This is a genomic window from Azorhizobium sp. AG788, assembly GCF_943371865.1.
Lineage (GTDB): Bacteria > Pseudomonadota > Alphaproteobacteria > Rhizobiales > Xanthobacteraceae > Azorhizobium.
This window is the reverse complement of record NZ_CALRWL010000014.1, coordinates 56,447-112,427: the sequence shown is the minus strand read 5'-3', so window position 1 is coordinate 112,427 and position 55,981 is coordinate 56,447. Positions and strand designations below refer to the sequence as shown.

51 protein-coding genes and 1 tRNA gene (1 of these 52 only partly in view) are annotated in these 55,981 nt (G+C 68.0%); 27 read left to right on the top strand and 25 right to left on the bottom strand.

The genetic code is table 11. From position 1 onward, the window contains the following. From AAG816_RS10840 to AAG816_RS10810, 7 genes are all read left to right on the top strand, one after another. Positions 1 to 175 carry the end of a shikimate kinase gene (locus tag AAG816_RS10840; protein ID WP_341989628.1) on the top strand. Its footprint begins 458 nt before the window's first position, so only the last 175 of its 633 coding nucleotides appear in the window; the start codon falls outside the window, past its left edge; the stop codon is at positions 173 to 175. Between the two features lie 68 nt (positions 176 to 243). Then, a complete protein-coding gene (gene aroB, locus AAG816_RS10835; protein ID WP_341989627.1) occupies positions 244 to 1,404 on the top strand; it encodes a 3-dehydroquinate synthase in 1,161 nt (386 codons plus the stop codon). A gap of 346 nt (positions 1,405 to 1,750) precedes the next feature. Beyond that, positions 1,751 to 3,013 (top strand): aspartate kinase, encoded by a 1,263-nt coding sequence (locus AAG816_RS10830; RefSeq protein WP_341989626.1) that lies wholly within the window; start codon positions 1,751 to 1,753, stop codon positions 3,011 to 3,013. Between the two features lie 151 nt (positions 3,014 to 3,164). Further along, a complete protein-coding gene (ptsP, locus tag AAG816_RS10825; RefSeq protein ID WP_341989625.1) occupies positions 3,165 to 5,432 on the top strand; it encodes a phosphoenolpyruvate--protein phosphotransferase in 2,268 nt (755 codons plus the stop codon). A 174-nt stretch (positions 5,433 to 5,606) separates the two neighbouring features. Continuing rightward, positions 5,607 to 6,680, top strand: a complete 1,074-nt coding sequence (gene prfA / locus AAG816_RS10820) for a peptide chain release factor 1 (protein WP_341989624.1) — start codon at positions 5,607 to 5,609, stop codon at positions 6,678 to 6,680. A gap of 3 nt (positions 6,681 to 6,683) precedes the next feature. Then, on the top strand, positions 6,684 to 7,550 hold the full coding sequence (gene prmC / locus AAG816_RS10815; RefSeq protein WP_341989623.1) for a peptide chain release factor N(5)-glutamine methyltransferase: 867 nt from the start codon (positions 6,684 to 6,686) through the stop codon (positions 7,548 to 7,550). 552 nt (positions 7,551 to 8,102) lie between these two features. Further along, the gene (locus tag AAG816_RS10810) at positions 8,103 to 9,308 is read left to right on the top strand and encodes a DUF4167 domain-containing protein (RefSeq protein WP_341989622.1); all 1,206 of its coding nucleotides are present in this window, start codon (positions 8,103 to 8,105) and stop codon (positions 9,306 to 9,308) included. A gap of 178 nt (positions 9,309 to 9,486) precedes the next feature. Here the strand turns inward: AAG816_RS10810 and coaA are convergent, their stop codons facing one another. The 7 genes from coaA to hisB all read right to left on the bottom strand — a co-directional run bounded on the left by coaA (position 9,487) and on the right by hisB (position 14,189). Continuing rightward, positions 9,487 to 10,449, bottom strand: a complete 963-nt coding sequence (gene coaA, locus AAG816_RS10805) for a type I pantothenate kinase (RefSeq protein ID WP_341989621.1) — start codon at positions 10,447 to 10,449, stop codon at positions 9,487 to 9,489. 24 nt (positions 10,450 to 10,473) lie between these two features. Continuing rightward, positions 10,474 to 10,818, bottom strand: coding sequence for a phosphoribosyl-ATP diphosphatase (locus tag AAG816_RS10800; RefSeq protein ID WP_341989620.1), 345 nt, complete (start codon positions 10,816 to 10,818; stop codon positions 10,474 to 10,476). A gap of 120 nt (positions 10,819 to 10,938) precedes the next feature. Then, on the bottom strand, positions 10,939 to 11,715 hold the full coding sequence (gene hisF, locus AAG816_RS10795; RefSeq protein ID WP_341989619.1) for an imidazole glycerol phosphate synthase subunit HisF: 777 nt from the start codon (positions 11,713 to 11,715) through the stop codon (positions 10,939 to 10,941). A 9-nt stretch (positions 11,716 to 11,724) separates the two neighbouring features. Beyond that, positions 11,725 to 12,456, bottom strand: a complete 732-nt coding sequence (gene hisA, locus AAG816_RS10790; RefSeq protein ID WP_341989618.1) for a 1-(5-phosphoribosyl)-5-[(5-phosphoribosylamino)methylideneamino]imidazole-4-carboxamide isomerase — start codon at positions 12,454 to 12,456, stop codon at positions 11,725 to 11,727. Further along, positions 12,453 to 13,100 carry an imidazole glycerol phosphate synthase subunit HisH gene (gene hisH, locus AAG816_RS10785; RefSeq protein ID WP_341989617.1) on the bottom strand — a complete coding sequence of 216 codons (648 nt, stop codon included), beginning with the start codon at positions 13,098 to 13,100 and terminating at the stop codon, positions 12,453 to 12,455. Before hisH ends, hisA begins: the two co-directional genes overlap by 4 nt. Then, complete coding sequence (locus tag AAG816_RS10780; RefSeq protein WP_341989616.1) at positions 13,097 to 13,585, bottom strand: DUF2628 domain-containing protein; 489 nt, start codon at positions 13,583 to 13,585, stop codon at positions 13,097 to 13,099. The genes hisH and AAG816_RS10780 overlap by 4 nt, the downstream gene beginning before the upstream one ends. A gap of 10 nt (positions 13,586 to 13,595) precedes the next feature. Then, positions 13,596 to 14,189, bottom strand: coding sequence for an imidazoleglycerol-phosphate dehydratase HisB (gene hisB, locus AAG816_RS10775; protein ID WP_341989615.1), 594 nt, complete (start codon positions 14,187 to 14,189; stop codon positions 13,596 to 13,598). 189 nt (positions 14,190 to 14,378) lie between these two features. On the opposite strand from hisB, the gene AAG816_RS10770 reads away from it, so the two are divergent. The 4 genes from AAG816_RS10770 (at position 14,379) to hslU (ending at position 18,473) form a co-directional block, all read left to right on the top strand. Continuing rightward, positions 14,379 to 15,188: an alpha/beta fold hydrolase gene (locus AAG816_RS10770; RefSeq protein ID WP_341989614.1), complete on the top strand. Its 810-nt coding sequence runs from the start codon at positions 14,379 to 14,381 to the stop codon at positions 15,186 to 15,188. A gap of 89 nt (positions 15,189 to 15,277) precedes the next feature. Then, positions 15,278 to 16,492 (top strand): MFS transporter, encoded by a 1,215-nt coding sequence (locus tag AAG816_RS10765; RefSeq protein ID WP_341989613.1) that lies wholly within the window; start codon positions 15,278 to 15,280, stop codon positions 16,490 to 16,492. Positions 16,493 to 16,549: 57 nt separating this feature from the next. Then, positions 16,550 to 17,092, top strand: coding sequence for an ATP-dependent protease subunit HslV (gene hslV / locus AAG816_RS10760; RefSeq protein ID WP_341989612.1), 543 nt, complete (start codon positions 16,550 to 16,552; stop codon positions 17,090 to 17,092). Positions 17,093 to 17,165: 73 nt separating this feature from the next. Further along, a complete protein-coding gene (gene hslU / locus AAG816_RS10755) occupies positions 17,166 to 18,473 on the top strand; it encodes an ATP-dependent protease ATPase subunit HslU (RefSeq protein WP_341989611.1) in 1,308 nt (435 codons plus the stop codon). Positions 18,474 to 18,530: 57 nt separating this feature from the next. Here the strand turns inward: hslU and AAG816_RS10750 are convergent, their stop codons facing one another. From AAG816_RS10750 to AAG816_RS10730, 5 genes are all read right to left on the bottom strand, one after another. Further along, a complete protein-coding gene (locus AAG816_RS10750; RefSeq protein ID WP_341989610.1) occupies positions 18,531 to 19,280 on the bottom strand; it encodes a glucose 1-dehydrogenase in 750 nt (249 codons plus the stop codon). Positions 19,281 to 19,371: 91 nt separating this feature from the next. Next, positions 19,372 to 19,665, bottom strand: coding sequence for a metalloregulator ArsR/SmtB family transcription factor (locus tag AAG816_RS10745; RefSeq protein ID WP_341989609.1), 294 nt, complete (start codon positions 19,663 to 19,665; stop codon positions 19,372 to 19,374). 201 nt (positions 19,666 to 19,866) lie between these two features. After that, a complete protein-coding gene (locus tag AAG816_RS10740; protein ID WP_341989608.1) occupies positions 19,867 to 21,675 on the bottom strand; it encodes a hypothetical protein in 1,809 nt (602 codons plus the stop codon). Positions 21,676 to 22,195: 520 nt separating this feature from the next. Further along, positions 22,196 to 22,348: a DUF3309 family protein gene (locus AAG816_RS10735; protein ID WP_341989607.1), complete on the bottom strand. Its 153-nt coding sequence runs from the start codon at positions 22,346 to 22,348 to the stop codon at positions 22,196 to 22,198. Positions 22,349 to 22,582: 234 nt separating this feature from the next. Further along, positions 22,583 to 24,448, bottom strand: a complete 1,866-nt coding sequence (locus tag AAG816_RS10730) for an aminopeptidase P family protein (RefSeq protein ID WP_341989606.1) — start codon at positions 24,446 to 24,448, stop codon at positions 22,583 to 22,585. Between the two features lie 147 nt (positions 24,449 to 24,595). On the opposite strand from AAG816_RS10730, the gene AAG816_RS10725 reads away from it, so the two are divergent. The 5 genes from AAG816_RS10725 (at position 24,596) to AAG816_RS10705 (ending at position 30,708) form a co-directional block, all read left to right on the top strand. Continuing rightward, positions 24,596 to 24,670: transfer RNA gene (locus AAG816_RS10725), tRNA-Gly, on the top strand. 334 nt (positions 24,671 to 25,004) lie between these two features. Next, positions 25,005 to 25,214 (top strand): hypothetical protein, encoded by a 210-nt coding sequence (locus AAG816_RS10720; RefSeq protein ID WP_341989605.1) that lies wholly within the window; start codon positions 25,005 to 25,007, stop codon positions 25,212 to 25,214. Then, entirely contained in the window at positions 25,195 to 26,001 is an 807-nt protein-coding gene (locus AAG816_RS10715; protein WP_341989604.1) for an ImuA family protein, read from the top strand. The genes AAG816_RS10720 and AAG816_RS10715 overlap by 20 nt, the downstream gene beginning before the upstream one ends. Continuing rightward, the gene (locus tag AAG816_RS10710) at positions 25,916 to 27,439 is read left to right on the top strand and encodes a DNA polymerase Y family protein (RefSeq protein ID WP_341989603.1); all 1,524 of its coding nucleotides are present in this window, start codon (positions 25,916 to 25,918) and stop codon (positions 27,437 to 27,439) included. Before AAG816_RS10715 ends, AAG816_RS10710 begins: the two co-directional genes overlap by 86 nt. Beyond that, a complete protein-coding gene (locus AAG816_RS10705) occupies positions 27,436 to 30,708 on the top strand; it encodes an error-prone DNA polymerase (RefSeq protein WP_341989602.1) in 3,273 nt (1,090 codons plus the stop codon). Before AAG816_RS10710 ends, AAG816_RS10705 begins: the two co-directional genes overlap by 4 nt. Before the next feature lie 36 nt (positions 30,709 to 30,744). Here the strand turns inward: AAG816_RS10705 and AAG816_RS10700 are convergent, their stop codons facing one another. From AAG816_RS10700 to AAG816_RS10685, 4 genes are all read right to left on the bottom strand, one after another. Then, entirely contained in the window at positions 30,745 to 31,290 is a 546-nt protein-coding gene (locus tag AAG816_RS10700; protein ID WP_341989601.1) for a winged helix DNA-binding protein, read from the bottom strand. 222 nt (positions 31,291 to 31,512) lie between these two features. Next, the gene (locus AAG816_RS10695) at positions 31,513 to 32,502 is read right to left on the bottom strand and encodes a TRAP transporter substrate-binding protein (protein ID WP_341989600.1); all 990 of its coding nucleotides are present in this window, start codon (positions 32,500 to 32,502) and stop codon (positions 31,513 to 31,515) included. Between the two features lie 35 nt (positions 32,503 to 32,537). Beyond that, the gene (locus tag AAG816_RS10690) at positions 32,538 to 33,854 is read right to left on the bottom strand and encodes a TRAP transporter large permease subunit (protein WP_341989599.1); all 1,317 of its coding nucleotides are present in this window, start codon (positions 33,852 to 33,854) and stop codon (positions 32,538 to 32,540) included. Between the two features lies 1 nt (position 33,855). Then, positions 33,856 to 34,404: a TRAP transporter small permease gene (locus tag AAG816_RS10685; RefSeq protein WP_341989598.1), complete on the bottom strand. Its 549-nt coding sequence runs from the start codon at positions 34,402 to 34,404 to the stop codon at positions 33,856 to 33,858. A gap of 352 nt (positions 34,405 to 34,756) precedes the next feature. On the opposite strand from AAG816_RS10685, the gene AAG816_RS10680 reads away from it, so the two are divergent. Then, entirely contained in the window at positions 34,757 to 38,401 is a 3,645-nt protein-coding gene (locus tag AAG816_RS10680) for a hydantoinase B/oxoprolinase family protein (protein WP_341989597.1), read from the top strand. Positions 38,402 to 38,491: 90 nt separating this feature from the next. Here AAG816_RS10680 and AAG816_RS10675 read toward each other — a convergent pair whose 3' ends face one another. After that, a complete protein-coding gene (locus AAG816_RS10675; protein ID WP_341989596.1) occupies positions 38,492 to 38,788 on the bottom strand; it encodes a cysteine rich repeat-containing protein in 297 nt (98 codons plus the stop codon). Between the two features lie 451 nt (positions 38,789 to 39,239). On the opposite strand from AAG816_RS10675, the gene AAG816_RS10670 reads away from it, so the two are divergent. Beyond that, positions 39,240 to 39,992, top strand: a complete 753-nt coding sequence (locus tag AAG816_RS10670) for a response regulator (protein WP_341989595.1) — start codon at positions 39,240 to 39,242, stop codon at positions 39,990 to 39,992. A 3-nt stretch (positions 39,993 to 39,995) separates the two neighbouring features. Further along, complete coding sequence (locus AAG816_RS10665) at positions 39,996 to 41,348, top strand: HAMP domain-containing sensor histidine kinase (RefSeq protein ID WP_341989594.1); 1,353 nt, start codon at positions 39,996 to 39,998, stop codon at positions 41,346 to 41,348. A 24-nt stretch (positions 41,349 to 41,372) separates the two neighbouring features. Here AAG816_RS10665 and AAG816_RS10660 read toward each other — a convergent pair whose 3' ends face one another. After that, positions 41,373 to 42,731, bottom strand: coding sequence for a lytic murein transglycosylase (locus AAG816_RS10660; protein WP_341989593.1), 1,359 nt, complete (start codon positions 42,729 to 42,731; stop codon positions 41,373 to 41,375). A gap of 107 nt (positions 42,732 to 42,838) precedes the next feature. After that, positions 42,839 to 43,828 carry a UDP-glucose 4-epimerase GalE gene (gene galE / locus AAG816_RS10655; protein ID WP_341989592.1) on the bottom strand — a complete coding sequence of 330 codons (990 nt, stop codon included), beginning with the start codon at positions 43,826 to 43,828 and terminating at the stop codon, positions 42,839 to 42,841. Positions 43,829 to 44,037: 209 nt separating this feature from the next. Between galE and AAG816_RS10650 the strand changes: the two genes are divergently transcribed. From AAG816_RS10650 to AAG816_RS10620, 7 genes are all read left to right on the top strand, one after another. After that, on the top strand, positions 44,038 to 44,925 hold the full coding sequence (locus tag AAG816_RS10650) for a UTP--glucose-1-phosphate uridylyltransferase (RefSeq protein WP_341989591.1): 888 nt from the start codon (positions 44,038 to 44,040) through the stop codon (positions 44,923 to 44,925). Positions 44,926 to 45,041: 116 nt separating this feature from the next. After that, positions 45,042 to 45,650 carry an rRNA adenine N-6-methyltransferase family protein gene (locus AAG816_RS10645; protein ID WP_341989590.1) on the top strand — a complete coding sequence of 203 codons (609 nt, stop codon included), beginning with the start codon at positions 45,042 to 45,044 and terminating at the stop codon, positions 45,648 to 45,650. A 107-nt stretch (positions 45,651 to 45,757) separates the two neighbouring features. Beyond that, positions 45,758 to 46,339 (top strand): histidine phosphatase family protein, encoded by a 582-nt coding sequence (locus AAG816_RS10640; RefSeq protein WP_341989589.1) that lies wholly within the window; start codon positions 45,758 to 45,760, stop codon positions 46,337 to 46,339. Further along, entirely contained in the window at positions 46,336 to 47,037 is a 702-nt protein-coding gene (pyrF, locus tag AAG816_RS10635; protein ID WP_341989588.1) for an orotidine-5'-phosphate decarboxylase, read from the top strand. The genes AAG816_RS10640 and pyrF overlap by 4 nt, the downstream gene beginning before the upstream one ends. A gap of 47 nt (positions 47,038 to 47,084) precedes the next feature. Continuing rightward, positions 47,085 to 47,732, top strand: coding sequence for a DUF1330 domain-containing protein (locus AAG816_RS10630; RefSeq protein ID WP_341989587.1), 648 nt, complete (start codon positions 47,085 to 47,087; stop codon positions 47,730 to 47,732). A gap of 119 nt (positions 47,733 to 47,851) precedes the next feature. Continuing rightward, on the top strand, positions 47,852 to 48,664 hold the full coding sequence (dapB, locus tag AAG816_RS10625) for a 4-hydroxy-tetrahydrodipicolinate reductase (RefSeq protein ID WP_341989586.1): 813 nt from the start codon (positions 47,852 to 47,854) through the stop codon (positions 48,662 to 48,664). Between the two features lie 364 nt (positions 48,665 to 49,028). Then, the gene (locus AAG816_RS10620) at positions 49,029 to 49,649 is read left to right on the top strand and encodes a 2,3-bisphosphoglycerate-dependent phosphoglycerate mutase (protein ID WP_341989585.1); all 621 of its coding nucleotides are present in this window, start codon (positions 49,029 to 49,031) and stop codon (positions 49,647 to 49,649) included. A gap of 93 nt (positions 49,650 to 49,742) precedes the next feature. Here AAG816_RS10620 and AAG816_RS10615 read toward each other — a convergent pair whose 3' ends face one another. The 4 genes from AAG816_RS10615 to AAG816_RS10600 form a co-directional block, all read right to left on the bottom strand. After that, complete coding sequence (locus AAG816_RS10615) at positions 49,743 to 50,543, bottom strand: SGNH/GDSL hydrolase family protein (protein ID WP_341989584.1); 801 nt, start codon at positions 50,541 to 50,543, stop codon at positions 49,743 to 49,745. Next, a complete protein-coding gene (locus tag AAG816_RS10610; RefSeq protein WP_341989583.1) occupies positions 50,540 to 51,325 on the bottom strand; it encodes a hypothetical protein in 786 nt (261 codons plus the stop codon). The genes AAG816_RS10615 and AAG816_RS10610 overlap by 4 nt, the downstream gene beginning before the upstream one ends. Further along, on the bottom strand, positions 51,322 to 52,458 hold the full coding sequence (locus tag AAG816_RS10605) for an OpgC domain-containing protein (protein ID WP_341989582.1): 1,137 nt from the start codon (positions 52,456 to 52,458) through the stop codon (positions 51,322 to 51,324). Before AAG816_RS10605 ends, AAG816_RS10610 begins: the two co-directional genes overlap by 4 nt. A gap of 82 nt (positions 52,459 to 52,540) precedes the next feature. Beyond that, entirely contained in the window at positions 52,541 to 53,116 is a 576-nt protein-coding gene (locus tag AAG816_RS10600) for an HdeD family acid-resistance protein (RefSeq protein ID WP_341989581.1), read from the bottom strand. Between the two features lie 289 nt (positions 53,117 to 53,405). On the opposite strand from AAG816_RS10600, the gene AAG816_RS10595 reads away from it, so the two are divergent. Continuing rightward, entirely contained in the window at positions 53,406 to 54,287 is an 882-nt protein-coding gene (locus tag AAG816_RS10595) for a DUF1345 domain-containing protein (RefSeq protein WP_341989580.1), read from the top strand. Positions 54,288 to 54,299: 12 nt separating this feature from the next. Here AAG816_RS10595 and AAG816_RS10590 read toward each other — a convergent pair whose 3' ends face one another. Together AAG816_RS10590 and AAG816_RS10585 are read right to left on the bottom strand one after the other, a co-directional pair. After that, a complete protein-coding gene (locus tag AAG816_RS10590) occupies positions 54,300 to 54,752 on the bottom strand; it encodes a GNAT family N-acetyltransferase (RefSeq protein WP_341989579.1) in 453 nt (150 codons plus the stop codon). 102 nt (positions 54,753 to 54,854) lie between these two features. Beyond that, on the bottom strand, positions 54,855 to 55,898 hold the full coding sequence (locus AAG816_RS10585) for a L,D-transpeptidase family protein (RefSeq protein ID WP_341989578.1): 1,044 nt from the start codon (positions 55,896 to 55,898) through the stop codon (positions 54,855 to 54,857). Between the last annotated feature and the right edge of the window lie 83 nt (positions 55,899 to 55,981).

Below are 55,981 nucleotides of genomic sequence, written 5' to 3'. Positions count from 1 at the left end.
AAAGCTGGCGGCCCTGCTGGCGGCGCGCGGCGATACCTATGCCTTGGCCGATGTGCGGGTGGATTCCCGCGATGCGCTGCATGAGGCGGTGGTGGAGGATGTGCTGCTGGAAGTCGCCCGGCATCTGGAGCGGCACGACGCCGCGCCCGCCGACGCCGGCCTGAGCCGATCGTGAGGGGCTGAGGCCCGCCGCCGGCAGCCCCTGTGCCGCCGGCCTGAAACTTTTTACCGTCAGGATCCGTCATGTCGTCAGTCGCAACGCCGTCCTCCGTCTCCGTCCCGCAAGGGTCTCCGGCCGCCCCGCGCACGGTGCGGGTGGAATTGGGCGCGCGGGCCTATGACATCGCCATCGGCCCAGGCCTGCTGGGCGAGATCGGCACCCGCATCGCCGCCTTGCGTCCCGGGGCCCGCGTGGCGATCGTGACCGACCAGAATGTGGCGTTGCAGCATCTCGGCATGGTGGAAGCGGCGCTGGACGCGGCGGGCATCGGCTTTTCCACCGTGATCGTGGCGCCGGGCGAGGGCAGCAAGTCCTACGCCGGCTTGCAGCAGGTGGCGGAAGGACTGATCGCCGCCCGGGTGGAGCGGCGCGACCTGGTGCTGGCGCTGGGCGGCGGCGTGGTGGGCGATCTCGCCGGTTTCGCCGCCGCCGTGGTGCGGCGGGGGGTGGATGTGGTGCAGGCGCCCACCACCTTGCTGTCGCAGGTGGATTCCTCCGTCGGTGGCAAGACCGGCATCAATTCGCCCCAGGGCAAGAATCTGGTGGGCGCCTTCCATCAGCCGGTGCTGGTGGTGGCCGATACGGCGGCGCTAGATACTTTGCCGGCGCGTGAACTGCGCGCCGGCTATGCCGAGGTGGCTAAATACGGCCTGCTGGGCGACGAAAAACTGTTCGGCTGGCTGGAAGGCGCTTGGCGCGGCATCCTGTCCGGCGACGGCGACCGGGTGGAAGCGGTGGCCGCTTCCTGCGCCGCCAAGGCGGCCATCGTCGCCCGCGACGAGACCGAGACCGGCGACCGCGCCCTCTTGAACCTCGGCCACACCTTCGGCCATGCGCTGGAGGCTGGCGCCGGTTTCTCGCAGCGGCTGCTGCATGGCGAGGCGGTGTCCATCGGCATGTGCCTGGCCTTTGCCTATTCTGCCCGGCTCGGCCTGTGCTCGGGCCAGGATGCGGTGCGGGCGCAGCGCCATCTGGAAGCGGTGGGCCTGCCCACCCGCATCGCCGATGTGCCCGGTGAGCTGCCTGACACTGACGGCCTGATGACCCTGATCGCCCAGGACAAGAAGGTGTCGCGCGGCGCGCTTACCTTCATCCTGGCCCGCGGCATCGGCGCGGCCTTCGTCGCCAAGGATGTGGACGCCGCCAGCGTGCGCGCGTTCCTGGAGGAAATGCGGGCGGCGTGAGGCATCTCTACTGCACCGCAGCATTTGCGGCGCATAAGGAAAACGGCCTTTCGTATAAAGAAGCGCCCCATTGCCGGGAGCGTCCGACAGCGTTATTAGGCGCCCCACGTCATCACCCGCGGCGCCGTGAGCGCGCGGGAAGGGGTCAGGGATGTACCAGCCGGCCGAAACCCGTTCGTTTGCCACTCCCACCATGGGCGCCATGGCCATTATGGCCATGAAGACTCTCGTGCGTGCGGCGTGCAAACCCCTGCGCCGCGCGCGAAAATGATGCTGCGGCAGGGTGCGGGCCTCGCCCGCTGAACGGTTTTCCCATTCGGCATTTCTTTTGAGAGAGGCGCGAGCAATGGCTCGGCTGGTCATGAAGTTCGGCGGCACGTCTGTCGCCACCATCGAACGCATCCGCAATGTGGCGCGCCATGTGAAGCGCGAAGTGGACGCCGGCTATCAAGTGGCGGTCGTGGTGTCCGCCATGTCCGGCAAGACCAATGAATTGGTCGGCTGGTGCAAGGACTCGTCCGCGCTCTACGATCCGCGCGAATATGATGCGGTGGTGGCCTCGGGCGAGCAGGTGACCTCGGGTCTGCTGGCCATCACCTTGCAGGAACTGGGCATTCCGGCCCGCTCCTGGCAGGGCTGGCAGGTGCCCATCTCCACCGACGACGCCCATGGCTCCGCCCGCATCCTGGAGATCGACGGCACTGCGCTCACCGGGCAGATGGACACCGGGCAAGTGGCGGTGGTGGCGGGCTTCCAGGGCATTCATCTGCCGTCCGGGCGCCTGACCACCTTGGGCCGGGGCGGCTCGGACACCAGCGCGGTGGCCATCGCCGCCGCCATCGGCGCCGAGCGCTGTGACATCTATACGGATGTGGACGGCGTCTACACCACCGATCCGCGCATGGTGCCCAAGGCCCGGCGGCTGGATCGCATCGCCTTCGAAGAAATGCTGGAAATGGCGTCGCTGGGCGCCAAGGTGCTGCAGGTGCGTTCGGTCGAGCTGGCCATGGTGCACCAGGTGCGCACCTTCGTGCGCTCCAGCTTCGAAGACCCAGACGCGCCCCACATGGGCACCGTGGAAGCAGCCGGCACGCTGATCTGCGATGAGGAGGAAATCGTGGCAAACCAGATGGAAGCCCAGGTGGTCACGGGCATCGCCTTCGCCAGGGACGAGGCCCAGGTCTCGATCCGCCGCGTGGAGGACAAGCCCGGCATTGCCGCCTCCGTGTTCGGCCCGCTGGCCGAGGCGCACATCAATGTGGACATGATCGTCCAGAACGTGTCGTCCGATGGCCGCTATACGGACATTACCTTCACCGTGCCCACCGCCGATTACGAGCGCGCCAAGGCCGTGCTGGAAAACGCCAAGGCGAGCATCGGCTTCGAAGTGGTGGAAGGGGCCGTGGATGTCACCAAGGTGTCGGTGATCGGCATCGGCATGCGGTCCCACGCAGGCGTCGCCGCCGATGCCTTCCGGGCGCTGGCGGCCAAGGGCATCAACATCCGCGCGATCACCACCTCCGAGATCAAAATCTCGATCCTGATCGATGCGGCCTATACCGAGCTTGCCGTGCGGACTCTCCATTCGCTATACGGGCTGGATAAGTAGGATGCAGCGGCGCCAACTTGTACCGCAGGTTGGTCGCTGCATTCTGATTCCAGGTTAAAGTCGCCCCAGGTTACAGTTGCCGGGGGGCGCCGTCCGCCGACCCGTTCCGGGTTGGCGGTCCCCGGCCACCCCTTTTCTAAGGATGCGGTCGATGCGTGGCGCGCTCGGCGGTCCCCGCGTGCTCTTGAGACGCCTCCGCGAAGTCATGGCGGAGCCGGTCAGCGCGCAGGATCGCCTGGATAAGATCGTGGTGCTGATCGCTGCCAATATGGTGGCGGAAGTCTGCTCGGTCTATGTGCTGCGCGTGGACTCCACCCTGGAGCTCTACGCCACCGAGGGCCTGAATCGCGACGCGGTGCATCTGACCGTGATGCGCACCGACGAAGGCTTGGTGGGCCACGTCGCCCGCGAAGCCGAATCGCTGGCCCTGTCCGACGCCCAGAACCATCCGGAATTCTCCTACCGGCCGGAAACGGGCGAAGAGATCTACAACTCCTTCCTGGGCGTGCCGATCCTGCGCGGCGGCAATACGCTGGGCGTGCTGGTGGTGCAGAACCGGGCCCGGCGCACCTATACCGACGAAGAGATCGAGGCGCTCCAGACCACCGCCATGGTGCTGGCGGAGATGATCGCCTCCGGCGAACTGACCGCGCTGGCCAAGCCCGGCGCCGAGCCGGCGGTGCGCCGGCCGCTGCACCTCACCGGCACGCCTTTGGCCGATGGGCTGGGCCTGGGCCATGTGGTGCTGCACGAGCCGCGCATCGTGATCACCAATGTCATTGCCGACGATCCGACCAAGGAAACGGCCCGCCTGGACGGGGCCATCGGCAAATTGCGCGCGTCCATCGACCTGCTGCTGGAGGATGACGGACTGTCGAAGGCCGGCGAGCATCGCGAGATCCTCGAAGCCTATCGCATGTTCGCCCATGACCGCGGCTGGATGCACCGGATGCGCGAGGCGGTGCTGTCCGGCCTCACCGCCGAGGGCGCGGTGGAGCGGGTGCAGTCCGACACCCGTGCCCGCATCATGCGCGCCTCCGACCCCTATCTGCGCGAGCGCCTGCACGATCTGGACGATCTGGCCAACCGGCTGCTGCGCGAGCTGACCGGCCGCACCCGCGCGTCCGAGCGCTCGGACCTGCCGGAAAACGCCATTCTGGTTGCCCGCAACATGAGCCCCGCGGCGCTGCTGGACTATGACCGCACCCGCATTCGCGGCCTGGTGCTGGAAGAGGGCGGCACCACCAGCCATGTGACCATCGTCGCCCGCGCGCTGGGCATCGCCGCCGTGGGCCAGGTGGAGAATGCCTCCAGCCTGGCGGAAACCGGCGATCCGGTGATCGTGGACGGGCAGGCGGGCGAGGTGCATCTGCGCCCGCCCGGTGACGTCGAAGAGGCCTATGCGGAGAAGGTGCGGTTCCGCGCCAAGCGGCAGGCGCGCTATGCGGCGCTGCGCGACATCCCCTGCATCACCAAGGACGGGGTCGCCATCGACCTCAATCTGAATGCCGGCCTGCTGGTGGACCTGCCGCATATTGCCGAGACCGGGGCTGCGGGCATCGGCCTGTTCCGCACCGAATTGCAGTTCATGGTCGCGTCCACCTTCCCGCGCATTTCCGAGCAGCTGACCCTCTATCGGGCGGTGCTGGATGCGGCGGGGGAGCGGCCCGTCACCTTCCGCACCCTGGATATCGGCGGCGACAAGGTGCTGCCCTACATGCGCACGGTGGAGGAAGAGAACCCCGCCTTGGGTTGGCGCGCCATTCGCCTGGGCATCGATCGCCCCGGCCTGCTGCGCAGCCAGATCCGTGCCTTGCTGCGGGCCGGCGCCGGCCGCGAACTGCGCATGATGTTCCCCATGGTGGCGGACGTGGGCGAGTTCGATCAGGCGAAAGCCATCCTGGAGCGCGAGCTAACCCATCTGCGCAAGCACGGCCATGCGCTGCCCGAGAAGGTGTTCGTGGGCGCCATGGTGGAGGTGCCTTCGCTGCTGTTCCAGCTGGACGAGATGCTGTCCCGGGCGGACTTCCTGTCGGTCGGCTCCAACGATCTGGTGCAGTTCCTGTTCGCCGCCGACCGCTCCAACGTGCGGGTGGCGGACCGGTTCGATCCGCTGTCGCCGGCGGCGCTGCGGGCGTTCCGCATGGTGGCGGAGGCCGGCGAGCGCCATGGCAAGCCTGTGACTTTGTGTGGTGAGCTGGCCTCGCGCCCGCTGGAGGCGGTGGCGCTGGCGGCATTGGGCTATCGGTCGCTGTCGCTGTCGCCTGCATCGGTGGGGCCGGTGAAGTCCGTGGTGCTGGAACTGGACGTGGGCGCCGCCCGCGCCGTGCTCCAGCCCCTGCTGGACCAGACCACCGGCGGCGTGGATGTGCGCGCCCGCCTCAAGGAATTCGCGGAGAAGAGCGGCTTGCCGATCTAGAATGGGGCGTGTGCTGCCGGCGGCGCAGGCCGGCGGCGATGTCTCGTGTCGCGCCTCCTCTCTCCTGGTCCCCTATCTTGCCCGGTATAGTCTGCTGACGATCATGTCCCCCGCCTACCTCTCCGTTGCATCTTCTGTTCCGTCGGTCCGCCCGTCGGCATGGGGAGTGCTGGCATGAGCATCGATTTGCCCACCGCCAAGCTCGACCAGGTGGTTGCGCGCCACGCCGAGGTGGAGGCGATGCTGGCCGCCGGCGCCGAGGGCGAGGAATATGTCCGCCTCGGGCGCGAGTTTTCCGATCTCTCTCCAGTGGTGGAGCAGGTGCGGGCGCTGCGCGCCGCCGAGCAGGATCTGTCGGACGCCCGCGAGATGCTGGCCGACCCGGAAATGCGCGATCTCGCCCAGAGCGAGGTGGAGCGCCTGGAAGCCCAGCTCGACAGCCTCGCCAAGGAGGTGCGCGTCGCCCTGCTGCCGAAGGACGCCATGGATGAGCGCGGCATCATCCTGGAAGTGCGCGCCGGCACTGGTGGCGACGAGGCGGCGCTGTTCGCCGGCGATCTGTTCCGCATGTATTCCCGCTACGCCGCCGAGAAGGGCTGGAGCGTGGAGGTGCTCTCCGAAAGCGAGGGCTCCATGGGCGGCTACAAGGAAGTCATCGCCGCGGTGCACGGGCGCGGCGCCTATGCCCGGCTGAAGTTCGAATCCGGCGTCCACCGGGTGCAGCGGGTGCCCGACACCGAGGCCTCCGGCCGCATCCACACCTCCGCCGCCACCGTGGCGGTGTTGCCGGAGGCGGAAGAGGTGGACGTGGACATCAATGAGAGCGATCTGCGCATCGATGTCTACCGCGCCCAGGGGGCGGGCGGGCAGCATGTGAACAAGACCGAGAGCGCGGTGCGCATCACCCATCTGCCCACGGGCATCGTGGTGGCGGTCCAGGACGAGCGCTCGCAGCATCGCAACAAGGCCCGCGCCATGGCGCTGCTGCGCTCGCGCATGCTGGATGAGGAGCGCCAGCGCCAGGACAATGCCCGCTCCGCCGACCGGCGCGGGCAGGTGGGCTCGGGTGATCGCTCCGAGCGCATCCGCACCTATAATTTCCCCCAAGGGCGCCTCACCGACCACCGCATCAACCTCACCCTCTACAAATTGGAGGAGGTGATCACCGGCCAGGCCCTGGACGAGGTACTGGACGCGCTGATCACCGAGCATCAGGCCGGCCTGATGGCCGCCTCGGAGCGGGACTGAGCCATGCCGCACCGGGCGCCCGGCACGGTGGGTGCCCTGCGCCGGGAGGCCGCCGCGCGCCTCGCTGCGGCGGGGATCGACAGCCCGGATCTGGATGCGGGCCTGCTGCTGGCCCAAGCGCTGGGCCTGTCCGCCGCCGCACTGCGGGTGGCCGGGCCTGATCTGGTGAGCCCGGCCGGGGCCGCATCCTTCGCGCAGATGCTGGCGCAGCGGCTGGCGGGCGTGCCGGTGGCGCGGATCCTGGGCGAGAAGGAATTCTGGAGCCTGCCCTTCACCCTCTCGCCGGACACGCTGGTGCCGCGCCCGGACACCGAGACCGTGGTGGAAGCCGCGCTCGATGCGCTCAAGGGCCGGGCGGGGCCGCTCCGGGTGCTGGACCTGGGCACCGGATCGGGGGCGATTCTCGCCGCGATCCTGGTGGAATTGCCCACCGCCTGGGGTCTGGGGATCGATCAATCCCCCGGCGCGGCCGCCACCGCCCGCGACAATCTGGCGCGCGCAGGATTGAACCGGCGCGGTGCCGTGCTGGTGGGGGATTGGGCCGCAGCGGTGGATGGACCGTTTGATCTGGTGGTGTCGAACCCGCCCTATATCCCCACCGGCGACATTGCCGGACTGGCCATCGATGTGCGCGAGAATGACCCCATGGCAGCGCTGGATGGGGGGCCGGACGGGCTCGTGGCCTACCGGGCCATAATCCAGGAGGCGCCACGGCTTCTGGCGCCCGGCGGCGTGCTGGTGCTGGAACTGGGCATCGGCCAGGAGGCGGCCGTCACCGCGTTGCTCTGCGCGGCGGGCCTGCCGCCCACGCATGCCGCGCGGCCCGATCTTGGCGGGGTGGCGCGGGCGCTGACCGCGAGCCGGCCGTGAGACGGCTTGGGATCTCCGTGGGTTGCGTCGAGGGCGCGGATTGTATTGCGGTGCGGCGTGGGGCTGAAAAAATCGCTTGGAAGGCAAGGTCGAACTGGCTAGTGTCGGTACAGGTATCGAACCGATGCAGTGGCCTGAGGGGCTGGTGCGAGCTTCCGAAATCTGGACAGGATCTCTCGGACGCTGCGGAAGGCGCAAGCCGGCGACGCGCGAATGTCGTGTTGCGGCTGTCTTCTCGGAACGATCAATGACGCTAGGTCCTCGCGTTCGGGACGCATCCGTAACGTTGAGGTTTGACGTAGCTTGCCGCGCGGGAACGCGCGGAGCGGGGCTCATGGTCACACAGATCCTGAATTCGTTTTGTTCGGAACGAACGTGACAACCGTTGAGCGCAGCCTTCGGTCGAGGGCATTCGTGACTTCATCGGGCTTTCGAAAGCCGGCCGTAGCGGACGCTGTACCAGCGCCCGGTGTTTCGGTTCGGACGCAGGCGGCGGCGGAACAGCCGAGCGAGTAGAGAACGATTCACATGAGAAATGGTCAGCAGAAGCGCATGCGCGGCCGGAATAATAACCGCCGCGGCTCCAACCCGATGACCCGGGTCTATGAGTCCAACGGTCCGGATGTGAAGGTCCGCGGTACAGCGCATCACATTGCCGAAAAGTATCAACAGCTCGCTCGGGATTCCCATTCGTCCGGGGATTATGTCGCCGCTGAAAATTACTATCAGCACGCCGAGCACTATCAGCGCCTCATCGCCGCTCTCCAGGGCCAGATGGCCACTCAGCCCGGCTTCGGCCGTGAGGATGAGATGGAAGACGACGAGATGGAGGATCTGGGCGGCTTTGATCCCCCCCAGCCCAACTATCAGCCCCGCGAGCAGAACTACCAGCCGCGTGAGCAGAACTATCAGCAGCGCGACAACCAGGGCCCGCGCGACAACCAGCAGCGCCAGCCCCGCGACAATCGCCAGAACAACAATCCCAACAATCAGCCGCGCCGGCCCCGCGACGACGAGGGCGGCGAGGGCAATTACCAGCCGCGCGAGTTCCGCGGCCAGCGCAACCGCGACGACGAGCAGCAGGGCAATTACCAGCAGCGTCCGCCCCGCGAGGCCCGTCCGCCGCGCGAGGAAGGCACCGAGGGCAATTATGCGCCCCGTCCGCCGCGTCAGCCCCGGGAAGAAGGCGAGGGCTACGTCGCCCGCGCGCCCCGTCCCCCCCGCGAGGAGGGCGAGGGTTATGTGGCCCGCGCGCCGCGTCCGCCGCGGGATGACGCCGATGGCAACACCTATGCGCCGCGTCCCCCCCGCGCCCCGCGGGTGGAAGGCGAGGGCGGTTATGCCGCCCGTGCGCCCCGTGCCCCCCGCGAGGAAGGCGAGGCCTATACGCCCCGTCCGCCCCGGGAACCGCGCGCCCCGCGCCCGGTGGAAGATGAGGCCCCTTACGTGGCTCCCGCCGTTGCCGCGCCCGCCCCGGCGGCCGTTGCTCCCGCTCCGGCCCCCCGCGCCTCCCGCGCCCGCAAGGAGCGTGAGGATGTGCAGCCGCAGCTGGGTCTGCCCTCGTTCATCACCAGCCCGGTTGCGACCCCGGTGGTGAAGGAGCGCGCCGCCCCCAGCACCCCGGAAGAGACCGAGGCCAGTGACGCCGACAACCCGCGGTTCGGCCGCCGTCGTCGCCGCTTCCGCAATCAGGAAGAGGGCGGAGAAGACGCCGCACCCGCGACCGGCACCACCGCCGAGCCGCAGTTCGACAACTGAGTGCCTGTGCCTGGGGGGATCCTCCAGGCGCACGCCTCATCCGTCCCGGCACCGGGCTTCGGCCCGCGTCGGGCCATGACTTCACGAAAAAAGGCCCGCTTTGGCGGGCCTTTTTTCGTGCGGCTTGTTGTGGGGGCGCTGTCAGAGCGGGCGCGGGAAACGCGCCGCGCCCTCTGGTTCACAGCTTGCGCAACAGCACCTCTTCCACCTCATGGTCCCCGGCTTTGCGCAGGATCAGATTGGCGCGCTGGCGGGTGGGCAGGATGTTCTCGTTCAGGTTCGGCAGGTTGATGCGGTGCCAGATCGACAGCGCGGTGGCAACCGCCTCGGATTCCGACAGCTTGGAATAGCGATGGAAATAGGAGAGCGGGTCCTTGAAGGCCGTCTCCCGCAGCCGCATGAAGCGCTGCACATACCAATGCTCCAGCACGTCATCGTCGGCGTCGATATAGACCGAGAAGTCGAAGAAGTCGGAGACGAACGGGATCGCCTTGCCGTCGCGGGGCGGGCGGCCGGTCTGGAGCACGTTCAGGCCCTCCACGATCAGAATGTCCGGGCGGTCCACTTCCACCGTCTGGTCGGGCATCACGTCGTAGAAGAAATGCGAATAGAGCGGCGCCTTCACCGGCCGGCGTCCGGCCTTGATGTCGGTGAGGAAGCGCAGCAGCAGCGAGAGGTCGTAGCTTTCGGGAAAGCCCTTCTTCTCCATCAGCCCTTCCCGCTCCAGCACCGCATTGGGCAGCAGGAAGCCATCGGTGGTCACCAGATCCACCTTGGGGGTGTTGGGCCAGCGGGCCAGCAGCGCCTGCAGCACGCGGGCGGTGGTGGACTTGCCCACCGCCACCGAGCCGGCAACGCCGATGATGTAGGGCATCTTGCCCTCACCGGTGTTGGTGTGGTCGAGGAAGTGGCTCATGGCGCGAAACAGTTTCTGCGTCGCGCCCACATACAGCGACAGCAGGCGCGAGAGCGGGAGATAGATCTCCTCCACTTCCCGAAGCGACAGCCGGTCATTCAGGCCCTGGAGGCGGACGATCTCGTCCTGCCGCAGCGGCATGGGCGTATCCTCGCGCAGCTGCGCCCATTCCGCGCGCGCGAAGCTGCGGTAGGGGGACAGGCCGGGATCGAGCCTTTGATCCATCAGTGCGTTTCCTTCACGGCCATCTCAGCTCCGTTGTCTCGAAGCTTTTTCCTCGTGGCCGGATCGGCTGGTACGCCGGGCCAATTCCGCGTGAACATCATCGAGCGGCACGCCCTTGGCATGGAGCAGCACCGCAAGATGATAAAGCAGGTCGGCGACTTCGGAGACGAACTCCGCCCGCTCGCCGGCCACCGCCGCCAGCGCGGTCTCCACCGCCTCCTCGCCCACCTTCTGGGCGCATTTGGCAATGCCCTTGTCCAGCAGGGACCGGGTATAGGAGGCGCCGGCATCCACCCGCGCCCGGTCAGCGACGATGCGTTCCAGGTCGGCGAGGGTCACGCGCTCTTCGCTCATGGTGGTCCCAGACATGCTGTGCCTCCCGGATGGGGAGGGCTGATCCCGGCACGCTTGGCAAAGCCTGCCGCTGTTTCAAAGCAACTGCCGCCGCCGCGCAAGGCGACTTAGGTTTTAGGTCTCTTGGACGGCGTCTCAGATTTCTAACCGCACCGGCAGCCCCGCCTGCGCCAGCCGCTCCTTGGCCTGCTGCACGGTGAAGGTGCCGAAGTGGAAGATGGACGCCGCCAGCACTGCGGAGGCGCCACCCTCGCGGATGCCCTCCACCAGATGATCCAGGGTGCCGACGCCGCCGGAGGCGATCACCGGCACATGCACCGCATCCGACACCGCGCGGGTCAGCGCGGTATCAAAGCCGATGCCGGTGCCGTCGCGATCCATGGAGGTGAGCAGCAGTTCGCCCGCGCCCAGATCCACCACGTCGCGGGCATATTGCACGACGTCGATGCCGGTGGGCTTGCGCCCGCCATGGGTGAAGATTTCCCAGCGGGGCGCTTCGCCGGGGCCGGACACCTTCTTGGCGTCGATGGCCACCACGATGCACTGCTCGCCGAACTTTTCCGCCGCCTCGCCCACGAAGGCGCGGCGGGCGACGGCGGCAGTGTTGATGGCCACCTTGTCGGCGCCGGCCTGGAGCAGAGCGCGCACATCGTCCACCGTGCGCACGCCGCCGCCCACGGTCAGCGGCATGAAGCATTGCTCGGCGGTGCGCTGGACCACGTCGAGGATGGTGCCGCGATTTTCGTGGCTGGCGGCGATATCGAGGAAGGTCAGTTCGTCGGCGCCGGCGGCGTCATAGGCGCGCGCAGCTTCCACCGGGTCGCCGGCATCGCGCAGATCGACGAACTGCACGCCCTTGACGACGCGGCCGTCCTTCACGTCCAGGCAGGGGATGACGCGGACCTTCAGCATGGTGGCGCCTCAGTTCCGTCCGGCCACGAGGGCAAGCGCCGCGCCGGGATCGAGGCGGCCGTCATAGAGCGCGCGGCCGGTGATGGCGCCGGCCAATTTGCGGGCGCGCGGCGCCACCAGGGCTTCCACGTCCGCCAGCGAGCCGAGACCGCCGGAGGCGATTACCGGGATGCTCACCGCATCCGCCAGGGCGATGGTGGCGTCCATGTTCAGGCCCTTCCGCAGGCCGTCGCGGGCAATGTCGGTATAGATGAGGGCGGCAACGCCCGCGTCCTCGAACCGGCGGGCGATGTCCACGGCGGGCAGATCGGAGGTTTCCGCCCAGCCTTGCACGGCCACCTGCCCGTCGCGGGCATCGAGGCCCACGGCAACCCGGCCAGGATAGGCCTTGGCGGCGGCGCGGACGAAATCGGGATCGCGTACCGCGGCGGTGCCGAGGATGACGCGGGTGACGCCCTTCTCCAGCCAGGCGGTGACGGTGGCCATGTCGCGAATGCCGCCGCCCAGCTGCACCGGAATGGAGACGGTCTCCAGGATGCGGTCGACGGCGGCGGAATTCACCGGCTTGCCGGCGAAGGCGCCGTCCAGGTCCACCAGATGCAGATAGCGGAAGCCCAGGGCTTCGAACTCGCCGGCCTGGCTGGCGGGATCGCGATTGAACACGGTGGCCCGCGCCATGTCGCCCTGTTCCAGGCGCACGGCGAGGCCGTCCTTCAGATCGATGGCGGGAAACAGGATCACGGGCGCCACTTCAGGAAATTGGCGAGAAGGGCGAGGCCCAGCCTCTGACTCTTCTCGGGATGGAATTGAGTGCCGGCCACATTATCGCGGGCGACCATCGCAGTGATGGCCCCGCCGTAGTTCGTGGTGGCGACGAGATCGGCCGGGTCGGCCAGCTGGAAGGCGTAGGAATGCACGAAATAAGCGTGCAAGCCGTTATCGCCCAAAGCGATGCCGTCCAGCAGGGGATGCGCCCGCGCTGGGGTCAGCGTGTTCCAGCCCATGTGCGGGATCTTCAGCGCGGGATCGGACGGGGTGATGCGGTCCACCACGCCCTTGATCCAGCCGAGGCCCGCGGTGGTGCCGTGCTCCAGGCCCTGTTCGGCCAGTAATTGCAGGCCGACGCAGATGCCGAGGAAGGGCCGGCCCTTGCCGTGCACTGTCTCCTCCAGCGCCTCCACCATGCCGGGCACGCCATCCAGGCCGCGCCGGCAATCGGCGAAGGCGCCGACGCCGGGCAGAACCACGCGATCGGCGGCGCGCACTACGGCGGGATCACTGGTGACCACCACGCGCTCGGCGCCGGTGTCCAGCGCGGCGCGCTCGATGGCCTTGGCCGCCGAGTGCAGGTTGCCGGAGCCGTAATCAACGATGGCGACGGTCATGGGGCGTAAGGTTCCGGAAACGAGCCGATCACGGTGGGCGCACCACCGGCGGTGGAGCGAGGGGTCTGCGGGCGCTGCGACCGGGCCGGGGCGGGCGCGGCCAGCGGCCAGCCTTGGGCGAAGAAGCGCAGTTCCGCTTCCATCTGGTCGCGGGCGACCAGGCTGCCCGCCTCCTCAAAGCCGCGCCAGCGGAGCTTGGCGATGCGCAGGCTGGGCAGTTCCAGGGCGATGAGCATATGGATGCCGACCTCCACCGCCGTGGAGACCGTATCGGGCAGGCCGAACCGCAGGCCGGCCACGGCCAGCAGCACCGACACCACCAGATAGCCGATGAACGCCAGCCACAGCCGATAGCGCAGCAGCACCAGCGGCGCGAAGATGAGGGCCATCCAGGAGAAGGCCTCGCGCACGAACACCACGCGCTCCGCCGCCCGCAGCGGGGTGTCGCCCGCCACGTCCTTGGTGAGAACGGTCCAGCTCGCCATAGGACCTCCTTCAGCCGCCCAGGGCGCCCTTGGTGGAGGGGATCTCGCCGCTGGCGGCCGCATCGATGGCCACCGCCCCGCGCAGCGCGCGGGCGAGGCCCTTGAAGCAGCTTTCGGCGATGTGGTGGGCATTGTCGCCGTAGAGCGTCTCCACATGCAGCGTCACGCCGGCATTGGAGGCGAACGCCTGGAAGAATTCGCGCACCAGCTCGGTGTCGAATTCGCCGATCTTGGCCACGCGGAATTCGGTGCGGAACACCAGATAGGGCCGGCCGGAAATGTCCAGGGCGACGCGGGTCAGCGTCTCGTCCATGGGCAAATGCAGATCCGCATAGCGGGTGATGCCGCGCATGTCGCCCAGCGCGCGCTTCACCGCCTGGCCGAGCACGATGCCCACATCCTCGGTGGTGTGGTGGAAGTCCACATGGAGGTCGCCCTTGGCCTCGATCTCGAGGTCGAACCGGGCGTGGCGGGCCAGGAGATCGAGCATATGGTCGAAGAACCCGATGCCGGTCGAAATGGTGGCCTTCCCCGTCCCGTCAAGATTGACGGCGAGGCGGACCTTCGTCTCTTTGGTCTCGCGAACGATCTCAGCGGTACGCATGGAACTCCTCCAAGGCCGCGCCTTCTAGCAGGTAGCGTGCTGCAACGCCATATGGCGGCCATGTGACGGCTGCATGTGCCATGCGCCAGCCCCGCAATGCCGCAGCGACATGCCGTAGCGCAGTAGAGGCTTGACGGTCCCGCCTTGGTCCGGTGTGGTTGGGTGGTTCACAGCCGGTGGGGCGGGCCGATGACTGAATTTCCAATCCATGCGGGTTTGCGCCTGGCCTATGACGTGGAGGGCGACGGCCCGCCGCTGGTGCTCATCGGCGGCCTGTCCGCGGATCGGGCCTTCTGGTCGCTCGCCCGGCCACTGCTGGCCGGCTTCACGACCCTGGCGTTCGACCATCGGGATGTGGGCCATAGCGACCGCGCCGACGGGCCTTACACCGCCGTCGACATGGCGCAGGATGCTCTGGCGGTGATGGATGCCGCCGGGATCGGGCGCGCCCATGTGCTGGGCCATTCCCTGGGCGGGGTGGTGGCGCAGGAACTGGCGTTGCTGGCGCCGGAGCGGGTGGATCGGCTGGTGCTGGCCTGCACCTTTGCCCGCAACGACCTCTATTCCCGCGGCGTGCTGGAATTGCTGAAGCGCCTGCGGGCGGAGGTGGGCAATCCGGTGACTTATATCCGCGCGCTGGCCACCTTCACTTTGGGCCGCAGCTTCCTGGAGGCCAATGCCCTGGAAGCGATCGCCCGGCAGGTGGTGGCCGCTGGGCCGCTGCAGGAGGTGGCGGCGTTCCATCGGCAGGCGGATGCCAGCCTGGCGGCGGATACGCTGGAGCGCCTTGGCGCCATCACGGCGCCGACCCTGGTGATGGGGACGCCGCAGGACCGCATTTTCGCGCCCGCCTTCGCCCGCGCCATCGCAGCCGCCATTCCCGGCGCGGTGCTGGTGGAGGGCCCCGACACGGGCCATTGCCCCATGATCGAGGCGCCGCAGGCCTTTGTTGATGTGGTCACTGCGTTCCTGCACGGCGCGGCGGCGGTGCCGGATTAAGCGCGGCACATATTGTCGGTGTCACTGGCGCTGCGGTGCGGGACTGGCCACAGTGCGTGCCGTGATGTCGTTCGGGGGAAGCAGGCCAGATGAACGTCGGATTGTTTCGCAGCCACGCCGCTCTGTTCCTCGCGGTGTTCCTCGACATTCTCTCGTTCGGCTTGATGTATCCGCTGATCGTGGGCCTGTTCGCCACCTCGCCTCTGGTGGCGCCCTATAGCCCCGCCATGCGGGACACGCTGATGTCGCTGGCCTTCTCCCTGTTTCCCATTGGCGCCTTCTTCGGCAGTTCGCTGCTGGGGGATCTCTCCGACGCCTTTGGGCGGCGCAAGACGCTGGTGGTGTGCATGGCCGGCCTGGCGGTGGGCTATGGGCTGATGTGGCTGGCGTTGGAAGTCTCCCTGCTGTGGCTGTTCTTTGCCGGCCGGCTGGTGGCCGGGCTGATGTCCGGCACCTCGCCCATCGCCCAGGCCAGCATGGTGGATGCGGTCGCCCCCGCCGAGCGCGGCGCGGCCATGGCGCAGGTGACGCTGGTCAATACGGTGGGGCTGATGGCCGGGCCGGCCATCGGCGGCGTGCTGGGGCATTTCGATCTGCGCCTGCCTTTGGCCTTCGCTTTGGTGCTGTGCATCTACAATGCGGTGCTGCTGGCACGGGCGCGGTTCGACGCAGAAACGCGCCTGCGGGCGTTTCATTTCGACTGGCGCCAGCCATTCCTGTTGTTCGCGCGGCTGAAGGATCGCCCGCAGGTGGTGCCGCCGCTGGCGGCCTTCTTCCTGTTTCAGCTGGGCTTCCTGATCTATTACACCCTCATTCTCATCATCATGCAGCGCCAGCACGGGTTTACCACCGCGGACGTGGGCCTGTTCTCCGTGGGCATGGGGATCGGATTTACCTGCGGCTCGGCGCTGCTCTATGGCTGGATCAGCGCCCGCCTGCCGCGCGAGCGGGACATGGCCGCCGTCTCCCTGGCGGGCTGCGGTGGCCTGATCGTCCTCGCCGGCCTGCCGTTGCCCGCGGTGGCGCAGGTGGCCCTGGCGGTCGCCATCTGCTGCATCAATGTTGTGGCCTTCATCTCGCTGCTCTCCGCCATGTCCGGTGCGGTGGACGAGACCGAGCGCGGCTGGGTGCTGGGTCTGTCCAGTGCCAGCATCGCGCTGTGCGTGCTCGGCTCCGGGCTGCTCACCAGCCTGCTCTCGCTGGTGCCCGCCGGAGCGCTGGTGGCCGTGGGCGGCCTGGCGGTGCTGGCAGGCATTGCCCCGGCGCTGCGCATGGCGCCGCCCCCGGTGCCCGATGCGGCGTGAGGGACGTTGCACCGGCGGCGGAACGTCTTAAGTAAGGCTGCGTCACCGGAGCGTTTCATGCATTCTCCCGATACCATTTATGGCACAACCATCGTCTCGGTCCGCAAGGGCGGGCGCGTGTCCATCGCCGGCGACGGGCAGGTGACGCTGGGCCAGACCGTGCTGAAGTCCAATGCGCGCAAGGTGCGCCGCCTGGGCAAGGGCGACGTCATCGGCGGATTTGCCGGCGCCACCGCCGACGCCTTCACCTTGTTCGAGCGCCTGGAAGCCAAGCTGGAGCAGTATCCCGGCCAGTTGCAGCGCGCCGCCGTCGAGCTGGCCAAGGACTGGCGCACCGACCGTTATCTGCGCCGGCTGGAAGCCATGATGATCGTGGCCGATGCCCAGGTCTCGCTGGTGCTCACCGGCACCGGCGACGTGCTGGAGCCGGAGGCGGGCGTTGCCGCCATCGGATCGGGTGGCATGTTCGCCCTGGCCGCCGCCCGCGCCTTGCTGGACCGGGAGGACGACCCGGAGGCCATCGTGCGCCGCTCGCTGGAGATCGCCGCCGATATCTGCGTCTATACCAACCGCAACATCACGGTGGAGAGCATCGGCTGATCTGGGCCGCCGCCCATGTCATTGCCTGAGCGCCGCAGCATCCTCCTTGTTGGGATACGAGAGACCCGGACCCATGAGTGACTTTTCCCCCCGCGAGATCGTGTCCGAGCTGGACCGCCACATCGTCGGCCAGGCCAAGGCCAAGCGGGCGGTGGCCATCGCCCTGCGCAATCGCTGGCGGCGGCAGCAGCTGGAAGGCCACATGCGCGAGGAGGTTCTGCCCAAGAACATCCTGATGATCGGTCCCACCGGGGTGGGCAAGACCGAGATCTCGCGTCGGCTGGCACGCCTGGCCGGGGCGCCGTTCCTCAAGGTGGAAGCCACCAAGTTCACGGAAGTGGGCTATGTGGGCCGCGATGTGGAGCAGATCATCCGCGATCTGGTGGAAGTGGGCATCGGCCTGGTGCGCGAGGCCAAGCGCAAGGACGTGCAGGCCCGCGCGCATCTCGCCGCCGAGGAGCGGGTGCTGGACGCCTTGGTGGGCGTCGCCGCCTCCGCCACCACCCGCGATTCCTTCCGCCGCAAGTTGCGGGCCGGGGAAATGGACGACAAGGAAGTGGAGATCGAGCTTCAGGGCGGCGGACAGGGCCTGCCCATGTTCGAGATCCCCGGCATGCCCGGCGCGCAGATGGGCGCGGTCTCCCTGGGCGACATGCTGGGCAAGGCCCTTGGCGGACGTCCCAAGGCGCGGCGGGTGCTGGTGAAGGATGCCCATCCGCTGCTGGTGACCGAAGAGGCCGACAAGCTCATCGACCAGGACGCCACCACCCAGGAAGCGATCTATGCGGTGGAGAATAACGGCATCGTCTTCCTGGACGAGATCGACAAGATCGCCGGCCGCGAAGGGCGCTCCGGCGCCGACGTGTCCCGCGAGGGCGTGCAGCGGGATCTGCTGCCGCTGATCGAGGGCACCACGGTCTCCACCAAGCACGGCCCGGTGAAGACCGACCATATCCTGTTCATCGCCTCCGGCGCCTTCCATGTGTCGAAGCCCTCCGACCTGCTGCCGGAATTGCAGGGCCGCCTGCCGATCCGGGTGGAGCTGGAAGCCCTGACCCGCGCCGATTTCGTGCGCATCCTCACCGAGACCGAGGCCAGCCTGGTGAAGCAGTCGTTGGCGCTCATGGGCACCGAAGGGGTGACGCTGGAAATCACCGCCGACGCGGTGGAGGCCATCGCCGACGTGGCGGTGGCGGTGAATTCCACGGTGGAGAATATCGGCGCCCGCCGGCTCCAGACAGTGATGGAGCGGGTGCTGGACGATCTGTCCTTCACCGCCCCCGATCGCTCCGGCGAGACGGTGGTGATCGATGCCACCTATGTGCGTGACCGGGTGGAAGACCTGTCCAAGAATGCGGATCTCAGCCGCTACATCCTCTGAGGCACAGGTCTGACGCGCGTGCGGCGCGGGCCGAGAGCCCCGCGCCGCACGCCGCGCTCAGCGCACGCCGCCGGAGACGATCAGGGTCTCGCCGGTGATCCAGCGGGCATCGTCCGAGGCCAGGAACACCGCCACCGGGGCGATGTCGCTCGGCTGGCCCATGCGGCCCAGCGGGGTGGTGGCGACCACCTGGGTTTCCATCTCGCTGCCGACGATGCCGGCCGCATGGGTGCCTTCGGTTTCCACCATGCCGGGACTGATGGTGTTGACCCGGATGTGCCGCGCCGCCAGTTCCTTGGCCAGCACCTCGGTGATGGCCTTCACGGCCGCCTTGGTGCCGGTATAGACGCTGGAGGTCGGCATCCCGAGATTGGTGATCACCGAGCCGATATTAACGATGCTGCCGCCGGCCGGGCCGAAATGCTTCAGCGCTTCCTGGCTGGCGAGCAGGACGCCCAGCACATTGGTGTCGAACTGGCGATGGAACTCCGCCGCGCTGACCTGTTCCAGCGGGGCCATCTGATAGACGCCGGCATTGTTCACCAGCACATCGAGGGTGCCGAACGCCGCCTGGGTCTGCGCGAACAGGCGGGCGATGTCGTCCGGCTTCGAGACGTCGGCCTGGATGGCGACGGCCTTGCCACCGGCGGCGGTGATCTCGCTGACCACGCGCTCCGCCCCAGCCTTGCTCGCCGCGTAATTCACCACCACCGCGGCGCCTTCCGCCGCCAGCGCCTTGGCGATGCCCGCGCCGATGCCCTTGGCCGCCCCTGTCACCACCGCGACCTTGTTTGCCAGCTTGCTCATGATCCGTGTTCCGTCGATTGGGTTGAAACTTCGACGTTTAGATAAGTGTCTAATCGTTGAGTGCAAGCCCGCGCCATCACCCCATGGATCGCTAAATTTTGGCGAGTTGCTCGGCGTAGGCGCGCAGCACCTCGCGCTGCAAGGTCAGGTGCGCGAACTTGCCTTCGCGTCGGATCTCGATCAGGCCCGCGGTCTCCAGTTCCTTAAGGTGATGCGAGACCGTGGCGGCGCTGACCGGATGGGCCTGCTGCAGGCATGCGCAAGGCGTCGCACCGGAGCGCTCGCCCAATTGGCGCAGAATCTCGAAGCGGCGCGGCTCGGCCAGTGCGCGGGCGATCAGGGCGAATTGCCGGTCGCTCAGGGGGGAGGTGGTGGGTTCTGCCATGGTCAATTGCTCGCCGATCCTGTGCGCCGGAACTGCGGAGCCCACGGCCCGCGCGGCACCGGCGGGGCCTCAGGCATCCGGCACGGAATTCCTCTCTTCTACTCGCAATGCGATATCAGCATTGGAACGGTGTTTGGCAATGACCCACAACCGGGGAGCGGCCATGCCCCAGGGGCAGATCGGTGACCGGATCAGGCGCTGCTAGCCACGCGGGTGCTGCGCGGGTGTCCGCGGTGCCAGTCCGGCGGCTTCCAATTCGGACAAGACGGGTTCCGCGACACTGGCCAGCGGCAGGAGGCCCTGCACCACCCGCCGGACCCCGACCGCACCGCCGCTGGTGTCCCGCGCCAAAGCGGAGACCACTTCCCGCTCTTCGTCGGTACGGCCCAACGTGTGCAGCGCCAGTGCCAGGGCCACCCGGCTTTCCGGGGTGGGGTGCAACTGCAACGGCGTCACCAGCGTGCCCGCCGCATGGGCATCCTCGCGCAGAAAGGCCGAAACCCCGAGATAGGCATCCTGCAAGGGCGTCTTCAGCGCGCCATGGCTGCGGGCGAAGGACAGGAGCGCCTCGCCCTGGGCCGGCTTGCCAAGGCCGATCAGCACCGTGCCCATTTCGGCGCTGACGTCAAAATCCAGCGGGTTCAATGCCAGCGCCCGCTCCGCCGCGGCCAAGGCGGCGTCGCTCTCGCCACGGGAGAAATCCACCCAGGCCAGCACCCGTGCCGCATAGGCGCTGGTAGGCGACAGGTCGGCGGCCAGCTCCGCCTCCCGCAGCATCTGCGTCAGTGCCGACGGGTCCGGCGCCGCCTCGGGATGACGGCGGGTGTCCTCCAGGAGGAGCTGGGCCTTTGCCGCATGGGCCAGGGCAAAGCCCGTGTGCTTTTCCGCCACCTGGTCGAGACACTCGCGCACCTTGCCGGATGGCGGGGCGCCGGAGGCCCGGCCGGAGGCATAGGCCTGGGCGATGCAGCCGAAGCCGGACGGGACCGCATCGGCGCGGGCCTGCGCCCGGGCACGGGTCGGCAGCACGCTGTAGGACTGCATCAGCGCCACGGCGGTATCCCGCACCACGCGGACCTCCGTGGCCGGCATCTCGGCGCCGCGCTTCAACCCCTCGAAGGCGGTGGTCCAGACAATGGTGCCCTCGCAGCGGTCCGACAGACGCACCAGCAGCGAGAATGTGCCATCCTCCCGGCCTTCCGCCAGCCCTGTCAGGGCGAAGACAGAGCGAGGCGGGGGCTCCCGGCATTCGCGCAGCTGCGCTTCCTGCCCGGGCTCCATGACGTCCACGAAATCAAACCGTGCGAAGGCATCGCGCAGGCGTGCCTCGATGGCATGGGTTTCCGCCGGTGTCGGCGCACGGCTGCCGACGGTCTCGAACGGCCTGACGTCGAGGATCGGCATGCCCAGCCGGTCGGCCAGGTCCCGCGGGCCGTCCCGGCCGGTGCCGAGGACTCGCGCCAAGGGACCGGTGGGGTCGACGCCGTAGCGCAGGCTGGTCCAACCCAGGGTGACGCCGAACAGCACCAGCAGCAGGCCGACGACCCACCCCAGCGGCCGCCGCCTGGGTGCGGTGATCGCGGGCGCGACCCCGGGCGCCGGCAGCGCCTCGGCCGCTCCGCCGGGTTCGATCGGGTCGCCACGCGGCCGGAACTGGGGCACATAGCTGCCCTTGGGAATGAAAATCTCCAGCGTCTCGTCCGGCCCGACCGAGGCGTAATAGCGCTCAAGGGCCCGGCGCAGGCGCGTGGCTTCCACCCGGACGATGGGGTCGGTCTGCGGGTCGAAGGAACTGGGCCGCCCCAAGGCTTCGACGGCAATGGTGTAGCCCTTGATCTCCTCGGCCCGGCCGGCGAGCGTGGCTTCGACCACGAACCGCAGGAAATCCGCGAGCCGGGGCGACGAGATGAACTCGTCGGACCCCAGCACCCGGGCCAGGGCGGCGCGCACCAAGGCGTGGCTGTCTTCAATCCGTGCGCCGTCCGGCGGGCTGTCGGTGGGGGCGTCCATGGCGCTCACCCAGCACGGATCCTGCGCGCAATCGCACCGAGGCACCCGGTTCGGATGCGGGGCAGGACGCAGCGGAGGCAAGCCAGGTGACGTATGGTCATAGCGTTCTTTTCGGTCACGTCGCGTCGCGGCGCAAGCGCTGATGCAAGCGCGGTGCGTCCGCGTCGGATCTTCGAACCCAGGGTTATCCCCCAGGAGTACCTGCACGGGCCTCATAGCGTGCAATCGATGCCCTGGCACGGATATTACGCGACGACGGCCAACGCCCCGACCTAACCTCCCGGAAGATGCGGCGGATATGAGGCTGCGCCGGCATTGAAGATAATGGACGAAAGCTGCAATTTCCGCCGACACCCGGATGGCGGGTATCTCGCCCGATGCGCGTCCAGCGCGAAGGGGCCCCAAACGCGGAGCGAAAAAAACGTCCCAGGGCGGCAGTGCCCCAGGACGTTCCAGTAAGGAGGTCGAGAACGCGCCCCGCGCTCGGAAACCGCGGGGCCAGTCCGGTTCGGGCCTGCGTTTAGATGCGGCCGGTGAGTGCGAGAACAATCACAATGATCAGCAGAACACCGACGATTCCGCCCGGACCATAGCCCCAGCTTCCGCTGTATCCCCAAGTGGGCAGGGCGCCGACCAAGAGTAAGACCAGGATGATGATAAGAATCGTTGACATTTTTGTCGCGTCCTTCTGTCGCTGCTGATCCAAAGAACGCGCTTCAGCGGCAAAGGTTCCGCATAAGCGCGGTCTTCAGCAGAAACATCAGCGGTCGGGGTTCGCACGCGCGACAGCCCGCCCGCGGACGCGCCGGGGCGGTATTGCCCGAGCTTGGCGCTCCGGCTCTCTGCCCTCATCGTTTGCAGGCGGGGGAGACACGCAGCGTCCCCGCCTGCCTCGGCTCGTTCTTTTTCAGACCAAGGGCGCGGTCGCCGCCTCAAGCCAGGCGCGCGCCGCCGCGTCCAGCAGCGGTGCCACCTCCGCCGCCACCCGGGCGTGGTAGGCATCCAGCCACTGCCGCTCCGGAGCGGTGAGCAGGTCGGTGGCGATCAGCCGGCGGTCGATGGGGGCGAAGGTGAGGGTGTCGAAGCTCAGGCAGGGCTTCTCGCCGCCGGCAACCAACTGCGGTGTCACCAGCACCAGATTCTCGATGCGGATGCCATAGGCGCCGGCGCGGTAATAGCCGGGCTCGTTGGACAGGATCATGCCCGCCTCTAGCGGTACATGCCCCAGCTTCGAAATCCGCGCCGGCCCCTCATGGACCGACAGGCCGGCGCCGACCCCGTGGCCGGTGCCATGCTCGAAATCCAGCCCCGCCGCCCACAGGAACTGCCGCGCGAAGGGGTCCAGTTGCGCGCCCGTGGTCCCTTCCGGGAATACGGCGCGGGCCAGCGCAATATGCCCCTTGAGCACCAAAGTGAAATGGGTGCGCATATCGTCCGTGGGCGTGCCGACACTCACCGTGCGGGTGACGTCGGTGGTGCCATCGGGATATTGCGCGCCGGAATCCAGCAGGAACAGCTCCCCCGGCGCGATCTGCCGATTGCTGGTGCGGGTGACGCGATAATGCACGATGGCCCCGTTCGGCCCTGCGCCCGAGATGGTGGGGAAGGACACGTCGGTCAGAAGTCCGCTGTCCCGCCGGAAGGTCTCCAGCGCCTCCACCGCGTCGATCTCGGTGAGGGTGCCGGAGGGGGCCGCGCCATCGAACCAGTGCAGGAAGCGGGTCAGGGCCACCGCGTCGCGCAGATGGGCGGCGCGCATGCCGGCGATCTCGGCGGCATTCTTACGGGCTTTCAACAGGCTGATCGGGTCCGCGCCCTTGGCCACCGTGCCCTGCGCCCGTTCCACCACTTCCGCTAGGCGCACCGGCGCGGTGGCCTGATCCAACCGCAGGGTGCGGCCGGGGGCGAAGGCGGAAAGGGCGGCTTCCAGATCCTGTTCCGGGCGCACATCCGCCACCTCTGCCAGGACATCGCGCACCGCATTGGAGAGTTTCTCGGCGGCGATGAACAGTTGCGGCCGGCCCTCCTGCGGCACCAGCGACCAGGCCAGAGGCAGAGGCGTATGGGCCACGTCGCCGCCACGGATGTTGAACAGCCAGGCGGTAGCATGGGGATCGGAAATCAGCGCCCCGTCCAGTTTGTCCTTGGCCAGCGCCGTGCGGACCTGCTCCAGCTTGGCCGCAACGCTCGCTCCGGCCAGGACCGCATCCAAGAGGCGCACCGGTGCCACCGGCGCGGGCGGGCGATCCAGCCACAGTTCGGCGACCGGGTCGCCCTCCACCGCCACCAGCACGCCGCTGGCGGCGGCCACCGCCCGCGCCAGCTTCTCGCGCCCGTCGAGCGTGGTCCGCCAGGGATCGAAGCCCAGCGAGGCGCCCTTGGGCAGGTGGGCTTCCAGCCATTTCTCCGGCGTGGTCTTGGCCAGGGGCACGATGGTGAAGGCGGCCTCATCCACCTGGGTGGCCGCCTGAAGGGTATAGCGGCCATCCACGAACAGGGCGGCTTCCTCCGGCAGGATCATCAGCAGGCCGGCGGAGCCGGTGAAGCCGGTCAACCAGGCCAGGCGCTCTTCGCCGGGGGGCACATATTCGTTCTGGTGGGCATCGGCGCGGGGGATCACATAGCCGTCAATGCCGCGCCGGGCCAATTCCGCCCGCAGGGCCGCCAAGCGCGCCGGCCCGGTACTGCCGTCGGCGGTCTCCTCGAAGGATTGAAACTGTGCGTGGAAGCGCGGGCGGGCGGACGAAGCCGAGCGGGGGGAGGTCTGTGACATGGGGCAAGTCTAGGACATGGGGAAAGTCTAGACCAGGATCGGGCGCGGATGAAAATCCCCCGCCGCCCCTGATTGCCACGCGAAGCGGGGGATGATGCACGCAACCCCTTGATGCGCCCCACCCCCCTTGTCTATGGTGCCCCGGTCGCGGGCGTAGTTCAGTGGTAGAACGACAGCTTCCCAAGCTGTATGTCGTGGGTTCGATTCCCATCGCCCGCTCCAATTTCTCGCGTCACGACGTCTCAAGACGTCGATTGCGAGACAGATCCAATCTTTTGACGGTTCGAACAGCCGCGTGTGCGGGCGGTTCTTTGTGGCTTGCGGGGCTGTCGGCATTGCTGTGCCTTGGCGGGGCGAGAGGCCGTTACAGGAGCTCGCTAGACCTCGCCAGAGGGAGCTTTCCCGCAGGCCGGCAACTGCCGCCACGCCCGTCCTGGCGCCGATGAGAGGCATCTCCGTCCCCGCTGATCACAGGCGCGTCACGCAACGCAAGATTGAGCTTGTTCTCTTTTTGTTCCTATGGAATCCATAGGGCCGATCAGCCGTGGAGAACGCCATGTCGACCGGAGCCAGCCGCGCGTGCGAGACCGTTTCTGCCGCCGCGCCAGAAGAGTGGGAGGATGTCCAGGCCTTCGACGCGCCCCCTGAATGCCGCAGCGCCATCCAGACGCAGGCGCGGGAAGCAGCCTGGCTGGAGTGGGAGTTCGTCCATCTGGCCGCAGTGTCCCTGCACGCCCTCGACGCCCATGAGCGTGGGCAGGGATGAGCCGGGCACTGCTGGGTTTTTCCGGGCGAAAATTCAGAAGCCCGTTCCCGCCATCGCCGAACTGCGGGCCCAGATCGAGACGATCGAGGGCCCGGGCCGGCGCATCCGGTCTGTGCTGCCGTTTGGCCTTGCGTCCCTGGATGAGCGCCTTCCCGGGCATGGCCTTGCCATGGGCGCTCTGCATGAGGTCGCCGGGGGCGGGAATGGTGCCATCGATGGCGCTGCCGCCGCGCTCTTTGTGGGCGGCATCGCCGCCCGGACCAAGGGCAAGGTGCTGTGGTGCATCACCCGGCCCGATTTGTTCGCCCCGGCGCTGGCCCAGGCCGGATTGGCGCCGGACCGGGTGATCTATGTGGAGGGCGGCGACGACAAGATGGTGCTGGCCTGCATCGAGGAGGGCCTGCGGCACGGGGGGCTGGGTGCCGTCGTGGGTGAGGTCCGGGGGCTGTCGATGACGGCGTCCCGGCGGCTTCAGCTGCGGGCGGAAGAGAGTGGCACGATCGGGCTGGTGTTGCGGCGGTGGCGCCGGCAAGCCGAGGCGACCGATTTCGGACAGCCGACGGCGGCCGTGACCCGGTGGCGGGTATCGGTGCTGCCGTCCACGCCACTGCCGGTCCCCGGCGTGGGGCGCCATCGGTGGCGGGTGGAACTCATGCGCTGTCGTGCGGGTGAGAGCGCGGATTTTGTGGTGGAGGCCTGTGATGGCCAGGGTCGTCTCGCTGTTCCTGCCGACATGGTCCACGGATCGGGCGCGGCGGAAACTCGGTCCCGCGGCGCCGTCGCCTGAGATCCCATTGGTGATGCTGGGCCGGGATCGCCGGCGCCAGGTGGTGATGGCCGCCGATGCGGCGGCCCAGAGGCTGGGATTGCGCGTGGGCATGCCCGCCACCACGGCGCGCGTCCTGGTTCCGGACCTGACGGCCCTGGACCATGAGGCCTTGGCGGATGCCGAGGGCCTGGAGCGGCTCGCGGTCTGGATGCTGCAGCGCTACGCCCCCATCGTCACGGCCGATCCGCCCGACGGGATCATTCTGGATGTGGCCGGTGCCGATCATCTCCATGGCGGCGAGGCGGCCATGCTGGCCGGCATGGTGGCGCGCCTGGGGCGGGCGGGCCTGTTGGCCAAGGCGGCCATAGCCGACACCTGGGGGGCGGCCCATGCGCTGGCCCGTTTCACCCGCGGGCCGACCTGCGTCGTGCCTATGGGGGGAGCGCAAGAGGCGATCGCCGATCTGCCGCTGGCCAGCCTGCGCCTGCCCCAGGATGTGCTTGAGGGGCTGCGCGTGCTCGGCTTTGTGCGCGTGTCCGATCTCTGGGCGACCCCTCGGGCGCCGCTGACCCTCCGGTTCGGCCCCGAACTCGGGCGCCGGCTCGATCAGGCGCTGGGCCATGCGAGCGAACCGATCGATCCCATTCGCCCGGCCGACCTGATCGAAGTCCGCCGCTCGTTTCCCGAGCCGATCGGCGCGCCGGAGACCCTCGCGCGCTATATCGGCAAGCTGGTCGTCCAGCTGTGCGAGGGCCTGACGGCTCAGGGCGTCGGGGCCAAGCGGCTCGATCTCATCTGTCATCGCGTGGACAACACGCTCCAGGCGCTGCGGGTGGGAACCGCCGTTCCGGTGCGCGATGTCCAGCGCTTGACCCGGCTGCTGACGGACAAGATCGAGACCATCGAGCCAGGCTTCGGGATCGAGATCCTGTCGCTGACCGCCACGCTGGTGGAGCCGCTGGCCGCCCGGCAGGTTGCGACCTCCCTGGTGGAGGAGAGCGTTCCGGACGTTTCCGATCTGGTGGATATCCTGGCCAACCGGGTCGGGGAACACAGCATCTACCGGGCCGCGCCCGTGGCCAGCGACGTTCCGGAACGCTCGGTGCGCCGCATTGCGGCCATGACGCCGGAGACCGGCGAGACCTGGCCTGGACACTGGCCGCGGCCGGCGCGGCTGCTGCAGCCGCCGGAGCGGATCGAGACGCTGGCGCTGCTGCCAGATCATCCGCCGGTCTGGTTTACCTGGCGCGGCATTCGCCGGCGGGTGCACCGGGCCGATGGTCCCGAACGGGTGTTCGGCGAATGGTGGAAGCGCGATCCCGAACTGGCGGCGGTGCGGGACTATTTCCAGCTGGAGGACGATGCCGGCGAGCGCTACTGGGTTTTCCGCGCCGGCGATGGCGAGGATGCCGCCACAGGCTCGCACCGCTGGTTCCTGCATGGGGTGTTCGGATGAACGCGCCTTGCTATGCCGAACTCCAGGTCACATCGCATTTCTCGTTTCTGCGCGGTGCCTCGTCCTGCGATGAATTGTTCGCCCAGGCGGCAGCCCTCGGGATCTCGGCGCTGGCGGTGGTCGATCGCAACAGCCTGGCGGGCATCGTCCGTGCCCATGAGGCGGCCAAGACCACGGGAGTCCGACTCATCGTCGGCTGTCGCCTTGATCTGAACGATGGCATGTCCCTTCTGGTCTATCCCACCGACCGCCCGGCCTATGCCCGGCTGTGCCGCCTGCTGTCCCTGGGCAAGCGGCGGGGCGGCAAGGCCAAGTGCGTGCTCGAATGGTCCGATGTCGCGCTGTATGGCGAGGGCCTGATCGCCATCCTCGTTCCCGATCAGGCGGATGAAAGCACCGGCCTGCGCCTGCGCCGCCTGGGGGAGGTGTTCGGGGATCGCGCTTATCTGGCGCTGAGCTTGCGCCGCCGTCCGAACGACCAGATGCGGCTGCATGAACTGGCCGCGCTGGCCGCCCGCCTGCGGGTCGCCACCGTGGTGACCAACGACGTGCTCTTCCACGCGCCGGGCCGGCGCATCCTGCAGGATGTGGTCACCTGCATCCGCCACAACGTCACCATCGACGAACTGGGGGGGCGCCGGGAGCGGCATGCGGATCGCCATCTCAAGGCGCCGGCGGAGATGCACCGCCTGTTTGCCCGCTATCCGCAGGCCCTGGCCCGGACCGCGGAGATCGCGGAGCGCTGCCGGTTCAGCCTCGATGAGCTGGCGTACCAATATCCCGAGGAGCGGGACGATCCGACCCTGACGCCGCAGGAGACGCTCGCGCAGCTTACCTGGGCCGGGGCCGATCGCCGCTACCCGGAGGGGGTGCCCGATGCGGTGCGCCGGACCCTGCTTCATGAGCTGGGGCTCATCGAGAAGCTGCGCTACGCGCCGTATTTCCTCACGGTGAATGCCATCGTCAACTTCGCCCGCTCGCAGGATATTCTCTGCCAGGGGCGCGGCTCCGCGGCCAATTCCGCCGTCTGCTATGTGCTCGGCATCACCAGCATCGACCCCAAGCGCAACGACCTGCTGTTCGAGCGCTTCGTCTCCGAGGAGCGGGCCGAGCCGCCGGACATCGATGTGGATTTCGAGCATGAGCGGCGCGAGGTCGTCATGCAGTGGGTGTTTGAGACCTATGGGCGCGATCATGCCGCCTTGTGCTCGACGGTGATCCGCTATCGCACCAAGGGCGCGCTGCGCGATGTGGGAAAGGCCCTCGGCCTGACGGAAGACCTGATCAAGATCCTCTCCGGTCAGGTCTGGGGCTGGTCGGAGGATGGCGTCGAGGCCAAGCATGTGGAGGCGCTGAACCTCAATCTGGGCGATCGGCGCCTGCGCCTGGCCCTGGATCTGGCGCGCCAGCTCATGGGGGCGCCGCGGCATCTGTCGCAGCACCCCGGCGGCTTCGTGCTGACCCATGATCGGCTCGACGAACTGGTGCCGATCGAGCCCGCGGCCATGACCGACCGCCAGGTCATCGAATGGGACAAGGATGACATCGATGCCCTGAAATTCATGAAGGTCGACGTGCTGGCCCTGGGGATGCTGTCATGCATGAAGCGCGGGTTCGACCTGCTGGCCGCACACAAGGGCATTGATCTCGATCTGGCGACCATTCCCGCCGAGGATCCGCGCACCTACGCCATGATCCGGAAGGCCGACACGCTCGGCACGTTCCAGATCGAATCCCGCGCGCAGATGTCGATGCTGCCGCGCCTGAAGCCGCGCACCTTCTACGACCTCGTGGTGCAGGTGGCGATCGTACGGCCCGGACCCATCCAGGGCGACATGGTGCATCCCTATCTGCGCCGCCGCGAGGGCAGGGAGCCGGTCAGCTACCCCACGCCCGAACTGGAGCAGGTGCTGGGCAAGACCCTCGGCGTGCCGCTCTTTCAGGAACAGGCGATGCGGGTCTCGATCGTCTGTGCCGGGTTCACGGCCGGCGAGGCGGACATGCTGCGCAAGTCCATGGCCACCTTCAAATTCACCGGCGGGGTTTCGAAGTTCAAGGACAAGCTGGTGGCGGGCATGGTGGCCAAGGGCTACGAGCGGGCCTTTGCCGAGCAGACCTTCAAGCAGCTGGAGGGGTTTGGTTCCTATGGCTTCCCGGAGAGCCACGCGGCCAGCTTCGCCTTGATCGCCTACGCCTCGGCCTGGCTGAAATGCTGGCATCCCGATGTCTTCTGCTGCGCTTTGCTCAATGCCCAGCCCATGGGGTTTTACGCCCCCGCGCAGATCGCCCGCGATGCCCAGGACCACGGCGTCGAAGTCCGCCCCGTCTGCGTGAATGCCTCGCGCTGGGACTGCACCCTGGAGCCGACCAGTGATGACCGGCGCTTCGCCGTCCGGCTGGGACTGCGCATGGTGAAGGGGCTGGCCAATGCCCACGCCGCCGCGCTCGTGGCCGCGCGGGCGGACCGGCCCTATGGGGATGTGGAGGAGCTATGGCATCGGGCGGGCATCCCGTCCGCGGCCCTCGTGCAGATGGCCGAGGCCGATGCCTTCCGCCCGGCCTTCGGCTTGGCCCGTCGCGAAGCGCTCTGGGCGCTCAAGGGGCTGCGGGACGAGCCGCTGCCGCTGTTCGCGGCCGCCTCCGCCCGGGAGGCGCGGATCATCCCTGAAGTCAGCGAGGTCGCGGTGGCGTTGCGCCCCATGAAAGCGGGCAGCGAGGTGGTCGAGGACTATGGCCATGTGGGGCTCACCCTGCGCCACCACCCGGTGTCCTTCCTGCGGGCCGATCTCGCCCGCCGGCGCATGGTGACCTGCGCCCAGGCCATGGCGGCGCGGGATGGGCGATGGCTGGAAGCCGCCGGCATCGTCCTGGTGCGCCAGCGTCCGGGCAGCGCCAAGGGGGTGATGTTCATCACCCTGGAGGACGAGACCGGGATCGCCAATCTGGTGGTGTGGACCAAGGTATTCGAGGCGAACCGCCGGACGGTCATGTCGGCCGGCATGATGGCGGTGAAAGGCCGGATCCAGCGGGAGGGGGAGGTGGTGCATCTGGTGGCGCATCGGCTGAGCGACCTGTCACCGGAGCTCGCCAGCATCGGCGAGCGGGACGCGGCATTTCCGCTGCCGCACGGACGGGGCGACGAGGCCCACCATGGCGGCACCGGTCCTGACCCCCGCGACCTCCCGCCCAAGGGGCTGCGGACCCGGGACATCTATGTCCGCGATCTGCACATCGACACCCTCAAGGTGCGGCCGCGGGATTTCCGGTGATGACCCGCACAGCGGCCCGGAGCTGAGGCGTGCCGGCTACAGGCTGGCGGCGGAGCGGGCGGCCTGGTCGTAATGGCCGGACAAGGCCCGCAGCACGGTGGCGATCTCGGACAGCTTGCGCGGATCGATGCCGGTGGCGGCCACTGCGGTGGAGAGCAGGGCCTCGCGCACTTCGCGGTAGCGGGCACAGGCCTTCTTGCCGAGTTCTGTGGCGGCGAGGGTCTTTTCCTTGCCGCGCCGGCCGCCGGCCACCAGCCCGAGGGCCTGGAGCTTCTTGGCGGCATAGGTGACGAGATGGGTGTCCTCCACATCCAGCACCAGGCAGAGGTCGGCGATGGTCTTGGGTCGGTCGCGATGCACCACATGGTGCAGCACCTGCACATCCAGAGCGGAGAGATCGGGAACGCCGGCCGCCGCCATGCAGCGCACCATCCAGCGGCCATAGGCGTGCGAGATCATGTTGAGGCCGAACTCTACCTCGGAGAGCGCCGGCAGCGCGCCTTCCGCCAGATGGGCGGAGGAGACGATGGAGCCAAGGCCGCGGGGGGCGATGGGGGTGTCGTCGAGGGGGCGCTTGGTCATGCTGCTGGTCCCGCTGGCGCGCCGGTGAGGACGCGCGGCCGCAACCGTGTTCCCCGTTCCGGGATGCGAGGAAAGAGCCGGCACGGCTCGGGAGGGAGGCGGCCCGCGCCGGGCTCCGGGAAGAAGGGTCCGAACCGCACCGCGCGGCACGGACCCGTTTTCAGAGGTGAGGCGGGAACCCCGTCGAACTGGAACGCCAGTTCCGGGGCCCCGGCCCCGCCCTCACTTCATCGCTTCGTAGGCCTTCACGATGGCGACGCCCGGTTCGCCGGCCTTCTTCTCCCAATCGGCGGTCAGCTGCACGCCGATCTTCTGGAAGCCGGCCTTCAGCTCGGGGCTGGGCGGGGCCACCGTCATGCCCTTGGCGGTGAGCTGCTGGAGGAACCAGGTGCTCTTTTCTTCCGAGGTCTTCCAGCCGCGGGTCTCGGCTGCGGCGGCGGCCTTCAGCACCGCCTCCTGGGTGGGCTTGTCCAGCGCGTCGAACGCGGCCTGGTTCACGAAGATCATGTTCTTGGGCAGCCAGGCCTGGGTGTCATAGAAATAGGGAATGCTTTCCCAGATCTTCACGTCATAGCCGGTGGCGCCGGAGGTGATGAGGGCCGAGACCACGCCGGTGGCCAGCGCCTGCGCCAGTTCCGCCTGCTGCACGGTCACCGCCTGAGCGCCGACCATTTCGCCGATGCGCGAGGTGCCCACATTATAAGCGCGCCACTTGGCGCCCTTCAGGTCCTCGATCTTGGTGACCGGGGTCTTGGAGAACAGGCCCTGGGGCGGCCAGGCCACCGTGTAGAGCAGCTTCAGGCCCTGGGAGGCCAGCTTCTTCTCCACCGCCGGCTTGGAGGCCTGGTACAGCTTCATCGCCGCCGGATAGGAGGTGGCGAGGAAGGGCACCACGTCGATGCCGAAGATCGGGTCTTCATTCTCATGCAGCGACATGATGACTTCGCCGGCCTGGGCCTGGCCGGTCATCACCGCGCGCTTGATCTCGGGCGCCTTGAACAGCGAGGCGCCGGGATGAATGGTGATCACCAGCTTGCCGCCGGTGGCCGCCTCCACGTCCTTGGAGAACTGGGTGAGGTTCTCGGTGTGGAAATTGTCGGCCGGATAAGCGGCGGGCAGGTTCCATTTGGTCTGGGCCGAGGCGGTGCCGGCGGCGAGGGTCGCAAGTCCGCCGGCGACGAGCGCGGCGGCAAAGGAACGAAGGCGCGTCATGAAGGCCTCTCTTGTGGGTCGTTGGGCAGCGGCACTCAGCCCGGAAACACATAGCGCGGCAGCACCAGGGCAATTTCCGGGAACATGGTGATGATGATGACGGCGATGTTGAGCAGGACGAAGAACGGGAACGCCGCCTTGGCGACCGTCCAGGTATCGCGGCCGCTCATGTTCTGCAGCACGAACAGATTGAAGCCGACCGGCGGGGTGATCTGCGCCATCTCCACATGGATCACGAGGTAGACGCCGAACCATACCAGGTCGAACCCCGCTTGCTTCACCATGGGCAGCACGATGACGGCCGTGAGCACGATCATCGAAATGCCGTCGATGAGACAGCCGAGGATAATGTACATGACCGTTAGGGCAAGGGCGAGTTTACCCGGCGTGAGGTTGAGCCCCTGCACCCACTCCGCCAGCGCCACGGGAATGCCGGTATAGGCCATGGCCGCGGTGGTGAAGGCGGCGCCGGCGATGATCAGCATGATCATGCACGACAGCCGGGTGGCGCTCATCAGGCTCTGGACGAAGGTCTCCCAGGTCAGCGTGCGGCTCCAGGCGGCCAGCGCCAGGGCGCCGAGCACGCCCCAGGCGGCGCATTCAGTGGCGGTGGCCAGGCCCAGCACCAGCGACAGGAACACGCCGAGGATCAGCAGCAGGCAGGGCGCCAGCTTGGAGGATGCCTGCAACTTCATGCGGAGCGACATGGGCGGGTCGCGCGGCGGCGTCTTGCCGGGGTTCAGCAGTGACCACAGGATGATGTAGCCGCTGTAAAGGCCCATCACCAGCAGGCCCGGCAGGAAGCCGGCGAGGAACACTTGCAGGACCGACACATTGGCGGTGACCGCATAGACCACCATGGGGATGGATGGCGGGATCAGCAGCCCCAGCGTGCCGGATCCGGCGAGCGAGCCCAGAGCGAGGCCCTTGTCGTAGCCGCGCTTGTCCAGTTCCGGCAGCGCGATCTTGCCGATGGTGGCGCAGGTGGCGGCGGACGAGCCGGACACCGCAGCGAAGATCCCGCAGCCGATCACGTTCACATGCAGCAGGCGGCCGGGGAGCCATTGCAGCCATGGTGCGAGGCCGCGGAACATCTCTTCCGAAAGGCGGGTTCGGAACAGGATTTCGCCCATCCAAATGAAAAGCGGCAGCGCCGCCAACGTCCAGGAGGCGGAGGCACTCCATACGGTGGTGGCAAGCACCTGCCCGATCGGGACGTCCGTGGTCAGCAGCATGGCTGCGAGACCCACGAGGCCGAGGCCGATGGCGATCCAGACGCCGCTGGCGAGGATCGCCACCAACAGCATGAGCAGGATGATGGAAAGCGGGACCAGCCCGAGATGTTCAACCATGTCAGACGCCTCCGCCCGAGGCGACGCGCTCGACCAGTTCCTCGGGCGTCAAAGGCGGGTCCTTTTCAAAGCGCGGGCGGTTGCCGCGGGCCACATGGACCAGTTCGTCGAGCATGGCGATCAGCAAGATCACGAGGCCGAGGGCATAGCCGCTCTGGGGGATCCACAGCGGCACCGCGACGACACCCTGGGACATGTCGTTGAAGCGATAGGAATCGTAGCTCAGCTGCACCGCATTCTTGGCGAAGTAGAAAATGAAGGACGAGCCGACCACCAAAGCGAGGATCTCGAAAAATTGGCGGGTGCGCCCGTGCAACTTCTCCAGCAGCAGGCCTACGCGGATCATCTCGCCATTCTTGAAGGTGTGGGCGAGGCCGAGGAAGGACATGGCGGCCATGCACCAAGCCGCAAAATCGTCGCCGGCGGGAATATTGATGGCGACTTCGCGGCCGGCGGAAAGGGCGATCATCAGCCCGAAGATGGCCAGGAGGAACAGACCGGCGAGGATACCGGAGGCGAGATAAAGGGCATCAAGGCCGCGTCGGATCATCCGCCCCAGCCCCCAACGCGAATGGAAATGGTGCCACCTGACGCATGGGAAATGTCATGATGCAGGGCGCCGGCCCGAAGCCGAGTTCGGTATCGAAAGTCTTCGCGCGTCATCTGATCCTCTGGCGGAGAGCCACGCGCTCTAGGGCGCTTCATGGCATCTTTGGGGCATCTCGACATCTTGTCAACGAAACGTTGACGACGGATTCGGCTCGTGTCTTGGTTGGGCCTCCGATGCCCCTGTTGCATCGGTTGTTCGCGTCCCGAACGGGTAGGGACTGCACCGCAGCAAGGACCATGCCACGCGCCGGGCCAAATGCCGAGCCGCGGGCCGGGCAACGAGGAGTGAAGCCATGACGACCGATCGAATTGCCACGCCGGCAAGCTGGGAATTCTGGATCGACCGTGGCGGCACCTTCACGGATATCGTCGGCCGCAAGCCCGACGGTACATTGCTTGCTCACAAAGTCCTCTCGGAGAATCCCGAGGCCTATAAGGACGCCGCGGTGCACGGAATCCGCGAGCTGCTGGGCCTTGCCGCCGGGACCCCCATCCCCGATGGGCTGGTTTCTGCCGTGAAGATGGGCACAACGGTGGCCACCAATGCCCTGCTGGAGCGCAAAGGCGACCGGACCCTGCTCGTGACCACCGCAGGCTTCAAGGATGCGCTCAAGATCGGCTATCAGGCGCGGCCCAAGATCTTCGCCAAGAAAGTCGTCAAGCCGGACATGCTGTTCGAGCAGGTGCTGGAAGTGGCCGAGCGGGTGCGCGCCGACGGCACCGTGGAGCAGGCCCCCGATCTGGCCGCCGTGCGTACCGCGCTCGAAGCCGCCAAGGCCGACGGCATCGAGGCGGTGGCCATCGTCTTCATGCACGGCTATCGCTACCCGGCCCACGAGGCGCAGGTGGCGGCGCTCGCCCGCGATCTGGGGTTCGCGCAGGTGTCCGTGTCCCATGAGGTTTCGCCGCTGATCAAGCTGGTGGGGCGCGGCGACACCACGGTTGTGGATGCCTATCTCTCGCCGATCCTGCGCCGCTATGTGCGGCAGGTGGCGGATGAGCTGGGCGCGGGCACGGAAGAGACCGGCGCCGCCATCCGGCTGATGTTCATGATGTCGTCGGGCGGGCTCACCGCCGCTGACCTGTTCCAGGGCAAGGATGCGCTGCTGTCCGGCCCGGCAGGCGGCGTGGTGGGGGCGGCCAAGACCGGCGAGCTTGCCGGCCTCGACCGCATCATCGGCTTCGACATGGGCGGCACCTCCACGGACGTGTGCCATTTCGACGGCGAGCTGGAGCGGGCGTTCGATACCGAGGTGGCCGGCGTGCGCATCCGCGCGCCGATGATGCGCATCCACACGGTGGCGGCGGGCGGCGGTTCCATCCTGCATTATGACGGCGCCCGCTTCCGCGTCGGCCCCGACAGCGCCGGCGCCAACCCCGGCCCCGCCTGCTATCGCCGCGGCGGGCCGCTGGCGGTGACCGACGCCAATGTGATGCTGGGCAAGCTGATCCCGGATTTCTTCCCGAAGATCTTCGGCCCGGCCCAGAACGAGGCGCTGGATGCGGACGCGGTGCGCGGACGCTTCGAGGCCATGGCCGCCGAGATCGGCGACGGACGGGCGCCGGAGATGGTGGCGGACGGCTTCGTCACCATTGCGGTGGAGAACATGGCCAATGCCATCAAGAAGATCTCGGTGGAGCGCGGCTATGACGTCACCCGCTACGCCCTGAACTGCTTCGGCGGCGCCGGCGGACAGCATGCCTGCCTGGTAGCCGATGCGCTGGGCATGCGTCAGGTGCTGATCCACCCCTTCTCGGGCCTGCTGTCGGCCTATGGCATGGGCCTCGCCGACATCCGCGCCCACCGCACCAAGGCGGTCGGGGCGCTGCTGGATGCGGCGGTGCTGGCGCAGGTGGAGACGCTGCGCGCGGCGCTGACGGACGAGACCGTGGCGGAGCTGGCAGGGCAGGGCGTCACCGGCGCGGCGGTAGGCAACGAGGCCAAATTGCACCTGCGCTATGAGGGCACCGACACCGCATTGCCGGTCACCTTGGCCGACCACGCCGGCATGATCGCGGAATTCGAGGACAAGCACCGCGCCCAGTTCGGCTTCGTCTCGCCGGAAAAGCCGGTGGTGGCGGAAGCCCTCGAGGTGCAATCCTTCGGCGGCGGCGCCGGCATCGCCGAGCCGGATCTGCCGCTGGATGTGTCCGATCCCAAGGTGACGCGCACGGTCCGCTTCTTCTCGCGCGGCGCCTGGCATGAGGCCCCCGTGGTGCTGCGGGCGCACTTCCACCCCGGCATGGCGGTGCAGGGACCGGCCATCGTCATCGAGCCGAACCAGACCGTGGTGGTGGAGCCCGGCTGGCGGGCGCAGGTGACGCCCAAGGATCACCTGTTGCTGGCCCGCACGGAGGAACTGCAGCGCGCCGGTGCGGTCGGCACCAAGGCCGATCCGGTGATGCTTGAGGTGTTCAACAATCTGTTCATGTCCATCGCCGAGCAGATGGGCGTGACGCTGCAGAACACCGCCTATTCGGTGAACATCAAGGAGCGGCTCGACTTCTCCTGCGCGGTGTTCTCCGGCACCGGCGAACTGGTGGCCAATGCCCCGCACATGCCGGTGCATCTGGGCTCCATGGACCGCTCGGTGGAGACGGTGATCCGCGAGAATGCCGGCAACGTGCGCCCCGGCGACGTGTTCGCGCTCAACGCCCCCTATAATGGCGGCACCCATCTTCCCGACATCACCGTGGTGACGCCGGTGTTCAATGCCGACGGCTCCGAACTGCTGTTCTGGGCCGCCTCGCGCGGCCACCATGCGGACGTGGGCGGCGTGGCGCCGGGCTCCATGAGCCCGCTGGCCACCAATATCGAGGAAGAAGGCGTCTATATCGACAACTTCAAGCTGGTGGACCAGGGCCATTTCCGCGAGGCCGAACTGGTGGCCCTGCTGACGGGGGCGAAATATCCCGCCCGCAATCCGGTGCAGAATGTCGCCGACCTCAAGGCGCAGATCGCCGCCAATGAGAAGGGCGTGCGCGAACTCAACAAGATGATCGCCACCTTCGGCCTGGATGTGGTGCAGGCCTATATGGGCCACGTGCAGGACAATGCCGCCGAGAGCGTGCGCCGGGTGCTCGACCGGCTGTCGGACAGCTCCTTCACCTATGAGATGGACCAGGGCACGGTGATCCAGGTGAAGATCACCGTGGACAAGGCCAAGCGCGAGGCGACGGTGGACTTCACCGGCACCTCGCCGCAGCAGCCGACCAATTTCAACGCGCCGGAACCGGTCACCCGCGCGGCAGTGCTCTATGTGTTCCGGGTGATGGTGGAGGACGAGATCCCCATGAATGCAGGCTGCCTGCGGCCGATCCGCATCGTGGTGCCGGACGGCTCCATGCTGACGCCGCAGTTCCCGGCGGCGGTGGTGGCCGGCAATGTGGAGACCTCCCAGGCGGTCACCAACTGCCTGTTCGGGGCGCTGAATGCCATGTCGGCCTCCCAGGGCACCATGAACAACCTCACCTTTGGCAATGATGCCTACCAATATTACGAGACCATCTGCTCCGGCTCCCCCGCCGGCCCCGGCTTCGACGGCACCGACGGCGTCCACGTGCACATGACCAACTCCCGCCTCACCGATCCGGAAATCCTGGAGACCCGCTTCCCCGTTCTGCTGGAGGACTTCCACGTCCGCGAGGGATCCGGCGGCAAGGGCCAGTGGAATGCGGGCGGCGGCACCTATCGCCGCATCCGCTTCCTGGAGACCATGGAGTGTGCGCTCCTGTCCTCGCACCGGCGCATCCGGCCATTCGGCCTGGCCGGAGCCGAACAGGGGAGCGTCGGCGAGGGCTATGTGCGCCGTCTCGACGGGCGCTTGGAGCCCATGGAGGGCTGCGCCCAGACCGTGCTGGCGGCGGGCGAGGCGGTGATCGTGGTCACCCCCACCGGCGGCGGCTATGGCGACCCCGCCAAGCGCGGCATGAACTGAGATCGGTTGTTCGGGCCGCTCAGTCCGGCGGCCCGAACAACGCCTTCAGTCTTGCCTGCCCTCCCTTGGTGGCGGCGGTGTCCTACGGCATCATTTGCCCTGCTGCTCCTTGGCACTGAGCAGCGCGGTCTTGCACCCTCCGGACAACTGGCTTTCCTTGGCCTTCATGCATTGCATGATGCGACCGCCGCCGGGCTGCACATCCGCGCATAGCGTGCGGATATCGGCGCCGCAGGCCTTCTGGATCGTTTGCATCATCTGGGAATTGGGCTGCGCGCTTTGTGCGGTTGCCGGTCCCGCAATGGCGGCCAGCAGCACCGGGGCGATCACCACGGCCGGCAGCACAAGGTCGCGCGGGCGCAGCGGCAGGAAACGCAGGGACATCATGAACGCTCCTCGCCCCCCGAGACGGGATGCACCGGGCCGGAGCGGGGGCGATGAACTCCGGCCCGGTGGCGCGGTCTTCAGTCGCGAGCGACTGAGCCGCTGCGGGTGGCGCCGCCCCCGTCGGGGCCGGCGCTCGATCCAGAACAGGAATGGAAGCCGTTGCCGGTGGCGGTGCCGCTGCTGAGTGGCGAGGCTGCGGTCTGCGAGACCGCGGTCAGCGGAAGGACCGCACCGAACAGTCGAGAGGGGCGACCGGATCGCGTCGTCCCAGGCCGGAACAAGGCCGTCATGGAAGGTTCCCACCGAGCGGCGCCGCAGCGGCCCGTTTCATGGCTGCCACTTTCCCCCTCCCCGTTCGCGCAGGGATGTCAGGAGCGCGGGGTTTCGTAACGATTTGTAACGCCGGCGCGGTTCTGTTTGCCTTGGCGAGGCCGCGTCCTAGATTGGCGCCATGTCCGCGACCCCCATTTCCGCTGCACCCGCTTCAGAAAAGATCATCCTGATCGTCGAGGATGACCGCGAGATCCGCTCCTTGCTGGCCGATTTTCTCGCCCGTGAAGGCTATGCCCCGCGGGTGGCGGCGAACGGGCAGGCCATGGATGCGCTGCTGGCCACCGTGCAGCCCGACCTGGTGCTGCTGGACATCATGCTGCCGGGCGAGGACGGCCTGTCCATCTGCCGCCGGCTGCGGTCGCGCGGCGACCTGCCCATCCTGATGCTCACCGCCAAGGGTGACGATGTGGATCGCATTGTCGGTCTCGAAGTTGGGGCGGACGATTATCTGGCCAAGCCGTTCAATCCCCGCGAGCTTCTGGCGCGCATCCGGGCCGTGCTGCGCCGCTCGGCGCCGCCGGTGGCCACTGAGGCCCCGGCGCCCCGGCGGCAGGTCGGTTTCGCCGGCCTGCTGGCGGATCTCGACGCGCGCACGCTCCAGACCGCGGATGGCGCCGAAGTGGATCTGACCTCGGCGGAATTCGATCTGCTGGCCTGCTTCCTGGAGCGGCCCCGCCGCGTGCTGTCCCGCGACCAGTTGCTGGACTGGACCCGCGGGCGCACCGCCGATCCGTTCGACCGCACCATCGATGTCTCGGTCAGCCGCCTTCGCCGCAAGCTCGTGGCGGTGGCGCCGGATGCGGCCCAACTCATCAAGACGGTGCGCAATGGTGGCTACCTGCTCTCCTGCCCCGTTACTCCGGTGCGCTGACTTATGGCCCGTCTTGGTCTTGCGGCACGTCTGGCACTGATCGTGGCTGGTGGCCTGGTGCTGGCCCAGATCATGATGACGATGGCCTATTTTGCCGATCGCCGGGGCGCCTCGGACGGCGCCACCATCGGCCCTCTGATGGGGCAGGTTGCCGCGCTGGTGCAAGTGCTGGACCTCTTGCCGCCCGATGAGCACGAACTGGCGCTACGTGCCACCACGGCGCCGGGCTTTCTGGCTCGGATCGGCACACGCCCGAGCGCGCTCCCGCCTCTGAACGATGCGCTGCCGGTGATCGAGCGGCGTCTTCGCGCCCAGATCAAGGCGCCCCCGGAGCGCTACATCTCCGCCAGCATCGACGCGCGGGCCCAGTTTGGGGCGAAGCTGCTCCCCCTTCTGGCGCAATGGCGGGGGGCGCACCTCAATGTGGTGGTGGGTCTCGCGGATGGCAGGTATCTGGAGGTAGAGGCCACCGGAGACCTCACCGCGCGCCTGTTCGGGATTCCGGTCGGGCTGGTGGCCGGCTTGCTGGGGGTTGGGGTGGCCCTGGTGGCCGTGATCGCGGTGCGCCGGGAAACCCGCCCGCTGTCCGATCTCTCGGCGGCGCTTGATCGGTTCGGCCATAGCCTGGACGTCCAGGAGGTGAACGTCCGCGGCGCACCGGACGTGCGCCGCTTGGTGAGCGCATTCGATGCCATGCAACGGCGGATCGTCGAACTGGTGCGCGGGCGCAGCCTGGTGCTCGGCGCCATCAGCCACGACTTGCGCACCTATGTCACCCGCTTGCGGCTCCGGCTGGAACTGCTGCCGGAGGGGCCGCAGGTGAGCCGCGCCCAGGCGGATCTGGAGGAGATGCAGGGGTTGCTGGACGACGCGCTGTCGGTGGCTCGGGGTGCATTCGGGATACAGGACGGGGCGCCCGCGGATCTGGCGGCGGTGGTGGCCGCCGAATGCACGGCGCGTGCGGCACAGGGCGCGCCGGTGCGGATGGGGGTGATGCAAAGTCCCAGCCCCGTGCGCGGCTCGGTGGCTGGGCTGAAGCGGATTGCGGCGAACCTCATCGGCAACGCCATCGCTTATGGCGACGGCGCCGATGTCAGCGTGATCACGCTGGGCGACTCCGTCGAACTGATGGTCGAGGATCGCGGCCCCGGCATCCCGCACGGGGAGCGGGTGCGGGTGTTCGAGCCCTTCTATCGCCTGGAGGCCTCGCGGAGCCGGGACACCGGCGGCGCCGGCCTTGGCCTGACCATCGTGCAGCAGATCGTCGAGGGTCTTGGTGGCAGTGTAGCGATCGCTGACCGCCCCGGCGGCGGCGCCTGCCTATGCGTGCGCCTGCCGGTATCGCGGGACAATTGATGCCGCAGCCGGTATTGGCGCCGGCTACTGCCGCAGGCGCTGCAGCACCACCACGCCGGGATAGCCATCGGGCACCAGGCCGGCGCGGACCTGGAAGTCCTGCACCGCCACCCGGGTCTTCTGGCCCAGGATGCCGTCGGGATTGCCGACGTCATACCCGAGCTGCGCCAGGCGCGTCTGGATCTCGACGCGCTCCGCCCGGGACAGGGCGCGCTCGTCCGCGGGCCATGAGGCCACGAACGGGCTGCCGCCGCGCAGCCGGTCCGACAGATGGCCGATGGCTAGCGCATAGGCATCTGCTGGGTTGTATTTCAGGATCGCGCTGAAGTTCGGCAGCACCAGGAAAGCTGGTCCTTTGGCGCCGGTGGGCAGCAGCAGGAAGCCGGTATCGGTCGGGCGCGGGAAGCCGGCGCCGCCGGGACGGCGGATGCCCAGCGAGGCCCATTGGGCGACGGTGTAGCGCTTGGTGCGATCCACGTAACGGTAGTCGAAGCCCGGCGGCAGGACGACCTCATACCCCCAGGTCTTGCCGAACGACCAGCCGTCCAGCTTGAGGTTGTTGGCGGTGGAGGCGATCACGTCGGGGATCGAGTCCACCACGTTGCGCTTGCCGTCGCCGTCGAAATCCACGGCGAAGCGCTGGAAGCTGGTGGGCATGAACTGGGTGGGTCCGAACGCGCCGGCCCATGACCCCTTCAGATGGTCTGCAGGGACATCGCCCCGGTTGAGGATCTGCACCGTGGCGACGAATTCGTCGCGGAAATAGTCCTGGCGGCGGCCGATGCAGGCCAGGGTCGCGGTCGAGCGCAGCACCGAGCGCGAGCCCATGCCGTTGGGATTGCCATAGTCGCTCTCGATGCCCCAGATGGCCGCGATCACGTAGCGATCGACGCCATAGGCCTTTTCCACCTTGTCGAAGATGGGCTTGTACTTGGCCAGGATCTCCTTGCCCTTGGTGACGCGGCGATCGCTCACCAGCATGTTCACATATTCGCCCAGCGGCTTGGAGAATTCCGGCTGGCTGTCGAGATAGTCCATGATCTTCATGTCGGGCGTCAGCCCGCCGACGATCTGGGCATAATTCTGCGGGGATACGCCCTTGGCCTGGGCCAGCGGCGCCATGGCGGCGATGCAGTTGGGGAAGTTTGCTTCCGCCTGGGCGATCACCTCCGGCTGCATCATGGGATGGCCGGCGCGCTGCGGCGCGGGCGCCTGCGGGGCCTGGAAGCCGGAGAAGATCGAGCCGGTTTCCTGGGCCTGGGCCGCCGCGGGGACGATGCTGAACACCGATGCCGTCAGCGCCAGTGCCGCCGCCCATCCTGCGCGCGCGCTGCCGGCGTTCGCCTCAATGCCCGTGGTCGTCCCGCTCTTCGTCACCGCCATCGCTCCGCCCTCTTCGCCGCCGCACGCCGCGACCGAGATGTCCTGAGGGGTAATGGGCAATCAATATGGTTGCGCCACGGTTAACGTAGGGCAAGTTTGTGGGCGCGTCAGGTGTTGCGACGCCGATCCAGGCTCTGTTCCCAGGTCAGCGCATGACGCACGATGGTGGCCAGATCATCCAGCCGCGGCTCCCAGCCCACGGTGGCGCGGATCTTGTCGGCCTTGGCCACGACGGCCGCGGGATCCCCGGGCCGGCGCGGCGAATAGGTCACCTTGAAGTCGACGCCCGAAACGGACTTCACGGTGTCGATCACCTCCAGCACCGAATAGCCCCGGCCATAGCCGCAGTTCAGCACCGCGCTGGAGCCGCCCTGGCGCAGATAGGTCAACGCATCCAGATGCGCGGCCACCAGATCGGAGACGTGGATATAGTCCCGCAGGCAGGTGCCATCCGGGGTCTCGTAATCGGTGCCGAACACCGCCATGCCGGGGCGCTTGCCGAGCGCGGTCTCGCAGGCGACCTTGATCAAATGGGTGGCGCCGGCGGTGGACTGGCCGGTGCGTCCGGCGGGATCGGCCCCGGCCACATTGAAATAGCGCAGCGCCACATAGCGCAGCGGGAAGGCAAACGCAGTGTCTTCCAGCATCCACTCGCTCATCAGCTTGGAGCGGCCATAAGGCGAGATGGGAGAGAGTAACGCGTCCTCGGCCACCGGGTCATTGCCCACCATGCCGTAGACCGCGGCGGTGGAGGAGAAGATCAGGTGCGGGACGCCAGCGGCGACCACCGCCTCCAGCAGCGCGCGGGTCTTCACCGTATTGGCGTAATAATAGCCCAGAGGATCGGCCACCGATTCCGGCACCACGATACGTGCGGCGAAATGCACCACGGCGGTGATGTCATGGTCCGCGATCACCTGGGCGACCAGGGCGCTGTCGGAGACATCGCCCTCCACGAAAGTGGCGTCGGGATGCACCGCCCAGCGGAAGCCGGTGGAGAGATTATCCAGCACCACCACCGGCTCGCCCGCATCGATGAGGGCCAGAACCATGTGGCTGCCGATATAGCCCGCCCCGCCCGTGACCAGCACCGTCATGCGCTCTCTCCTCAGCTTCGGGCGACGAAACTGCGGCAGCGCGCGAGGCGCGTCAATCCACGGCGCGACAAAGTCTTGCCGCAGTGAAACCAATATATTTTGCAACTATTTTCACGGTTTGCAGTTGCTTTGCGAGATGTCTCCGACCTGTGTTAGGAAGCGCCTCTCTTACGCCTCCGCAATGATCCGCAACGAACGGTGTTCGATCCATGCCCAAGCCGCTCCGTAAAGCCATCCTGCCGGTCGCCGGCCTCGGCACGCGCTTCCTGCCCGCCACCAAGGCGGTGCCCAAGGAAATGCTGACCGTCGTGGACCGCCCGGTGGTGCAGCATGTGGTCGACGAGGCGCTGGCCGCCGGCATCGAGCACATCGTGTTCGTCACCGGCCGCAACAAGGCGGTGATCGAGGACCATTTCGACCGCCAGTTCGAGCTGGAGAAGACCCTGGCCGATCGCGGCAAGACCAAGGAACTGGCGCAGCTCGACCGGGACACGCCGAAGGCCGGCACCACCTCTTTCACCCGCCAGCAGCTGCCGCTGGGCCTCGGCCATGCGGTGTGGTGCGCCCGCGATTTGATCGGCGACGAGCCGTTCGCGCTGCTGCTGCCGGACATGCTCCATCTGCCCAATGGCAACGGCAAGGGCTGCCTCACCTCCATGGTGGAATCCTTCAACCGCACCGGCGGCAACGTGGTGTCGGTCTATGAGGTGCCGGACGACCAGACCAATCAGTACGGCATCGTGGGCACCGGCAAGCAGGTGGGCGCCGGCGCCAATGAGATCACCCAGATGGTGGAGAAGCCGGCGCTGGGCACCGCGCCGACCAATCTGGCCATCTCGGGGCGCTATATTCTGCAGCCCACCATCTTCGATCTGCTGGCCAAGCAGGAGCAGGGCGCTGGTAACGAGATCCAGCTGACCGATTCGATGCTCAAGCTCATGGAGCGCGAGCGCTTCTTCTCCGTGGAGTTCGACGGCACGGTCTATGACTGCGGTTCGAAGATCGGCTTCCTGATGGCGAATGTCGCCTACGCTTTGTCGCGTCCTGATATCGCTCCGGAGTTCCGCTCGGAATTGGCCGCTTTCCTCGCGGAGTGACGTCGTCCGGGTCAATGCACCATTCGTGGCTGACGCTACGATGCCTTGACCCGATGTCCTTTCCCGTCTAATCGCCAGTTTATCTTGAAGACTGCCCCTGGCGCGGAGCCGAACGCATGCTCCATTCCCCGCATCGTCGCGGTGTGACCGAAAAGCCCCGTCTCAACGACGAGATGCGCTTTCTGCAATCCTGGTTCCAGAGCCCGCTAAAGACCGGCGCGGTATCGCCGTCCGGACGGGCGCTGGCCAAGATGATGGCAAGCTATCTGGATCCCCGGCAGGATGGGCCGGTGATCGAACTGGGGCCGGGCACCGGCCCGGTGACCCGCGCGCTGCTGGCGCGCGGATTTGCCCCCGAGCGGCTGTATCTGATCGAATACAATCGCGAGTTCTGCGCCCTGCTGCGCAAGCGCTATCCGGGCGTCACGGTCATCCATGGCGATGCCTATGCCATGTACGACACCTTGCATGATCGCCTGCCGGCGCCGGCGGTGGGGACCATCTCCTCGCTGCCTTTGTTCACCAAGCCGCCGCAGGAACGCGACCGCATGGTGAATGAGGCCTTCGACCTCTCCCGTCCGGGCGCGCCGTTCGTGCAGTTCACCTATGCGGTGGTCTCGCCGATCCCGCTGAAGCCCGGCGAGATCCATGGCGAAGTCTCGCCGCGGGTGTGGTGGAACCTGCCGCCGGCCCGGGTGTGGGCCTATCGGCGTCCGTCCGCCTGAACCTCTCCGCCTGAAACGGCGGGGTGCCGGACATCGGCGCCCCTGCCGCACTGCAGGCCTGAGGGTCGCTGCCGCGGTGTCCGCCGTTTCATGAGCCTTGAGGTTTCATGACCCCCTTCCTCTATCTCAGCCATCCGCAGGTCCAGGTGGACCCGAACGTGCCGGTGCCACAATGGGGCCTGTCCGCGCAGGGCCGCGCCCGCGCTGAGGCGTTCGCCCGCGAGCCGGCGCTGATGGCCTATGGCCGGCTGGTGTCCTCCACCGAGACCAAGGCCACGGAGACCGCCGCCATCCTGGGCGACGTGCTCGGGCTGCCGGTGGAGGTGCGCGAGGATCTCCACGAGAATGACCGCTCCGCCACCGGCTATCTGCGCGAGGCGGAGTTCCAGGCGGTGGCCGACGCCTTCTTCGCCCGCCCAAGTGAGAGCGTGCGCGGCTGGGAGCGGGCCATTGATGCCCAGGAGCGCATCTGCGCCGGGGTGCTGCTGGCCTTGTCCGAAGCGCCGCAAACGCCCACACTCTTCATCGGTCATGGCGGCGTCGGCACATTGCTGCTGTGCCGAGTGGCCGGCACGCCCATTTCCCGCGCGTACGATCAGCCCCCGGTGGGCGGCGGCTGCTGGTTCCGCCAGACTGCGACTGCGGCGCCCGATCGATGGCGCCCCCTGGAAGAGGCTCCCGCACCGTGACCGATACGCCCCCCGACGTCCGAGACCGCCTGATCGTCGCTTTGGATTTCCCCACCGTGGGCGCTGCGGAAGCCCTGGTGTGGCAATTGGGCGATGCGGTGAGCTTCTACAAGATCGGCCTTGAGCTGACCGTGGCCGGGGGCCTGGATCTGGCGGACGATCTGATCGGCGCCGGCAAGAAGGTGTTTCTCGATCTCAAGATGCACGACATCGGCCACACGGTGGAGAAGGCCACCGCCGCCGCCGCCGTGCGGGGCGTCTCTCTGCTGACTGTCCATGCCTATCCCCAGACGTTGGCCGCGGCGGCGCGGGGCGCGGCGGGCAGCCAGCTCGGCGTGCTCGGCGTCACCGTGCTGACCTCCTATGACGATGCCGATCTCGCCGCTGCCGGCTATGCCCATGGCGTGACGGAGACCGTGCGCATGCGGGCGATCCAGGCCCGCGATGCCGGGGTGGCGGGGGTGATCTGCGCCCCCACCGATGCGGCCATGGTGCGCGGCGCCGTGGGTTCGGATTTCCTGGTCATCACCCCCGGCGTGCGGCCCGCCGGCGCCGATGTGGGCGACCAGAAGCGCATCGCCACGCCCCGCGCGGCCTTGCAGGCCGGTGCGAATCGCATCGTGGTCGGGCGTCCGATCACGGAGGCGGCCGATCCGGTGGCGGCGGCGCGGGCCATCCTGGCCGAATTGAACAGCTGAGGACCCGATCCGCCGGATCAACGGCGGCGGGGCACGGGGAGGCGTGGATGGGTCAGGACGCAGCAACGGAAGTCACGCCCAAGGGCTATTGGGTCGCCGCCGTGGATGTGGTGGATGATGTGGGCTATGGCCCCTACACCCGCGCCAACGGTCCGGTGATCGGCGCTCATGGCGGGCGCTTCCTGGTCCGCGGTGGCCCGTTCACTTTGATGGAAGGCCGCGCCCGCACCCGCAATGTGGTTGTGGAATTCCCGAGCTTTGCGGCGGCGCTGGCCGCATATCGCGACCCCGCCTACCAGGCGGCCATCGACTTGCGCCGGCCGTATTCCACGGCCGATCTCATCGTGCTGGAAGGCGGTCCGGTGCCGGCGCCTGCTGCGCCCGTGGATGTGGTGCCCGGCTATTGGGTGGTGCGGGTGTCCGTGCGCGACCCCGAGCGTTATAAGGCCTATGCGGCGCTGGCCACCGAGGCCACGGCGGCGTTCAACGGCACCTCCCTGGCACGGGGCGGGCGGATCGAGATCGTCGAGGGCACTGCGCGGGGCCGCAACGTGGTGACGCGCTTTCCGAGCCTGGAGGCGGCAGTGGCGTGCTATCGCTCGGAGATCTACCAGCGCGCCCTGGCGATCCGCCAGGAGGTGGCCGAGGCGGATCTGCTGGTGATCCCCGGCTATGACGGGCCTCAGCCCGGCTGACCCGCACGGCGTGCCGGATGGCGCGAATCACCGACGCCGCATCCCGCGGTGCATGACCCCGTGCCGGTGGCTGCAGCGGTGGCCCCGGCACTCCCGCTTCCGGTTAAGGAGAATAAGACGTGTCCGATCTGCGGGTGGTGATCAACGGAGCTGGGGGCCGCATGGGCCAGGAATTGGTGCGGGCGGTGAACCGCGGCGCCGGATTCGTCCTGGTCGGTGCCCTGGAGCATCCCGCCAGTAGCCATCTGGGTGAGGATGCGGGCGTGCTGGCGGGGCTCAAGCCCACCGGCATTACCGTGGAGAGCGATGCCGCCGCGACCTTGAACGGCGCCGATGTGGTGATCGACTTCTCCACCCCGGCCGCGTCCGTGCGTCTGGCGGAGCGTCTGGCCGAAGCCGGCATCGCCCTGGTCATCGGCACCACGGGTTTTTCCACCGCCGAGACCGCCGCCATCGAGGCAGCCGCGCGGCGGACGCCGGTGGTCAAGTCCGGCAATATGAGCCTCGGCGTCAATGTGCTGGCGGCCCTGACCCGGCGCGCGGCGGCGACGCTGGGCATTGCCTTCGACATCGAGATCATGGAAATGCACCATTCGCGCAAGGTGGATGCCCCATCGGGCACCGCGCTGATGCTGGGCGAGGCGGCGGCGGAAGGTCGCGGGGTCAATCTCGAGGACTGTGCGGCGCGGGGGCGCGACGGCATTACCGGGGCCCGCCGGCCGGGCGACATCGGTTTTGCCAGCTTGCGCGGCGGCTCCGTGGTGGGCGAACACGCGGTGATCTTCGCCGGTCCCTCCGAGCGCCTCGAACTGGTGCACAAGGCCGAGGACCGGGGCCTGTTCGCCAATGGGGCGCTGGCGGCGGCCAAATGGACCAAGGGCCGGGAGCCCGGACTCTATTCCATGGTGGATGTGCTCGATCTGGCCGATTAGGCCCGCTGGCGCGCCCGCCATCGCTGCGGGTTTGCGCCTTGCCTTATGTCTGCCGCCTTGGCGGTGTCAGAGAGGTATTCACGCCCCGTCGGCGGGGTGTGGGACTGCCGGTGTCGCCGTCTCGCGCCTGTGAAGGCCTTTGAAACTGCGCCGGTGCTCGTGATATCTCTCGCCGGCTTTCTGTCCGAGGGGAGGTTCGCGTCGGGCAGCAGAGAGACGAAGCGGGCCGGATGATCTGTCCGGCGCGCGGTACGTCTCCGGTTCGGTGCGCGGAAGGATCTTGGCCGGCCTGGGGCGCCTTGCGGCGCATCCGGGCGGGGTCGGGGTCGTTTCGAGGCCTCCCCGTCACCCAAGGATCATGCCCATGGATCGCCTTCTCGTCCTCGTCCGTCATGGGCAGAGCGAGTGGAACCTCAAGAACCTCTTCACCGGCTGGCGCGATCCGGGCCTGACCGAGAAGGGGGTGGCCGAGGCCAGCCGCGCCGGCGCGCTGCTGGCGGCCGAGGGCCTGTCCTTCGACATCGCTTATACCTCGCTGCTGACCCGCGCCCAGCGCACCTGCCAGCTGGTGCTGGGCGAGATGGGGCTTGCCGACCTGAAGACCATCGCCGACCAGGCGCTGAACGAGCGCGACTATGGCGATCTCTCCGGCCTCAACAAGGACGATGCCCGCGCCAAGTTCGGCGAGGAGCAGGTGCACAGCTGGCGCCGGTCCTATGACGTGCCGCCCCCCGGCGGCGAGAGCCTGCGCGACACGGTGGCTCGCACGCTGCCTTATTATGTGCAGGAGATCCTGCCCGGCGTGCTGCGCGGCGAGCGCACCCTGGTGGCGGCCCATGGCAATTCGCTGCGGGCGCTGGTGATGGTGCTTGAGAAGCTCAGCCCGGCCGGCATCATGAAGCGCGAACTGGCCACCGGCGCGCCCATCGTCTACCGCCTCGGGCCCGATGCCACGGTGACGGAAAAGCACGACCTGATCGTGTGACGAGACAGGTGCCCACCCGCCTGGACCATTGGTCCGGGCGGTGATGCTGCTTCTGGTGGCAGACCCTGGTCCCGGTCGGTCCGGGGCGCGGGGTCAGCGGGCGGGCGGTGCGCCCGAGGAGGCGATGGCCGGCTGTCCCGCCGGCGCCTTCAGGCCGGCCGCGAGGCTGTAGCCGAGGGAACGGGCGAGGCAGTCATAGGCGAAGTCATTGCCGTGCAGGCCGTCGATGAAGCTCATCTGCGGGAAGCTGATCTTGTCCCGGTCATGCCAGAGCTGCATCATCGCGAAGCGGTGGAACACCGGCACATTCTGCTCGCGGCCGACGGTGTCAATCAACTGCACCATGGGCTTGGCATCGGGATCGACGATCACCCAGGGCGCATATTGCGGATCGATCAGCACCACTTCGGCGCCATAGCTGCGAATCTTCTCGATGCCGTTGCGCATGGGGACGTCCGAGCCGGACACGCCGAACTGCCGCAGCAAGGCATTGGTGCCCACCTGCCACAACACCACATCCGGCTGTAGCGCGCCCACGTCCGCATCCATGCGGCGCAGATTCTCGGGGGCGTCCTCGCCATTGCCGCCGCGATTCACCACGGTGATGGTGGCGCCGGGAAAGCGGGCCGCCAGTTCCTGCTGCAGGCGGGCGGGATAGGTCTTGGTGGGGGAGGATGCGCCAACGCCGGCGGTGGAGGAGGAGCCCAGCGCCACGATGGTGAGCTTGCCGGTCTTGGCCAGGGTCGCCGCCGCCTGGGGCAGGCGCAGCGCCGGTTGGCTGGTCACGGTGGAGCAGACCGGCGCGGTCTGGGCGGTGGCGGGCGAAGCCAGGAGCACGAGCGACACGGCGAGGGCGCCAACGGGGCCCAGAGGGAAGGAACGCAGACGGGTCATTGGCTCTCCGGCGCGGCGATGCCGTTGGCGATGAAGCGCGCGAGCAATTGACCCACGCAACGATGAACATCCTCGAAGATGCTGGCGCCGGGCTGGAGTTCCGACAGGTCGAAACTGCCGTCTTCCACCCAGTAGCGCATCACGTCATAGCGGTTGAACAGCGCCGACCCTTCGGCCTTCGCTACCCAGCGCAGATATTGAATATAAGGCCCGGCATCGAACATGAAGTCCGTGCGCGGGCTGTATTGCATGGTCATGATCACCGCATCGGCGTTGCGGGCGCGGATCTCGCCGATGCCGCTGGTGAGTTTGGCGCCGAACAGGGCCATGTCGGTGCCGCGCAGCACGTCGGTGGAGCCCAGTTGCCAGATCACCACGTCGAAGCTCTTGTCCACCAGCGTGGCCTTGAGCGCCTTCAGGCTCTCGCCAATGGGGGTCTGGGGCTCGTTGTGGGTGGTGACGCTGATGGTGCGGCCCGGATAGCGCGCCACCAGGGCCTGATTGAGGCTGGCGGGATAGCGCTTGGCCTCCACGCTCTCGGAGATGGCGGGGTTGCGCACCGAGGAGAACACCAGCACCCGCAAAGACTTGGTGGCCCGCAGCGCTTCCGCGGCGCGGCGCAGCGGCACCTTGGGGGTCAGATAGTGCTCGGGGGCCTGGCAGTTCGGCTGTGCCCGCACGGCCGGGGAGGCGGCGGGCGCGGCGGATTGCGCGCGCGCGCTCCCGCCGAGCGCCAGCAGCGCCGCCATGGCCATCATAATCGGCGAGATCCTCAGGATCATGCCACGCCCCCAGCGGTCCGGTCCGGTCCGCGCCGCTTTTCATTCTCCTGATACCACGACATCAGCGCCGCCAGTGCAACCATCAACACGATCCCGGCCACGCTGACGCCAATATGGGCCAGCAGCCGGGCGGAGACTTCCACCAGCACCAGATGCGCGCCGAAGGACAGGAACACCCCGAAGCAGAACACCTCCAGCGAATGCTGGCCGCACAGCAGCAGCGGCTTGGCCCAGGGCGAGCGCAGCGCCTTCCAGTCCTGCGGCACGAAATGGCTCACCACCAGCGCCAGGGCCAGGAAGTGGACGAAGCGCAGCAGCGCCAGGTCGGTCTTGGAGATGGGATAGATGAGCTCCGCCACCGCGTCCGGCACCAGGCCGTCGAGGGCGGGCACGGTCCAACTCAGCACCACCAGCGCTGAGCCCAGCAGGAAGACCCCCGCCGCGGCCACTGCGACCCGCGAGCGGACCACCGGCTGGAGATGCTCCGAGCCGCCCAAGGCGCACCAGGAGCCGAACACGAACAGCAATTGCCACGCCAGCGGATTGAACAGCCACACATGGTCCGCCGGCCAGCCGGGGAAGTTCAGGCCCAGCGCCAGCGCGCCCGCATAGACCGCCAGCGACAGGCCCAAGGTGAGGTTGGGGCGGCGCAGCAGCCCCCAGATCACCACCGGCAGGGCCAGCATCAGCACGATATAGAGCGGCAGGATGTCGGTATTGGCCGGCTTGAAGCGCAGCAGCAGCGCCTGGATCAGGGTGACGTCCGGCTCGTCCAGGAAGCGCAGGATGTTCATTTCCTCCGCATAGAGCGGGTTCTTGAACCGCTGCGCCACATAGGCGATCTGCGCCAGATAGACCACGAACAGGAACACGAACGCCACATAGAGCTGCCACGCCCGCTTCAGCATGCGCGCGGTGGCGATCACCACGCCGCGCTCGCGCATCACCCGGCCATAGACCAGGGCGGCGGTATAGCCGGAGATGAAGACGAAGATCTCAGCCGCGTCGCTGAATCCGAAATTCCGCAGCGTGAAGACGTTCAGTACATTGCTGGGGACGTGATCGAGATAGATCAGCCAGAGGGCCAGGCCGCGGAAGAAATCGAGCCTCAGGTCGCGGGGCGACGCGGGCATGGGCCGGGTCCGCACCGGCAGCCGGACCACGGTTCCGGTGCGTCCGCCGTCACCGCGTGCCCGCCTGGCCTCCGGCATGGGGTCACGCGCCCTTGCCACGCAGGGCGAGGCCGAACAGCACGGTGGCCACGCCGTTGATGACCAGATCGATGCCCAGCAGCAGGCCCAGGATCATCAGTCCGTTCAACGGCCAGCCGGCGACGATGATGATGCCCAGCACCAAAGTGGAGGCGCCGGAGAAGACAATCCATCCCCAGCCCTCATGCCCGCGCGAGCCGAGGCCGGCGGCGATGCGGAACACGCCGTTGATGACGAACGAGATGCCGAGCACCAGGGTGATGACGCCGGCGGCCAGCAGCGGCTGGGTGATGATCAGCGCGCCGGAGATGACATAGAGCACGCCGCACAGCAGCCAGAAGGAGAACCGGCTCCAGTCCTTCACCCGGAAGGCATGCACCACCTGCACGATGCCGCCCACCAGGATGAGGGCGCCCACATAGAGCGCGGTGGCGTAGGAACTGGCCACCAGATGGGCCAGCGCGACGAAGCCGAGGATCACGAAGGCCACGCCCAGGGCCACGAACCAGCCCCAGCTCGCGCGCAGGGCAGCCAAGCGCGCCGTGATGTCGGCGGTGGGATTGGGCAATGTCGTGGGCATGGGACACAAGCTCCGAAGCGGGCAAGGGGCATCATATGCGAGTTGGGCGCGCGATGCTAAGAGGGAGAATGGCGACAGATGAGCGTACGGAAAGGCGCCGGGAGGCGCAGGTCTGGCGTCGACATATGTGGCGGTTGCGGTCCCGGATCGAGGCGAATCGCGCCCGCAGCCATCCACGAAAGTGTGATCTTGCGCCAATATTGTGCGCCTCCGGCGCTGGTCCGTCCAGAGTGGGCCAGCCCGTCACCCGCTCGGTTCGAACCTTCGTCCTCTCCCGTATGGGGCCCTGATGCCTGACGCCCTGCCGCCTGTCGCTCCCGCGCCGAACGCCGTTGGTGATCCCGCCGATCCGCCGGCGCGCCGAGCGCACGCCACGGCGTCAACCGCGGCCGCCTCGGAGCAGGGGCGGCCGAAGTTCAGAACCGTCCGCGCCACAGGCTCCACCTTCAAGCCGCCGCGCTTCCGGCGCCGTCGGTCGGGCGCCGGGCCGAGCGACGGCGCGCCGACGGACGAGACGGAGATCGAGCGGTCGGTGTGGCGGCGGATGCTGCGGCTGCACCTGCGGCTGTTTGTCGGCATCCTGGTGGCGCTGGTGACCTTTGCGGTGTCGCCGGAGCTGGCCTTCCACACCCGGTTCCTGGTGGCCTGGGATATCGGCATCGCCGTCTGGCTGGTGCTGGTGATGAAGGTGGTGATGGGCGGTACCGCCGAGCGCGTGCGGCGGCGTGCGGCGGAGGAGGATGAGGGCGCCCTGGTCATCTTGATCGGCGCCCTGCTGGCCAGCCTGTTCAGCGTGGCGGCCGTGGTTCAGGAAGCCGGCAGCGTGTCCGGCGCCGGGCCATATGCGCTGCCGCATCTGCTGCTGGCCATTGGCACCTTGACCCTATCCTGGACCTTCATGCACGGCATCTATGCGATGCATTACGCAAGGGAATATTATAGCGTTTCCGCCGATACCCATCCCATGCTGGGCTTTCCCGGCGATGAGGACCCCGATTTCTGGGACTTCTTCTATTTTTCCTTCACCATCGGCACGTCCGCGCAGACCGCCGATGTGAGCGTGAACTCCCGGCGGCTGCGGCGCACGGTTCTCGGACACCAATTGGTGGCCTATGTGTTCAATGCCTCGGTGATCGCGCTGGGGGTCAATGTGGCGGCGAGCCTGGTGTAGGCCGGCGGTCGCTCAGGGGCGGTCCAGCTCCATGCGGTAGCGCACATGGTCATCGGCGGCCACATAGGTGTCGTAGAGCTGGCGGGCGGCGGTGTTGCTGTCGCGGGTGTGCCAGTAGAGATCCGACCAGCCCCGCGCCCGGCACAGGGCCACCAGATGCTCCATCAGGGCCCGCCCGACCCCGGCGCCGCGCGCGGACGGGTCCACGAACAGGTCTTCCAGATAGCATACGCCGGTGAGGCTCCAGGTGCCTTCGTGATGCACGCACAGCGCCATGCCCACCAGCGCCCCGTCCTGTTCCGCCAGGAGGGCGAACACCGGCGAGGCCGGGTCCAGGGCGCGCTTCCAGGTGTAGGCCGTGACCACCTCGGGCACGTCGGCCCGATAGAAGTCGTTGTAGCCGGCCCATAATTTGCGCCACGCGGCCTCATCAGCCGCGGTGGGATCCCGCACGGTCACAGTCATGGGTGCACCTCCGCCGCTCGCCTATCACCGTTCGCGTGACCCGCAAAGAAAAAGGGCGCACCCGACGGGCGCGCCCTTTTGCGTTTCGCGTGTTTGGGACGATCAGCGCTGGGCGTTGGCCTGGGCGCCGCCGCTCTTGGGCAGGATCACGACCCGGGTGCCCACGTTGACACGGTCAAACAGGTCTTCGATGTCGGCGTTCAGCAGACGGAAGCAGCCCGAGGACACGAACTTGCCGATGGTCTGCGGCTCGTTGGTGCCGTGGATGCGGTAGACGGTGCCGCCCAGATAGAGGGTGCGGGCGCCCAGCGGATTGCCGGGGCCACCGGCCATGAAGCGCGGCAGATAGGGCTGGCGCTGGATCATTTCCGTCGGCGGGCGCCAATCGGCCCATTCCGCCTTGCGGGTGATCTTTTCCGTGCCGGCCCAGGTGAAGCCGTCGCGGCCCACGCCGATGCCGTAGCGGATCGCCTTGCCGCCACCCTGGATCAGATACAGGTAGGTGTTGCCCGTATCCACCACGATGGTGCCGGCCGGCTGGTTGCTCACATAGTCCACGGTCTGGCGGCGGAAACGATCCGGCACCGGCTCGCTGGGATCCACGTCTTCGATGCGCGGACCGGACGGCGCCTGGGCGGTGCCGGGCACCACCGGGGCGTTGGAACTGTAGACGCCGCCGGGCTGAACGGCCGCCGGCTGAACGTAACCCGCGGACGGGTTCGGCACCTGCTGCGCGCGCATGGCCTGCTGCTGCTCATAGGTCTGCGGCGGCATATAGCCTCCGCGCGGCGCATAGACCGGCGCGCCGTTCTGCTGCGGCGCCACGGCGGCCACGGGGGCGCCGTTGGGACCCTGGATATAGATCTGCTGCTGGCCCGGCTGGGGCTGGCCATAGCCGCCCTGCGACGGCGCGGCGGCATAACCGGGCTGCTGCTGCGGAGCCGTGGCATAGCCGGGCTGCGGCGTGATGGACATGGGCTGCGATCCGGGCGCCTGCGCCTGGGCCGGCTGGGCATAGCCCTGCTGCGGCTGCTGCGGGGCTCCATAATTGGGCGCCTGCGGCGCGCCGGTGGGCGCGGAAATGGGGGCGCGTTCCACATAGTCACGCGAGGGCGTGCGACCATAGGGATCGTTGTAGCCAGGCACGGGCCCGTTCGGGGTGTGCGTGATATCGGCGGGGGGAGCCTCCGCGGAAATCGCACCCGTCTCATCATCGTCCGAGACAGGAA

Excerpts from the sequence above, each read along its gene's own strand:
- aroB (WP_341989627.1), top strand. The coding sequence starts at position 244 with ATGTCGTCAGTCGCAACGCCGTCCTCCGTCTCCGTCCCGCAAGGGTCT.
- AAG816_RS10830 (WP_341989626.1), top strand. The coding sequence starts at position 1,751 with ATGGCTCGGCTGGTCATGAAGTTCGGCGGCACGTCTGTCGCCACCATC.
- ptsP (WP_341989625.1), top strand. The coding sequence starts at position 3,165 with ATGCGTGGCGCGCTCGGCGGTCCCCGCGTGCTCTTGAGACGCCTCCGC.
- prfA (WP_341989624.1), top strand. The coding sequence starts at position 5,607 with ATGAGCATCGATTTGCCCACCGCCAAGCTCGACCAGGTGGTTGCGCGC.
- prmC (WP_341989623.1), top strand. The coding sequence starts at position 6,684 with ATGCCGCACCGGGCGCCCGGCACGGTGGGTGCCCTGCGCCGGGAGGCC.
- AAG816_RS10810 (WP_341989622.1), top strand. The coding sequence starts at position 8,103 with ATGCGCGGCCGGAATAATAACCGCCGCGGCTCCAACCCGATGACCCGG.
- coaA (WP_341989621.1), bottom strand. The coding sequence starts at position 10,449 with ATGGATCAAAGGCTCGATCCCGGCCTGTCCCCCTACCGCAGCTTCGCG.
- AAG816_RS10800 (WP_341989620.1), bottom strand. The coding sequence starts at position 10,818 with ATGTCTGGGACCACCATGAGCGAAGAGCGCGTGACCCTCGCCGACCTG.
- hisF (WP_341989619.1), bottom strand. The coding sequence starts at position 11,715 with ATGCTGAAGGTCCGCGTCATCCCCTGCCTGGACGTGAAGGACGGCCGC.
- hisH (WP_341989617.1), bottom strand. The coding sequence starts at position 13,100 with ATGACCGTCGCCATCGTTGATTACGGCTCCGGCAACCTGCACTCGGCG.
- AAG816_RS10780 (WP_341989616.1), bottom strand. The coding sequence starts at position 13,585 with ATGGCGAGCTGGACCGTTCTCACCAAGGACGTGGCGGGCGACACCCCG.
- hisB (WP_341989615.1), bottom strand. The coding sequence starts at position 14,189 with ATGCGTACCGCTGAGATCGTTCGCGAGACCAAAGAGACGAAGGTCCGC.
- AAG816_RS10770 (WP_341989614.1), top strand. The coding sequence starts at position 14,379 with ATGACTGAATTTCCAATCCATGCGGGTTTGCGCCTGGCCTATGACGTG.
- AAG816_RS10765 (WP_341989613.1), top strand. The coding sequence starts at position 15,278 with ATGAACGTCGGATTGTTTCGCAGCCACGCCGCTCTGTTCCTCGCGGTG.
- hslV (WP_341989612.1), top strand. The coding sequence starts at position 16,550 with ATGCATTCTCCCGATACCATTTATGGCACAACCATCGTCTCGGTCCGC.
- hslU (WP_341989611.1), top strand. The coding sequence starts at position 17,166 with ATGAGTGACTTTTCCCCCCGCGAGATCGTGTCCGAGCTGGACCGCCAC.
- AAG816_RS10750 (WP_341989610.1), bottom strand. The coding sequence starts at position 19,280 with ATGAGCAAGCTGGCAAACAAGGTCGCGGTGGTGACAGGGGCGGCCAAG.
- AAG816_RS10745 (WP_341989609.1), bottom strand. The coding sequence starts at position 19,665 with ATGGCAGAACCCACCACCTCCCCCCTGAGCGACCGGCAATTCGCCCTG.
- AAG816_RS10740 (WP_341989608.1), bottom strand. The coding sequence starts at position 21,675 with ATGGACGCCCCCACCGACAGCCCGCCGGACGGCGCACGGATTGAAGAC.
- AAG816_RS10735 (WP_341989607.1), bottom strand. The coding sequence starts at position 22,348 with ATGTCAACGATTCTTATCATCATCCTGGTCTTACTCTTGGTCGGCGCC.
- AAG816_RS10730 (WP_341989606.1), bottom strand. The coding sequence starts at position 24,448 with ATGTCACAGACCTCCCCCCGCTCGGCTTCGTCCGCCCGCCCGCGCTTC.
- AAG816_RS10720 (WP_341989605.1), top strand. The coding sequence starts at position 25,005 with ATGTCGACCGGAGCCAGCCGCGCGTGCGAGACCGTTTCTGCCGCCGCG.
- AAG816_RS10715 (WP_341989604.1), top strand. The coding sequence starts at position 25,195 with ATGAGCGTGGGCAGGGATGAGCCGGGCACTGCTGGGTTTTTCCGGGCG.
- AAG816_RS10710 (WP_341989603.1), top strand. The coding sequence starts at position 25,916 with ATGGCCAGGGTCGTCTCGCTGTTCCTGCCGACATGGTCCACGGATCGG.
- AAG816_RS10705 (WP_341989602.1), top strand. The coding sequence starts at position 27,436 with ATGAACGCGCCTTGCTATGCCGAACTCCAGGTCACATCGCATTTCTCG.
- AAG816_RS10700 (WP_341989601.1), bottom strand. The coding sequence starts at position 31,290 with ATGACCAAGCGCCCCCTCGACGACACCCCCATCGCCCCCCGCGGCCTT.
- AAG816_RS10695 (WP_341989600.1), bottom strand. The coding sequence starts at position 32,502 with ATGACGCGCCTTCGTTCCTTTGCCGCCGCGCTCGTCGCCGGCGGACTT.
- AAG816_RS10690 (WP_341989599.1), bottom strand. The coding sequence starts at position 33,854 with ATGGTTGAACATCTCGGGCTGGTCCCGCTTTCCATCATCCTGCTCATG.
- AAG816_RS10685 (WP_341989598.1), bottom strand. The coding sequence starts at position 34,404 with ATGATCCGACGCGGCCTTGATGCCCTTTATCTCGCCTCCGGTATCCTC.
- AAG816_RS10680 (WP_341989597.1), top strand. The coding sequence starts at position 34,757 with ATGACGACCGATCGAATTGCCACGCCGGCAAGCTGGGAATTCTGGATC.
- AAG816_RS10675 (WP_341989596.1), bottom strand. The coding sequence starts at position 38,788 with ATGATGTCCCTGCGTTTCCTGCCGCTGCGCCCGCGCGACCTTGTGCTG.
- AAG816_RS10670 (WP_341989595.1), top strand. The coding sequence starts at position 39,240 with ATGTCCGCGACCCCCATTTCCGCTGCACCCGCTTCAGAAAAGATCATC.
- AAG816_RS10665 (WP_341989594.1), top strand. The coding sequence starts at position 39,996 with ATGGCCCGTCTTGGTCTTGCGGCACGTCTGGCACTGATCGTGGCTGGT.
- AAG816_RS10660 (WP_341989593.1), bottom strand. The coding sequence starts at position 42,731 with ATGGCGGTGACGAAGAGCGGGACGACCACGGGCATTGAGGCGAACGCC.
- galE (WP_341989592.1), bottom strand. The coding sequence starts at position 43,828 with ATGACGGTGCTGGTCACGGGCGGGGCGGGCTATATCGGCAGCCACATG.
- AAG816_RS10650 (WP_341989591.1), top strand. The coding sequence starts at position 44,038 with ATGCCCAAGCCGCTCCGTAAAGCCATCCTGCCGGTCGCCGGCCTCGGC.
- AAG816_RS10645 (WP_341989590.1), top strand. The coding sequence starts at position 45,042 with ATGCTCCATTCCCCGCATCGTCGCGGTGTGACCGAAAAGCCCCGTCTC.
- AAG816_RS10640 (WP_341989589.1), top strand. The coding sequence starts at position 45,758 with ATGACCCCCTTCCTCTATCTCAGCCATCCGCAGGTCCAGGTGGACCCG.
- AAG816_RS10630 (WP_341989587.1), top strand. The coding sequence starts at position 47,085 with ATGGGTCAGGACGCAGCAACGGAAGTCACGCCCAAGGGCTATTGGGTC.
- AAG816_RS10620 (WP_341989585.1), top strand. The coding sequence starts at position 49,029 with ATGGATCGCCTTCTCGTCCTCGTCCGTCATGGGCAGAGCGAGTGGAAC.
- AAG816_RS10615 (WP_341989584.1), bottom strand. The coding sequence starts at position 50,543 with ATGACCCGTCTGCGTTCCTTCCCTCTGGGCCCCGTTGGCGCCCTCGCC.
- AAG816_RS10610 (WP_341989583.1), bottom strand. The coding sequence starts at position 51,325 with ATGATCCTGAGGATCTCGCCGATTATGATGGCCATGGCGGCGCTGCTG.
- AAG816_RS10605 (WP_341989582.1), bottom strand. The coding sequence starts at position 52,458 with ATGCCCGCGTCGCCCCGCGACCTGAGGCTCGATTTCTTCCGCGGCCTG.
- AAG816_RS10600 (WP_341989581.1), bottom strand. The coding sequence starts at position 53,116 with ATGCCCACGACATTGCCCAATCCCACCGCCGACATCACGGCGCGCTTG.
- AAG816_RS10595 (WP_341989580.1), top strand. The coding sequence starts at position 53,406 with ATGCCTGACGCCCTGCCGCCTGTCGCTCCCGCGCCGAACGCCGTTGGT.
- AAG816_RS10590 (WP_341989579.1), bottom strand. The coding sequence starts at position 54,752 with ATGACTGTGACCGTGCGGGATCCCACCGCGGCTGATGAGGCCGCGTGG.